The sequence below is a fragment of the Streptomyces sp. NBC_00557 genome, assembly GCF_036345995.1.
Taxonomy (GTDB): domain Bacteria; phylum Actinomycetota; class Actinomycetes; order Streptomycetales; family Streptomycetaceae; genus Streptomyces.
This window is the reverse complement of record NZ_CP107796.1, coordinates 7,579,586-7,635,268: the sequence shown is the minus strand read 5'-3', so window position 1 is coordinate 7,635,268 and position 55,683 is coordinate 7,579,586. Positions and strand designations below refer to the sequence as shown.

The 55,683-nt window shown below is 72.9% G+C and carries 55 protein-coding genes (1 of these 55 running past the window's edge); 33 read left to right on the top strand and 22 right to left on the bottom strand.

The genetic code is table 11. From position 1 onward, the window contains the following. The first annotated feature begins 242 nt into the window (after positions 1–242). The 4 genes from OG956_RS33880 (at position 243) to OG956_RS33865 (ending at position 3,462) form a co-directional block, all read left to right on the top strand. Positions 243–1,127 (top strand): fructosamine kinase family protein, encoded by an 885-nt coding sequence (locus OG956_RS33880; protein WP_330341833.1) that lies wholly within the window; start codon positions 243–245, stop codon positions 1,125–1,127. Positions 1,128–1,345: 218 nt separating this feature from the next. Beyond that, on the top strand, positions 1,346–1,537 hold the full coding sequence (tgmA, locus tag OG956_RS33875) for a putative ATP-grasp-modified RiPP (protein WP_020938095.1): 192 nt from the start codon (positions 1,346–1,348) through the stop codon (positions 1,535–1,537). A gap of 17 nt (positions 1,538–1,554) precedes the next feature. Then, positions 1,555–2,538: an ATP-grasp ribosomal peptide maturase gene (gene tgmB, locus OG956_RS33870; protein WP_330341832.1), complete on the top strand. Its 984-nt coding sequence runs from the start codon at positions 1,555–1,557 to the stop codon at positions 2,536–2,538. 36 nt (positions 2,539–2,574) lie between these two features. Further along, entirely contained in the window at positions 2,575–3,462 is an 888-nt protein-coding gene (locus tag OG956_RS33865) for a Gfo/Idh/MocA family protein (RefSeq protein ID WP_330341831.1), read from the top strand. 102 nt (positions 3,463–3,564) lie between these two features. Here the strand turns inward: OG956_RS33865 and OG956_RS33860 are convergent, their stop codons facing one another. Then, positions 3,565–4,473 carry a GNAT family N-acetyltransferase gene (locus tag OG956_RS33860; protein ID WP_330341830.1) on the bottom strand — a complete coding sequence of 303 codons (909 nt, stop codon included), beginning with the start codon at positions 4,471–4,473 and terminating at the stop codon, positions 3,565–3,567. Positions 4,474–4,785: 312 nt separating this feature from the next. Here OG956_RS33860 and OG956_RS33855 point away from each other — a divergent pair, with 312 nt between their 5' ends. Then, positions 4,786–5,892, top strand: coding sequence for a PP2C family protein-serine/threonine phosphatase (locus OG956_RS33855; RefSeq protein WP_330341829.1), 1,107 nt, complete (start codon positions 4,786–4,788; stop codon positions 5,890–5,892). Between the two features lie 12 nt (positions 5,893–5,904). Here the strand turns inward: OG956_RS33855 and OG956_RS33850 are convergent, their stop codons facing one another. Beyond that, positions 5,905–6,345 (bottom strand): Lrp/AsnC family transcriptional regulator, encoded by a 441-nt coding sequence (locus OG956_RS33850; protein ID WP_330341828.1) that lies wholly within the window; start codon positions 6,343–6,345, stop codon positions 5,905–5,907. Between the two features lie 16 nt (positions 6,346–6,361). Then, a complete protein-coding gene (locus OG956_RS33845) occupies positions 6,362–7,711 on the bottom strand; it encodes a transaminase (protein WP_330341827.1) in 1,350 nt (449 codons plus the stop codon). Positions 7,712–8,001: 290 nt separating this feature from the next. Here OG956_RS33845 and OG956_RS33840 point away from each other — a divergent pair, with 290 nt between their 5' ends. Next, on the top strand, positions 8,002–8,469 hold the full coding sequence (locus OG956_RS33840; protein ID WP_330341826.1) for a hypothetical protein: 468 nt from the start codon (positions 8,002–8,004) through the stop codon (positions 8,467–8,469). A 4-nt stretch (positions 8,470–8,473) separates the two neighbouring features. Here OG956_RS33840 and OG956_RS33835 read toward each other — a convergent pair whose 3' ends face one another. Next, a complete protein-coding gene (locus OG956_RS33835; protein ID WP_330341825.1) occupies positions 8,474–8,710 on the bottom strand; it encodes a hypothetical protein in 237 nt (78 codons plus the stop codon). A gap of 431 nt (positions 8,711–9,141) precedes the next feature. On the opposite strand from OG956_RS33835, the gene OG956_RS33830 reads away from it, so the two are divergent. Next, positions 9,142–10,392: a serine hydrolase domain-containing protein gene (locus OG956_RS33830; protein WP_330341824.1), complete on the top strand. Its 1,251-nt coding sequence runs from the start codon at positions 9,142–9,144 to the stop codon at positions 10,390–10,392. 167 nt (positions 10,393–10,559) lie between these two features. Here OG956_RS33830 and OG956_RS33825 read toward each other — a convergent pair whose 3' ends face one another. Next, positions 10,560–12,071: a helix-turn-helix domain-containing protein gene (locus tag OG956_RS33825; protein WP_330341823.1), complete on the bottom strand. Its 1,512-nt coding sequence runs from the start codon at positions 12,069–12,071 to the stop codon at positions 10,560–10,562. A gap of 282 nt (positions 12,072–12,353) precedes the next feature. On the opposite strand from OG956_RS33825, the gene OG956_RS33820 reads away from it, so the two are divergent. The 3 genes from OG956_RS33820 to OG956_RS33810 all read left to right on the top strand — a co-directional run bounded on the left by OG956_RS33820 (position 12,354) and on the right by OG956_RS33810 (position 15,233). Further along, positions 12,354–12,974 (top strand): L-threonylcarbamoyladenylate synthase, encoded by a 621-nt coding sequence (locus OG956_RS33820; RefSeq protein ID WP_330341822.1) that lies wholly within the window; start codon positions 12,354–12,356, stop codon positions 12,972–12,974. A gap of 130 nt (positions 12,975–13,104) precedes the next feature. Continuing rightward, on the top strand, positions 13,105–13,860 hold the full coding sequence (locus OG956_RS33815) for a dienelactone hydrolase family protein (RefSeq protein WP_330341821.1): 756 nt from the start codon (positions 13,105–13,107) through the stop codon (positions 13,858–13,860). Positions 13,861–14,033: 173 nt separating this feature from the next. Next, a complete protein-coding gene (locus OG956_RS33810; RefSeq protein WP_330341820.1) occupies positions 14,034–15,233 on the top strand; it encodes a glycoside hydrolase family 64 protein in 1,200 nt (399 codons plus the stop codon). Between the two features lie 52 nt (positions 15,234–15,285). On the opposite strand, the gene OG956_RS33805 is transcribed toward OG956_RS33810, so the two are convergent. After that, positions 15,286–17,688, bottom strand: a complete 2,403-nt coding sequence (locus OG956_RS33805; RefSeq protein WP_330341819.1) for a M4 family metallopeptidase — start codon at positions 17,686–17,688, stop codon at positions 15,286–15,288. 189 nt (positions 17,689–17,877) lie between these two features. After that, positions 17,878–18,060, bottom strand: coding sequence for a hypothetical protein (locus OG956_RS33800; protein WP_330341818.1), 183 nt, complete (start codon positions 18,058–18,060; stop codon positions 17,878–17,880). 154 nt (positions 18,061–18,214) lie between these two features. Here OG956_RS33800 and OG956_RS33795 point away from each other — a divergent pair, with 154 nt between their 5' ends. Next, the gene (locus OG956_RS33795) at positions 18,215–18,520 is read left to right on the top strand and encodes a hypothetical protein (RefSeq protein WP_330341817.1); all 306 of its coding nucleotides are present in this window, start codon (positions 18,215–18,217) and stop codon (positions 18,518–18,520) included. Positions 18,521–18,575: 55 nt separating this feature from the next. Here OG956_RS33795 and OG956_RS33790 read toward each other — a convergent pair whose 3' ends face one another. Next, entirely contained in the window at positions 18,576–18,863 is a 288-nt protein-coding gene (locus OG956_RS33790; protein ID WP_330341816.1) for a DUF1905 domain-containing protein, read from the bottom strand. A gap of 101 nt (positions 18,864–18,964) precedes the next feature. On the opposite strand from OG956_RS33790, the gene OG956_RS33785 reads away from it, so the two are divergent. Next, positions 18,965–20,467, top strand: a complete 1,503-nt coding sequence (locus OG956_RS33785) for a metallophosphoesterase family protein (protein WP_330341815.1) — start codon at positions 18,965–18,967, stop codon at positions 20,465–20,467. Between the two features lie 78 nt (positions 20,468–20,545). Then, positions 20,546–21,574 carry an LLM class flavin-dependent oxidoreductase gene (locus OG956_RS33780; RefSeq protein ID WP_330341814.1) on the top strand — a complete coding sequence of 343 codons (1,029 nt, stop codon included), beginning with the start codon at positions 20,546–20,548 and terminating at the stop codon, positions 21,572–21,574. A gap of 104 nt (positions 21,575–21,678) precedes the next feature. Here the strand turns inward: OG956_RS33780 and OG956_RS33775 are convergent, their stop codons facing one another. After that, positions 21,679–22,653 carry a TauD/TfdA dioxygenase family protein gene (locus OG956_RS33775; RefSeq protein WP_330341813.1) on the bottom strand — a complete coding sequence of 325 codons (975 nt, stop codon included), beginning with the start codon at positions 22,651–22,653 and terminating at the stop codon, positions 21,679–21,681. 58 nt (positions 22,654–22,711) lie between these two features. Further along, a complete protein-coding gene (locus tag OG956_RS33770; RefSeq protein WP_330343018.1) occupies positions 22,712–24,322 on the bottom strand; it encodes a glycoside hydrolase family 32 protein in 1,611 nt (536 codons plus the stop codon). Between the two features lie 148 nt (positions 24,323–24,470). On the opposite strand from OG956_RS33770, the gene OG956_RS33765 reads away from it, so the two are divergent. The 4 genes from OG956_RS33765 to OG956_RS33750 are packed head-to-tail and all read left to right on the top strand — an operon-like array spanning position 24,471 to position 29,117. Then, positions 24,471–25,880 carry an extracellular solute-binding protein gene (locus OG956_RS33765; protein WP_330341812.1) on the top strand — a complete coding sequence of 470 codons (1,410 nt, stop codon included), beginning with the start codon at positions 24,471–24,473 and terminating at the stop codon, positions 25,878–25,880. Further along, positions 25,877–26,830 (top strand): carbohydrate ABC transporter permease, encoded by a 954-nt coding sequence (locus tag OG956_RS33760; protein ID WP_330341811.1) that lies wholly within the window; start codon positions 25,877–25,879, stop codon positions 26,828–26,830. Before OG956_RS33765 ends, OG956_RS33760 begins: the two co-directional genes overlap by 4 nt. A gap of 14 nt (positions 26,831–26,844) precedes the next feature. Beyond that, a complete protein-coding gene (locus OG956_RS33755; RefSeq protein ID WP_330341810.1) occupies positions 26,845–27,717 on the top strand; it encodes a carbohydrate ABC transporter permease in 873 nt (290 codons plus the stop codon). Continuing rightward, positions 27,714–29,117 (top strand): glycoside hydrolase family 32 protein, encoded by a 1,404-nt coding sequence (locus OG956_RS33750; RefSeq protein WP_330341809.1) that lies wholly within the window; start codon positions 27,714–27,716, stop codon positions 29,115–29,117. The genes OG956_RS33755 and OG956_RS33750 overlap by 4 nt, the downstream gene beginning before the upstream one ends. On the opposite strand, the gene OG956_RS33745 is transcribed toward OG956_RS33750, so the two are convergent. Beyond that, complete coding sequence (locus tag OG956_RS33745; protein WP_330343017.1) at positions 29,080–30,144, bottom strand: LacI family DNA-binding transcriptional regulator; 1,065 nt, start codon at positions 30,142–30,144, stop codon at positions 29,080–29,082. The genes OG956_RS33750 and OG956_RS33745 overlap by 38 nt on opposite strands. Before the next feature lie 94 nt (positions 30,145–30,238). On the opposite strand from OG956_RS33745, the gene OG956_RS33740 reads away from it, so the two are divergent. Further along, positions 30,239–31,069 (top strand): aldo/keto reductase, encoded by an 831-nt coding sequence (locus OG956_RS33740; protein ID WP_330341808.1) that lies wholly within the window; start codon positions 30,239–30,241, stop codon positions 31,067–31,069. An 8-nt stretch (positions 31,070–31,077) separates the two neighbouring features. On the opposite strand, the gene OG956_RS33735 is transcribed toward OG956_RS33740, so the two are convergent. Further along, the gene (locus OG956_RS33735) at positions 31,078–31,953 is read right to left on the bottom strand and encodes a helix-turn-helix domain-containing protein (RefSeq protein ID WP_330341807.1); all 876 of its coding nucleotides are present in this window, start codon (positions 31,951–31,953) and stop codon (positions 31,078–31,080) included. A gap of 163 nt (positions 31,954–32,116) precedes the next feature. On the opposite strand from OG956_RS33735, the gene OG956_RS33730 reads away from it, so the two are divergent. The 3 genes from OG956_RS33730 to ligD are packed head-to-tail and all read left to right on the top strand — an operon-like array spanning position 32,117 to position 34,662. After that, positions 32,117–32,980 (top strand): oxidoreductase, encoded by an 864-nt coding sequence (locus OG956_RS33730; RefSeq protein WP_330341806.1) that lies wholly within the window; start codon positions 32,117–32,119, stop codon positions 32,978–32,980. A gap of 56 nt (positions 32,981–33,036) precedes the next feature. Then, the gene (locus OG956_RS33725; protein ID WP_330341805.1) at positions 33,037–33,645 is read left to right on the top strand and encodes a DNA polymerase ligase N-terminal domain-containing protein; all 609 of its coding nucleotides are present in this window, start codon (positions 33,037–33,039) and stop codon (positions 33,643–33,645) included. A 6-nt stretch (positions 33,646–33,651) separates the two neighbouring features. Next, complete coding sequence (gene ligD / locus OG956_RS33720; RefSeq protein WP_330341804.1) at positions 33,652–34,662, top strand: non-homologous end-joining DNA ligase; 1,011 nt, start codon at positions 33,652–33,654, stop codon at positions 34,660–34,662. Between the two features lie 235 nt (positions 34,663–34,897). Here the strand turns inward: ligD and OG956_RS33715 are convergent, their stop codons facing one another. Continuing rightward, complete coding sequence (locus OG956_RS33715) at positions 34,898–35,365, bottom strand: peroxiredoxin (protein ID WP_330341803.1); 468 nt, start codon at positions 35,363–35,365, stop codon at positions 34,898–34,900. Beyond that, on the bottom strand, positions 35,362–35,742 hold the full coding sequence (locus OG956_RS33710) for a DoxX family protein (RefSeq protein WP_330341802.1): 381 nt from the start codon (positions 35,740–35,742) through the stop codon (positions 35,362–35,364). Before OG956_RS33710 ends, OG956_RS33715 begins: the two co-directional genes overlap by 4 nt. A 483-nt stretch (positions 35,743–36,225) precedes the next feature. Between OG956_RS33710 and OG956_RS33705 the strand changes: the two genes are divergently transcribed. From OG956_RS33705 to OG956_RS33695, 3 genes are all read left to right on the top strand, one after another. Then, on the top strand, positions 36,226–36,513 hold the full coding sequence (locus tag OG956_RS33705; protein ID WP_330341801.1) for a putative quinol monooxygenase: 288 nt from the start codon (positions 36,226–36,228) through the stop codon (positions 36,511–36,513). 424 nt (positions 36,514–36,937) lie between these two features. Further along, positions 36,938–37,696, top strand: a complete 759-nt coding sequence (locus tag OG956_RS33700; RefSeq protein WP_330341800.1) for an IclR family transcriptional regulator — start codon at positions 36,938–36,940, stop codon at positions 37,694–37,696. 224 nt (positions 37,697–37,920) lie between these two features. After that, complete coding sequence (locus tag OG956_RS33695; protein WP_330343016.1) at positions 37,921–39,048, top strand: PP2C family protein-serine/threonine phosphatase; 1,128 nt, start codon at positions 37,921–37,923, stop codon at positions 39,046–39,048. Here OG956_RS33695 and OG956_RS33690 read toward each other — a convergent pair. Next, positions 39,008–39,436, bottom strand: a complete 429-nt coding sequence (locus OG956_RS33690) for an ATP-binding protein (protein ID WP_330341799.1) — start codon at positions 39,434–39,436, stop codon at positions 39,008–39,010. The two genes, OG956_RS33695 and OG956_RS33690, sit on opposite strands and share 41 nt — an antisense overlap. Before the next feature lie 177 nt (positions 39,437–39,613). On the opposite strand from OG956_RS33690, the gene OG956_RS33685 reads away from it, so the two are divergent. The 4 genes from OG956_RS33685 (at position 39,614) to hemC (ending at position 44,058) form a co-directional block, all read left to right on the top strand. Further along, on the top strand, positions 39,614–40,381 hold the full coding sequence (locus tag OG956_RS33685; RefSeq protein ID WP_330341798.1) for an IclR family transcriptional regulator: 768 nt from the start codon (positions 39,614–39,616) through the stop codon (positions 40,379–40,381). A 44-nt stretch (positions 40,382–40,425) separates the two neighbouring features. Continuing rightward, entirely contained in the window at positions 40,426–41,940 is a 1,515-nt protein-coding gene (gene glpK / locus OG956_RS33680) for a glycerol kinase GlpK (protein WP_330341797.1), read from the top strand. A gap of 177 nt (positions 41,941–42,117) precedes the next feature. Beyond that, a complete protein-coding gene (locus OG956_RS33675; protein WP_330343015.1) occupies positions 42,118–43,098 on the top strand; it encodes an ATP-dependent DNA ligase in 981 nt (326 codons plus the stop codon). 18 nt (positions 43,099–43,116) lie between these two features. After that, positions 43,117–44,058 carry a hydroxymethylbilane synthase gene (gene hemC / locus OG956_RS33670; protein ID WP_330341796.1) on the top strand — a complete coding sequence of 314 codons (942 nt, stop codon included), beginning with the start codon at positions 43,117–43,119 and terminating at the stop codon, positions 44,056–44,058. Between the two features lie 85 nt (positions 44,059–44,143). Here hemC and OG956_RS33665 read toward each other — a convergent pair whose 3' ends face one another. The 4 genes from OG956_RS33665 to OG956_RS33650 form a co-directional block, all read right to left on the bottom strand. Then, a complete protein-coding gene (locus OG956_RS33665; RefSeq protein ID WP_330341795.1) occupies positions 44,144–44,674 on the bottom strand; it encodes a hypothetical protein in 531 nt (176 codons plus the stop codon). A 190-nt stretch (positions 44,675–44,864) separates the two neighbouring features. Next, positions 44,865–45,725 (bottom strand): ABC transporter permease, encoded by an 861-nt coding sequence (locus OG956_RS33660; RefSeq protein ID WP_330341794.1) that lies wholly within the window; start codon positions 45,723–45,725, stop codon positions 44,865–44,867. Further along, a complete protein-coding gene (locus tag OG956_RS33655; protein ID WP_330341793.1) occupies positions 45,685–46,683 on the bottom strand; it encodes an ABC transporter ATP-binding protein in 999 nt (332 codons plus the stop codon). The genes OG956_RS33660 and OG956_RS33655 overlap by 41 nt, the downstream gene beginning before the upstream one ends. 59 nt (positions 46,684–46,742) lie before the next feature. Then, positions 46,743–47,237, bottom strand: a complete 495-nt coding sequence (locus tag OG956_RS33650; RefSeq protein ID WP_330341792.1) for a MarR family winged helix-turn-helix transcriptional regulator — start codon at positions 47,235–47,237, stop codon at positions 46,743–46,745. Between the two features lie 267 nt (positions 47,238–47,504). Here OG956_RS33650 and OG956_RS33645 point away from each other — a divergent pair, with 267 nt between their 5' ends. Continuing rightward, positions 47,505–48,296 (top strand): RNA polymerase sigma factor SigF, encoded by a 792-nt coding sequence (locus tag OG956_RS33645; protein ID WP_330341791.1) that lies wholly within the window; start codon positions 47,505–47,507, stop codon positions 48,294–48,296. Positions 48,297–48,328: 32 nt separating this feature from the next. Here the strand turns inward: OG956_RS33645 and OG956_RS33640 are convergent, their stop codons facing one another. Further along, positions 48,329–48,643 (bottom strand): ANTAR domain-containing protein, encoded by a 315-nt coding sequence (locus OG956_RS33640; RefSeq protein ID WP_330341790.1) that lies wholly within the window; start codon positions 48,641–48,643, stop codon positions 48,329–48,331. Positions 48,644–48,771: 128 nt separating this feature from the next. Here OG956_RS33640 and OG956_RS33635 point away from each other — a divergent pair, with 128 nt between their 5' ends. Further along, the gene (locus OG956_RS33635; RefSeq protein ID WP_330341789.1) at positions 48,772–49,581 is read left to right on the top strand and encodes a VOC family protein; all 810 of its coding nucleotides are present in this window, start codon (positions 48,772–48,774) and stop codon (positions 49,579–49,581) included. A gap of 36 nt (positions 49,582–49,617) precedes the next feature. Here the strand turns inward: OG956_RS33635 and glgX are convergent, their stop codons facing one another. Continuing rightward, a complete protein-coding gene (gene glgX / locus OG956_RS33630; RefSeq protein ID WP_330341788.1) occupies positions 49,618–51,762 on the bottom strand; it encodes a glycogen debranching protein GlgX in 2,145 nt (714 codons plus the stop codon). Beyond that, on the bottom strand, positions 51,759–52,304 hold the full coding sequence (locus OG956_RS33625; RefSeq protein WP_330341787.1) for a pep a2: 546 nt from the start codon (positions 52,302–52,304) through the stop codon (positions 51,759–51,761). Before OG956_RS33625 ends, glgX begins: the two co-directional genes overlap by 4 nt. A 328-nt stretch (positions 52,305–52,632) precedes the next feature. Between OG956_RS33625 and OG956_RS33620 the strand changes: the two genes are divergently transcribed. The 3 genes from OG956_RS33620 to treS form a co-directional block, all read left to right on the top strand. Continuing rightward, entirely contained in the window at positions 52,633–52,932 is a 300-nt protein-coding gene (locus OG956_RS33620; protein ID WP_330341786.1) for a DUF5133 domain-containing protein, read from the top strand. Positions 52,933–53,041: 109 nt separating this feature from the next. Then, the gene (locus OG956_RS33615; RefSeq protein ID WP_330341785.1) at positions 53,042–55,033 is read left to right on the top strand and encodes an alpha-1,4-glucan--maltose-1-phosphate maltosyltransferase; all 1,992 of its coding nucleotides are present in this window, start codon (positions 53,042–53,044) and stop codon (positions 55,031–55,033) included. After that, positions 55,030–55,683, top strand: partial view of a maltose alpha-D-glucosyltransferase gene (gene treS / locus OG956_RS33610; protein WP_330341784.1) — the beginning only. The gene runs 1,065 nt beyond the window's last position; only the first 654 of its 1,719 coding nucleotides appear in the window; it begins with the start codon at positions 55,030–55,032; the stop codon falls past the right edge of the window. The genes OG956_RS33615 and treS overlap by 4 nt, the downstream gene beginning before the upstream one ends.

The following is a 55,683-nucleotide window of genomic DNA, read 5'->3' as shown; positions in this document are numbered from 1 at the left end:
CCTCGACCCCCACGCGCGAACGCCCGCCATCGGCTGCCCCGTTCCGCGCGGCCCATAGAGGAATTCCTCCGCCGCGCGCTAGTCCCTGCGGGCCCTGTGCCCCCGGTGCGGCGGCGCGGCGCCCTCACGCCAGCGGTACGGATTCCGCACGGGTAGTGACCTCTGGGTTTGGCTGAAATCAGTCGTAGCAATGGTCGAAGTCGCCCGCTCGGGTGCTGTGTTGCGGAACGTACGCTGGGCCCGTGGTCAACCGAGACGAAGAGCGCGAGGGTCCGGCAGAGGCGGCGGCCCGGCTCACCGGACGCCCGGCCGGCGGCGCGCGGGCGGCCGCGTCCGGATCGCCGGCCGAGGTGACGCTGGAGGGTGGTACACCGGTGGTGGTCAAGCGGGGCGAGGCTCCCGGTGCCGTCCGCGCGGAGGTCGCGGGGCTGCGCTGGCTGGCCGCCGCGCACGCGGTGCGGGTGCCCGCGGTACTCGGCCACGACGACCGCTGGATGGTGACGGAGCGCGTGCCGACCGGGCGTCCGGACCCCGAGACGGCGATGCGTTTCGGCCAGGCACTCGCCGCACTGCATGCGGCGGGCGCTTCGGATTTCGGATCCCCGCCGCCCGGCGGGCCGGGGGACGCCTTCATCGGCCTCGCCCCCATGCGCAACGAGCCGGGCTCCGACTGGCCCCGCTGGTACGCGGAGCACCGGGTGCTGCCGTATGTGCGCGGCGCCGTCGACCGCGGCACGCTCCGCCCCCGCGAGGCGGCCGTGTTCGAGCGGGTCTGCGCGGTGCTGCCGGACCTGGCGGGCCCCGCCGAGCCGCCCGCGCGGCTGCACGGCGACCTGTGGAACGGGAACGTGCTGTGGGGCGCGGACGGCGAGGTCCGGCTCATCGACCCGGCCGCGCACGGCGGCCACCGGGAGACCGATCTCGCGATGCTCCGGCTCTTCGGCTGCCCCCATCTCGACCGGGTGCTCGCCGGGTACGAGCAGCGGGCGCCGCTCGCCCCCGGCTGGCGCGAGCGCGTCGGCGTGCACCAGCTCTTCCCGCTCCTGGTCCACGCGGTGCTGTTCGGACGCGGGTACGCGGAACAGGCCCTGGCGGTGGCGCGGGACGCGCTGGCGCGGGCGGTCTGACGCGGCGGCGGTGCCGCGGCCGCGCAACGCCCAGGCCGCATTCGGCGTCCTGTGCCATGCGGGCACCGGCGCGCCCGCACAGGAGCGGGACAGCGTCGTGCCGTCTCCTGGTGCAGAGGTCCTTCGGGACACTCTCCGGCCTGCGGTAACTCAGCGTAAGGAAACCAATCACCCGTTCGATTCGTATAAGGACGTGAAAGCCTAATCAGGGAGAGACCATGCAACCGTTCACGCTCAACTACGCGCGCCCCGCTGTGCAGTTGGACGTCACCACTCCGTATGCGTACGACTCCGGACTGCAGTTGAACGTCCTCCCGGACGGGCGGATCGCCGCCACCGACCACGCGACCCTGAGAGCGCTGGGGACCACGACCTCCACCGCCGGTTCCAAGACGCACTTCGACGACTGAACCGCGGGCCGCGACAGATGACCGTGCTCATCCTGACCAGTGAAGAAGACGTGACCGCGGACATGGTGGTCCTCCGTCTCGGGGAGGCCGGGGTTCCCGTGGTCCGGCTCGACCCCGCCGATCTGACCAACGGGGTGGCGCTGTCGGGCGAGTACGTGCAGGGCGCCTGCCGTGGGCATCTGTCCGTCGGCGGGCGCCTGGTGAGCATGAGCGGCCTGCGCTCGGTCTGGGTGCGCAGGCCCGGGGCCGCGGCCGCGCGCGCCGCCCAGCCGTCCGCCTGGCTGACCGAGGAGTCGTCGCAGGCGCTGTACGGCATGCTCCGTACCACCGGCGCACGCTGGATGAACCATCCGGACGCGGCCCGCCGCGCCCGTCACAAGCCCTGGCAGCTGCATCTCGCCCAGGGCAGCGGCCTGGCGGTGCCGGCCACGCTCATCACCACGTTCCCGCAGGCGGCCCGGGAGTTCGCGGAGCGGTTCCCGGACCTCGTGGTCAAGCCGGTGTCCGGCGCGCATCCGCAGGAGCCGCCGCGCGCCGTGCCGACCAGCCGGGTCGCGCCGGACACCGACTTCTCGGCGGTCGCCTTCGGTCCGACGCTGCTGCAGCGCCGCGTCGCCAAGCGGGCGGACATCCGGCTCACCGTCGTCGGCGACACCCTGCTGGCCGCGCGCAAGCCCGCCGACCCGGACGCCCACCCGGACGACGTGGACGTCCGGTTCGCCCCATCGGTCTCCCCCTGGCTGCCCGCGGAGGTGCCCCCGCGCGTGGCCGACGGCGTACGGCGGTACATGCGCAGCGCGGAACTGGCCTACGGGGCCTTCGACTTCGCGGAGGACGCGGACGGGATCTGGTGGTTCCTGGAGTGCAACCAGTCGGGCCAGTTCGGGTTCGTCGAGATGGACACGGGCCAGCCCATCGCCGCCACGATCGCCGAGTGGCTCGCCGGGGACGGGGATCCGGACGGCAGGTGTGCAAAGGGCGAGCGGGGCGCAGCCTGTTGATGGTGCGGGGATCGGCTCTGGAGAAGGGAACGCCACATGCGCATCGGACTGCTGGGGACGGGGCCGTGGGCCCGGGCGGCGTACGCGCCCGCCCTCGCCGGACACCCGGGAGTGGAGTTCGCGGGGGTGTGGGGCCGCCGGCCGGCGGCGGCCGGCGCGCTGGCCGAGCAGCACGGGGTGGCCGCGTACGAGGACGTGGACGCGCTGCTGGCGGACGTGGACGCCGTCGCGGTGGCCCTGCCGCCGTCCGTGCAGGCCGAGATGGCGGTGCGCGCGGCACAGGCGGGCCGTCATCTGCTGCTGGACAAGCCGCTCGCGGTGTCGGTGCCCGAGGGGCGGGCCGTGGTGGCCGCGGCCGAGCGGGCGGGGGTGGCGTCGGTGGTGTTCTTCACCGCGCGCTTCCAGAAGGAGCCGGACGCCTGGATCGACGAACAGGCGGCGGTGGCGGGCTGGTTCACGGCGCGGGCGCAGTGGCTGGGCGCGGTGTTCACCTCCGACAGCCCGTTCGCGGCCTCGCCGTGGCGGCGGGAGAAGGGCGCGCTGTGGGACGTCGGCCCGCACGCCCTGTCGGTGCTGCTGCCGGTGCTCGGTGACGTACGGCAGGTCGTGGCGGCGGCGCACGGCCCGGCGGACACCGTGCATCTGGTCCTCGACCACGCCACCGGCGCGTCGAGCACGCTCACGCTGAGCCTGACGGCGCCGCCGGCGGCGGCCGGGGCCGATGTGGAGCTGCGCGGCGAGGCGGGCGTGGCGCTGATGCCGGGCAGCTCCGAAGGGGCGGTCCCCGCCCTCACCCGCGCCGTCGACGCCCTCCTGGCCGCCGCCCGCACCAGCCGCCCGCACGCCTGCGACGCAGCGTTCGGCCTCCGCGTCACCGAGATCCTGGCCATGGCCCAGTCCCGCCTGACCGACGGCCGGAACTAGACCCTGCCGCACCGGGGCCCGCTCCGGGCCACGGCAGCACCTGGCCGACCCGGTCGGGCCCGCCCGGGGAGCTCTGCGCGACCCGGGCGGGCCCTCAGCCTGTCACCCGGCACTGGCAACGGGTTCGGACCAGAAGTTGATGCGCTCCCGGACGACGGGATAGCCGGCCTTGGTGAAGTGGGCGGCCATGGGGAAGTTGGTGCGGTCGGTCGCGGCGGCGATGGCGGCGGCGCCCTGGGCGGCGAGGAAGTGGGTGCATTCGGCGAGCAGGTCGTAGGCGTATCCGTGGCCGCGCTGTTCGGGCAGGACGCCGATGAAGCCGACGCAGTGGCCGGACGGATTGCGCGCGGGGATGTGGATGCCGACGGTCTCCCCCTCGGGGGTGCGGGCGATCTGCCACCAGTCCCGGGGGGAGGGGAACCAGCGGAAGACGTCCAGTTCCTGCTGGGCGGCCTGGTCCGCTCCGCCCTGCTCGATCGCCCTGCGGGCATGGGCGTCGAGGGTGACCGAGTGGATCCGGCGCAGCAGGTCGAGGAACACGGTGTCGTCCGGCTCGGCGGCGAAGACGAGGCGGCCGGGCCGCAGGGGCAGGCCCCGGTCGGGGGTCCAGCGGTACAGGAAGCGCTCCACCAGCGGGGTGTAGCCGGCGGCGCGTGCGGCGGCGGTCCGGGCCTGCACGGCCGCTCGCTGCCGGGGGTCGGTGCGCCAGCCGGAGGGCGGGTCGATTTCGAGTTCGCCGGTCCGCCAGGGCGCCGTGCGCAGGAGCGCGGCCCCGGCCTCCTCCTCTCCCTCGGCCACGTCGAACCAGTTGATCACGAGTGGCCGGCGGTCCTCAGGCCCGCCCCACCAGGCGGCCCGGGCCACGGTACGGCCGTCGCGCACGGCGATGCGGCGCCAGTCGGGGCGGTAGCGGGTGCTGCGGTGCCTGTCGCCGAACCCCAGCGGGTCGGGCATGGTGTCGAACAGGTGCGCGCTGCTCTCGTCGAGCGTGCGGACGACCAGGCTGGTCATGGATGCCTCCGGGATGCGTGCCGCGATACGGCGGCGGGGACGCGCTCCCGGTCAGGCGTGGCACACCCGGGTGACGGGGAGGGGGGAGCGCGGGATGACTGCGGCCATGACGCTCGCCTCCTTCCGTCCGTCTCGGGCGTGCCGGGCCAGGCTAGGCGAGCCGGGCACGGAAGGTCCACCGCTTTTCACCGGGCGTCCGCTGTCCGGCCGGCGCCCTGCGTGCGCAGCGGCAGCCGGCACCTCCCGTGCGCCGGCGGGGAAGGCCGCACCCGGCGAGAGGCCCGGGTGCGGAGGGCGGCGTAGCTTGGGGGTGTGAGAGCGGTGCGCGGCGGGTCGTCGCATCGGGACCTGGAGGATCGCGGCTGGTTGCGGGGTGCGCCGCCGCCGTGGTGGGTGCGGGTGCTGCCCGTGCTGCTGCTCGTGTCCGTCACCACGGCCACGGTGATCACGCCGGACGCGCGGGACGCCGGTTTCCTGCTGGGCGCGATCCCGCCGCTGGCCGTCCTGTCGTACGGCCCGGTGGGGACCGCGGTCCTCGGTGTCGGGGTGGTCGTGGTGCTGAACGTCCCCGCCACCCATCTCAACCGCCCCGGCAACACCGATCTGCTCACCATCGTCTTCGTGGCGGTCCTGAGCGTGTTCGTGTCCTATGTGCGCAGCCGCCGGGACGCCCAGCTGGACACGGAGCGGGCGATCGGCGAGGCCGTGCAGCGGGCCGTGATGCCGCCGCTGCCGCAGCGGGTCGGGAGCGTGGAGTGCGCGGGCTTCTACCGGGCGGCGCAGGACGGGACGCTGGTGGGCGGGGACTTCTTCGACGTGCGGGAGGGGCCGTGCGGGGTGCGCGCGGTGATGGGCGACGTGCAGGGGCACGGGCTGGCCGCGGTCGCGACGGTGGTGGCGCTGCTGGGTGCGTTCCGCGAGGCGGTGCTGGACCAGCCGGACCTGGAGTCGGTGGCCGCGCGGATGGACCGCAGGCTGACGGTGGACTCGGCCGGCGTACGGCACGCGGAGCTGTTCGCCACCGGGGTGCTGCTGGAGTTCTCCCCTGACGGACGGGCGGTGCGGGTGGTGGCCTGCGGTCATCCGCCGCCCGTGCTGCTGCACGGCCCGGAGGCCCTGGAGGTGACGGTGGCGCCGGGACCGCCGCTGGGGCTCGGGCTGGTCGGCGTCGACCCGCCCAAGGCCGTCACGGTCCCGCTGGAGCGGGGCGACCGGCTCTTCCTGGCCTCCGACGGGGTGTGGGAGGCGCGGAACGCCGACGACGTCTTCTACCCGCTGCCCGCACGCCTGACCACCCTCACCGGCGCCGCGCCCGCCGAGCTGCCGAGGTCGGTGTGGACGGACGTGATGCGGCTGGGACACGAGGTCCGGGACGACGTCAGCATGCTGGTGCTGGCACCCCGGCCTGAGGCCCGCTGATCGCCGCGCCGGTCAGCCCACGTCCCACAGGAAGCGGTGGGTGTGGATGGCGAAGTAGGGGAAGGACTGGATCTCGCGGACGCCTTCGAGGGGCCGTACCGCGTCGTTGACGAAGTCCAGCAGCGCCTTCGGGCCGGGCGCGACCACCTCGGCGAACAGGTCGAATCCGCCGGAGGTCAGCACCGAGTAGACGACCTCGGGGCGTTCGGCCAGGGCGTCGGCGACGGCGCGGGGGTCGCCGTCGACGCGGATGCCGAGCAGGGCCATGGCCTGTCCGCCCATGGCCATCGGGTCGGTGACGCCGACCACCTGGACGGCCTTGGAGTCCAGCAGCCGCTGCAGCCGCTGCCGCGCTGCCGAGGGGGACAGGCCGACCTTCGGGCCGAGGTCGGCGTAGGCGATACGGCCGTCGGTCTGCAGCTCGCGCAGGATGGCCCGGTCGATCTCGTCCATGGCGTCGGTCCCCTGTTCAGCCGGCGAGTTCGGCGAGCGCGGCCGCGAAGACCCCGGTGTGGGTGTCGACGTCCTGCTCGGTGGTGTCCGGGCACATGAGCGCCATGTTGTGGAACGGGGTCAGCAGGATGCCGCGGTTGGCGAGGTAGAGGTGCAGGAAGTCCTCCAGCTCCGGGTCGGAGGCGGCCGCCGACTCGGTGCCGGTGCGCGGGGCCGGGCTGGTGAAACGGTACTCGGTGCGGGCCCCGAGCCGGCTCACCGACCACGGCAGCCGGTGTGCGTCGATGCCCGCCCGGACACCGGCCTCGAAGCGCTCGGAGAGCTTGGACATCCGGGCGAAGGCCTCGTCGGTGAGGACGTGTTCGAGGGTGGCCCGCATCGCGGCGACCGAGAGCGCGTTGCCGGCGAGGGTGCCGCCGACGCCGCCCATGTCGACGAGGTCCAGGTCGGTGCGGGCCAGCAGCCGCCCGGCGAGTTCCGCGGACAGCCCGTAGGCGCCGGCCGGGATGCCCCCGCCGATGGCCTTGCCGGTGGTCAGCAGGTCGGGTTCCAGGTCCCAGGCGGCCGTGCAGCCGCCCGGTCCGGCGGAGAAGGTGTGCGTCTCGTCGATGACGAGCAGGCTGCCGTACCGCCGGGTCAGCTCACGGACCCCGGCGAGATAGCCGGGTTCCGGCAGGACGATGCCGATGTTGGTCAGGGCGGGTTCCATCAGGACGGCGGCGACGTCGCCGTGGGCCAGTGCGCGCTCCAGGCCGGCGAGGTCGTTGAACTCCGCGACCCGGCTGGTCAGCGTCACGTCGCACGGGGCGCCGACGTTGCCGGGGCGGGCGGTGCCGGTGCCGTCGGGGCCGGCGACGATCAGCGACTCGTCGACGCTGCCGTGGTAGCAGTAGCTGTTCACCAGGATCTTCGGGCGCCCGGTGACGGCGCGGGCCAGCCGGATCGCCCAGCGGTTGGCGTCGGTCGCGGTGAGCGAGAAGCTCCAGCGGGCCAGGCCGAACCGGCGGGTCAGCTCGGCGCCGACCCACTCGGCGTCCTCCGTCGGCAGCATCGCCGTGGCCCCGCCCAGCTCGGCGAACCTCCGCTGCACCGCCTGTGTCACCGGCGCGGGCGAGTGGCCGGCCATCGCACCGGTGTCGCCGAGGCAGAAGTCGATGTACTCGTGCCCGTCCACATCGGTGACCCTCGCGCCGCGCGCTCCGGCCAGATAGCGGGGGAAGGCGCCGGCCGTCTTGTTCATCCACGTCATCGGCACCCGGCCGAAGAGGTGGCCGGCTCCCGCATAGGCCGCCCGGGAGCGGGGATTGCGGCGCTCGGCCTCGGCGCTCTCGCGGGCGAGGAGGGCGTGCAGACGCGTGCGGTCCATGGGGTGCCTCACTGCAGATGGTGACGAATGTCGTGACTCTACGATTGGAACAGCGGCGATCTCAACATCTCACGCATGCTTCGATCGCGAGCGCAATCGATTCGGCCGCTTCGTGGGGAGACGGGCATCGGGAGGGTGACGCCTCACCTCTGCCCCAACTGACAAACGTGGAGCCGGAGTTCGAACGTCCGGACTGAAACGCCAGGGTGCGCCACCCCTTCCGCCACATAGAAATATCTACGAGCATGCATATGCCGAGGCCCGGCGGACGAGGACACCCGGAGCAGCGCATGGCGAACACGATGTGGATGCGGGGCGTGGAGTGGCTGGCCGCCGCGGCGGCGGACCCGCGCTCCTGCAAGTGGGAATGGGATCACGGCGAGGGCATCTCGCTGCTGGAGGCGGGCCGCTTCTGGGACGTGCTGAGCGTCCCGGAACGGCTGGGGCTGCTGGCCCTCGATCTGCTGTGGGGGCCCGAGATGCCGGTGCCGGGGCCGACGCTGATCGACACGGCGGCGGGCCGGGTCGGGTTCTTCCTGCCGCCGGACCCCTCCGGGGGCTGGGTGGGCGCCGGTCTGCGCTACGCGACCAAGGGAGCCTGGGTCGCCGTACCGCCGCCGTACCGGCCCGCGCGGTCCCTGGAGTGGCTCGTGCCGCCGGACGGCACCGGGGCGCTCCACTCCCCCGGCGTCCTGGAGGAGACGCTGCGGCAGGCCAACGGCACCCTCGCCGTCCTGGCGCCGCTGTGCGGGCCGTGACGGCTCAGCTGCGCTCGGACGCGGGCCGCGTGCCCGAGGCGGGGAAGGGGCGGACGGCGGCGAGCCCCTCCGGTTCGGTGGGGACGGTCCGTCCCTGCGCCCGCCACTCGGCCACCAGCCGGGCGTAGATCGGTTCCCGGGTCCGGTCCGGCTGCGCGAACAGGGTCCGCCGGCGCATCCGGTCCAGGCGTTCGATCCGGTCCAGCCAGTCCAAGCGGTTCGCCGGGTCCAAGCGGTTCATGCCGGGGCCAACGCCCGCGCGCCGCCACCGGTACGCCCCCGGACCGCGGCTCACCGGGTCGGGTGAGGGCGTCCCCCGAACGGGGCGTTCCGCCCGTCGGACAAGCATCCCGCGGGCCGTACCCCGGCCGCGCACCCCCCGTGGCCGTCCCGGGCGTCCCGCCGGCCGCGCACCCCGGTGGCTGTCCCGGCCGTCCCACCGGCCGCGCACCCCGGTGACCGTCCCGGCCGTCCCCCCGGCCGCGCACCCTGGTGGCCGTCCCGGGCGTCCCGGGCGTCCCGTCGGCAGTCGCCCCGGTGGCCGTCCCTCCGACGGGCGAGGCGGTGTGCGCGCTCCTATCCTGAGGAGGTCCCGGCCGGGTGCCGAGGAGGTCCGGGCTCCGGCGTCCCGTTCGCCGCACGGCCCGGCCCTCACGTGCTTGGAGTGAGCCCATGTCGTCCATCTCCGCACGCCTGGTGAGGGGGGCGGCGGCCGCCGTCGCCGCGGGGACGCTGCTGGCGCCGCTCGCCGCCGGGCCCGCCGGGGCCGCACCGGCCTTCGCGCAGGCCGCACCGGCCGCCGGCTCACCCGGCCCGAGTCCTTCCGGAACGGGCGTCCGCCCCCTCACCCCCGGTGTGGCGCGCCAACTCGACGCCGCTGTACGGAAGGTGATGCGCGAGGCGGGCATCCCCGGCGTGAGCGTCGGCGTCTGGACGCCCGGGCAGCCGGACTACGTCCGCTCGTTCGGGGTCGCCGACAAGAGCACCGGCCGGAGGATGACGCCGGACCTGTACCTGCGCATCGGCAGCGAGACCAAGACGTTCACCGTGACCGCGCTGCTGCAGCTGGCCGACCGGAAGAAGGTCGGACTGGACGACCCGATCGGCAAGTACGTCCCGGGTGTGCCCCACGGCGACGAGATCACCCTGCGTCAGCTCGCCGACATGCGCAGCGGCTTGTTCAACTACTCCGAGGACCAAGGCTTCTTCAAGGCGCTGACCTCGGACCCGCGGCGGCCCTTCACCCCCCGGCAGTTGCTCGCCTACTCCTTCAGGCACCCGGTGCTGTTCCGGCCGGGGCAGAAGTTCTCCTACTGCAACACCAACCTGATCCTGCTGGGTCTGGTGGTGGAGAAGCAGAGCGGGCAGCGCCTCGGGGACTACATCAAGCGGCGCATCCTGGATCCGGCCGGCATGACGCACACGCTCTTCCCCGCCGGCAGCGAGTTCCCCGCCCCGCACGCGCAGGGCTACACCCGGCAGACGGCGAACGGCGAGGAGGCCGACGCGACCGGCTGGAACCCGTCCTGGGCCTGGGCGGCCGGCGCGATGATCTCCGATCTCAGGGACATGCGCACCTGGGCGCGCACCGTCGCGACGGGCCGGTTCCCCGACGGCAGGCGGATGGTCGGCGCCGCCCTGCAGAAGCAGCGGCTGACGATCCCGCCGGCCGACTCGGTCAAGGGCGCCGGATACGGCATGGGCATCTTCGACGTCCAGGGCTGGATCGGCCACAACGGCTCACTGCCGGGCTACGAGTCGCTGACCGTCCACCTGCCCGAGACCGGGACGACACTCGTCGTGCTGCTGAACACGGACACCGGCTACCGCTCGCAGGAGCCCAGTACCGTGCTGGGCGAGGCGGTCACGAGGATCGTCTCCCCGGGGCACGTCTACGACCTGCCCGTAACGCCGGCCGGATGAGGCGCGGGGCCCCGACCGGTCCCCCGTTCCGGTCGTGCCCCGCGGATGCCGAAGGTACGTGCGCCATCGGGCGGGGACCAGTGCACCGGTGCCCTGCGCCGGCCGCGCGGCACTCACCGGTGCACAGGCACGTCCGGTTGGTCCGGGTTCGCCGCGCGGGGGCCGGATCAGCTCGCCGCGCCGAGGTCGGGCAGGGCCAGCTCACCGGTGGCCAGGTGGGCGAGGACGACCTCGTACAGATCGGTGCCGCCGGCCGTCAGCCGGCGTTCCAGCACGGCCTCGGCGGCCCGGACGCGTTCGCGCACGGTCTGGGCGTGCACGCCGAGCGCCTCGGCGGCGCGTTCGGCGTGCGCGTCGGCCCCGGTCCAGGCACGCAGGGTACGGCGCAGGTCCCGGCCGTCCTCGTCGAGCCGGCCGAGCAGCCCCTCCGCCCAGGAGCGCAGCGCGCTCGTGCCGAGCAGTTCGGTGAGCCGGATCCGGGGCGGCCGCTCGGCCGCGCCGGGCGAGGGGCCGTACGGGCCGTGGAGTGCCTCGGTGTTGAGGGCGGCGTGGGCGACGGCGCGGACGGCCAGCCGGGAGAAGTCGGCGCCGAGCAGCGCGGCGACCCGGTCCATCCGGGCGCGCACCGTGTTGCGGCTGACGCCGAGCACCTTGGCCGCGTTCACGGCGGTGAACTCCAGGCCCAGCCGGGCGGTGGCGAGCAGTTCGGCGCGCACGTGGTGCGGCAGGGTGTCGAGGGGGCGCAGCACGGCGGCGGCCCAGGCCCGCAGCCCCGCGGGGTCCATGAGCTGGGCGGGGCGGGTGCGGGCGGCGTAGACGGCGGACCGGTCGGGCCGGAACCGGGCCACGGCGAGGGCGGTGACGGCCTGCCCGTACGCGGTGGAGGTCAGCGCGAGCCGCTGCCGGGGGCTGCCGCCCAGGTAGGTGCCGGGCCGGCCGGAGACGATGTCCTGCAGCCGCTGTCCGACCTCGGCCGACGGGCCGACGACGATGACGTGTTCGTCCACGGCGGGGCAGCGCACCACAAGGGCCTGCCCTTCGGTGGCGTCGACGCACTCCTCGGCGAGCCTGTCGCGTTCGGCGGCGGCGCCCTCCAGGACGTACACGCGGGCGGTGTCCTCCTCCAGCAGGCCCGGCCACAGCCCGGCGGCGACCCGGCGGGCCGAGACGGTGTCCTCCACCATGAGCAGTTGCAGGATCGCCAGCCGCAGATCGGCCGTGGCCCGCCGCAGCCGCCGCCCCGACTCCGCCAGCTCCCGCTCCCTGAGCAGCAGTTCCAGGACGACGGCGGTGTGGTTGAGGATCTCGGCGGTGTGCCGGTCGAAGGGCTCGGGGCGGGCCACCGCGAGGACGGCCGCCGCCTCCGGGCCCGGCCCCTGATGCCGTATCCCGACCAGGCGCACCTGCCGTGCCCCGTCGGCGAGGGCCGCGGCCGAGACCCGTCCGGCGGCGACGTCGGCCAGAACGGCGGGGTCGAGCGGCAGCCGTTCTCCGGCGAGCAGGTCGCCGCGGCTGTCCTGCAGGCACACCGAGGCACCCACGGTCCGGGCGAGCCAGTCGACGAGCCGGCCGGGATCGCGTCCGGCGGGCCGCAGCCGGTCCAGCAACTCCTGCGCCCAGGCGCTGTCGTCGGCGTACGGCTGCTGGAACGCCGGGCCCTCGTCCGGTCGGCCGGCCACGTGCCCATCCCCCCGTCTCCCTGATGACCTGCGCTTACGCATGCGCACGTTACCCGACCGCCGCACGTCCCGCGCGGGAGACGGCTCCGCCGGCGGCCCGGGGGGGTGTGGGCGGCCGGCGGAGACTCCGCGTCCGGGGCGGGGGGATGCCCGAGGACGGTTCTCCCGTCGCCTGCCCCGGATTCGGGGAAGTACACCAGAAAACCATCGGGGGCTCCGGCCGGTGCCGCCGATGGCGCGTGCGGGGCGCGTGTGGTGGGCGGTACGGCATAAGCTCGGTGAATGGCGAAGTACTTCGACGTGCACCCCGAGAACCCGCAGCCGCGCAGCATCTCCCAGATCGCCGACGCGGTGCGCTCGGAGGCGCTCATCGCATACCCGACCGACTCCTGCTACGCGCTGGGCTGCCGGCTGGGCAGCCGGGACGGCATGGAGCGGATCCGTTCCATCCGCCATCTGGACGACCGGCACCACTTCACCCTGATGTGCCGGGACTTCGCCCAGCTGGGCCAGTTCGTGCACGTGGACAAGGACGTGTTCCGGGCCGTGAAGGCGTCCACGCCCGGCAGCTACACCTTCATCCTGCCGGCCACCCGAGAGGTGCCGCGCAAGCTGCTGCATCCGAAGAAGAAGACCGTGGGCGTGCGCATCCCGGACCATGTGGTCACCCAGGCGCTGCTCGCGGAGCTGGGTGAGCCGCTGCTGTCCAGCACACTGCTGCTGCCGGACGAGGAGGAACCGCTGACGCAGGGCTGGGAGATCAAAGACCGGCTCGACCACGTGGTGGACGCGGTGGTCGACTCCGGCGACTGCGGCACCGAGCCGACGACGGTCGTGGACTTCTCCGGCGGCGAGGCGGAGATCGTCCGTTGGGGCGCGGGGGACACCAGCCGCTTCGAGTGAGCGCGCCTACCCGGTGCGAGCGTGCGGATCTTGCGTGACAGCATGATCGTAGCCGTGGCGACGGTCCCGCAGCCGTGGCGTCGAGGGCCGTCGCCGCCAGCCCCATGTCCCCCACGGAGGCCTGCCCACCATGACCGATGTCCAGGGAACCGATCTCGACATCACCACCGAGGACGGTGTCGCCGACGCCTACCTCGCCCGTCCGGCCGACGGCCGCCCCCGTCCGGGCGTGCTGTTCTACCAGGACGCCTACGGTCTGCGGCCGCATCTGAGGTCGATGGCCGACCGGCTGGCGGCCGCCGGCTACACCGTGCTGGTGCCCAACGTGTTCTACCGCCTCGGCCGGACCCCGGTCGTCGACCTGCCCGAGTTCATCGACCCGGGCGCCGATCCGACCATCTGGGAGCGGCTCGGCCCGGTCGTGTCCTCGCTGACGCCCGACCTGGTGAAGCGGGACGCGGGCGCCTATCTGCGCTGGCTGGCCGACAGCCCGCTGGTCGCCGACGGGCCCGTCGCGCTCACCGGTTACTGCATGGGCGCCCGCCTCGCCCTGTGGACCGCGGCGGCGTATCCGGACCGGGTCGCGGCGGCGGCCGGCTTCCACGGCGGCGGGCTCGCCACCGACGATCCGGGCAGCCCGCACCTCGGCGCCCCGCGGATCACCGCCGAGCTGTACTTCGGGCACGCCGACAACGACCGGTCACTGCCGCCCGAGCAGATCGAGCGTTTCGAAAAGGCGCTGACGGAGGCCGGGGTCCGGCACACCTGCGAGGTGTATCCGGGCGCCCACCACGGCTACACCCAGGCGGACACCCCGGCGTACGACCGCGAGGCCGACGAGCGGCACTGGGCGGCGCTGCTCGGCCTGCTCGAGCGCACCTTCTGACGCAGGACCGGGGAAGGGCCGCTTCGGCACGGCGCCCGCCGTCCCGAGACGGCCCTTCCCCGTTCACCTCATTGACATGTTCGCGTCCCAGTACGACTCTGAGAGCGCTCTCAATCCGGTACGGACCAGTGACCAGTGTCTGTACGACCCCGACCCCACACGGAGGTAGGAGAGTGACTCACGCACGCTCACGCCCGGCGCTCGCTGCAGCGGCCGCCGCGACCCTGGCCGGCGGAGTGCTCGCCCTGGGCGCCCCGGGGCCCGCCGGTGCCGCGGTGCCGGACACCATCCCCCTGCAGATCACCAACAACTCGGGCCGCTCCGAGCCGGTCTACATCTACGACCTCGGCACCCAGCTGTCCTCCGGGCAGCAGGGCTGGGCCGACGCGAACGGGACCTTCCACGCCTGGCCTGCGGGCGGCACCCCGCCGACGCCCGCGCCGGACGCGGCGATCACCGGACCGGCCCCCGGGCAGTCCACGACGATCCGGATCCCGAAGTTCTCCGGCCGCATCTACTTCTCCTACGGCCGGAAGCTCGACTTCCGGCTGACCACCGGCGGCCTGGTGCAGCCGGCCGTGCAGAACCCCTCCGACCCCAACCGGGACATCCTGTTCAACTGGTCCGAGTACACCCTCAACGACTCGGGGCTGTGGCTGAACAGCACCCAGGTGGACATGTTCTCCGCGCCGTACGCGGTCGGGGTGCGGCGCTCCGACGGCAGTGTGAGCACCACGGGGCATCTGAAGTCCGGCGGCTACAGCGGCTTCTTCAAGGAGCTGCGCAGCAGGCCGGGCGGCTGGTCCGGGCTGGTGCAGACCCGCTCCGACGGCACGGTGCTGCGTGCCCTGTCCCCGCTGTACGGAGTGGAGACCGGGGCTCTGCCCGCGAACGTCATGGACGACTACATCAACCGGGTCTGGCAGAAGTACACGACGTCGACGCTGACGGTCACGCCGTTCGCCGACCAGCCGAACACCAGGTACTACGGCCGGGTCTCGGGCGGCGTCATGAACTTCACCGACGGCTCGGGGGCGGTCGTCACCAGCTTCCGGAAGCCGGACGCGGACAGCGTCTTCGGCTGCCACAAGCTGCTCGACGCGCCCAATGACACGGTGCGGGGCCCGATCTCACGCACCCTGTGCGCCGGGTTCAACCGCTCCACGCTGCTGACCGATCCCAGCCAGCCGGACACCACGCCGTCCGACTTCTACCAGGACGCGGTGACCAACCAGTACGCGCGTGCCGTCCACGACCAGATGGCCGACGGCAAGGCCTACGCGTTCGCCTTCGACGACGTCGGCGACCAGGAGTCGCTGGTCCACGACGGCAGCCCGCAGAAGGCGTTCCTGACACTGGATCCGCTGAACTGAACGGGCCGCGGCCCCGCACCGCCGGGTGCGGGGCCGCGGGACGAAGGGTCGCTCAGCCGGTCGTCAGGGCGGTGTCGTCCACGACGAAGCTGGTCTGCAGCGAGGAGTCCTCCACGCCGTTGAACTTCAGGGTGACCGTCTGGCCCGCCAGCGAGGACAGGTCGAAGGTCTTCTGGCTGTAGCCGGAGGCCGCGTTGAGGTTCGAGTAGGTCGCGAGAGTCTTCGAACCCGCCGTCACCGTCAGCTTGTCGTACTGGCTGCTGGTGGTGGTCTCCGAGGTGTCGATGTGCAGGTAGAAGGTCAGGGTCGCCTTGCAGCCCGCGGGGATCGTCACCGACTGCGACAGCGTGTCGGTGTGGCTGGTGCCGTAGCCGTCGAGCCAGGCCTTGTAGGAGCCGCTGTGGGCGGCCTCACCGGTGTCGGTGGTGATGACACCGCTCGTCGCGGTCCAGCCGGTGCCTCCGGACTCGAAGCCGGGGTTGCTCAGCAACTGGCTCGAGGTGCAGCCGCCGCCACCACCGGAGTTGACCGTCCAGGTGAAGGTCGCGGTGCCGGTGGCGCCGGTGGAGTCCTTGACCGTCACCGTGGTGTTGGAGGTGCCCGCCGTGGTGGGCGTGCCGGTGATCAGACCGGTGGAGCTGTTGATCGACAGGCCCGCCGGCAGCCCCGAGGCGCTGTAGGTCAGGGCTCCGCTGTTGGTGCTGCTCGCCTTGATCTGCAGGCTCACGGCGGTGCCGACGGTCGAGGTCTGGTTGCCCGGGTTGGTGACCGTCACCCCGCTGCTGGGCGGTGTGATGTGGCTGCCGACGTTGATGCCGGCGAAGGCGTTGCCGACTCCGGCGTACTGGGTGGAGTTGGTGCCGTACAGGGCGGCTGCCGCGTTCAGGGCGGCGGTGCGGGCGGCCGCGTAGTTGGTGCTGGACGTCATGTACGTCGTCAGCGCCTTGTACCAGATCTGCAGCGCGGCGGCCCGGCCGATGCCGGTGACGGCGACGCCGTCGGAGGTCGGGCTGTTGTAGGTCACGCCGTTGATGACCTTGGTGCCGCTGCCCTCGGACAGCAGGTAGAACATGTGGTTCGCCGGGCCCGAGGAGTAGTGGACGTCGAGGTTGCCGACGCCGGAGTACCAGCTGTCGGCGCTGCCGCCGTCCTTGCTGGGCTTGTCCATGTAGCGCAGCGGGGTGCCGTCGCCGTTGATGTCGATCTTCTCGCCGATGAGGTAGTCACCGGGGTCGGAGCTGTTGTTGGCGTAGAACTCCACGCCGGTGCCGAAGATGTCGCTGGTGGCCTCGTTCAGGCCGCCGGACTCGCCGCTGTACTCCAGGCCCGCGGTGTTGGAGGTGACGCCGTGGCTCATCTCGTGTCCCGCGACGTCGAGCGAGGTCAGCGGGTCGTTGTTGCCGGAGCCGTCGCCGTAGGTCATGCAGAAGCAGCTGTCGTCCCAGAACGCGTTCACGTACGAACTGCCGTAGTGCACGCGGGAGTAGGCGCCGACGCCGTCGTTGCGGATGCCCGAGCGGCCGAAGGTGTTCTTGTAGAAGTCCCAGGTCTCCTGCGCACCGTAGTGCGCGTCCGCGCCCGCGGTGGCGGCGTTGGAGTTGGTGCCGTCGCCCCAGGTGTCGCTGCTCTGCGAGAACAGCGTGCCGGTGCCGCTGGTGCCGTGGTTGAGGTTGTACGTCTTGTGCCCGCCGCGGGTGCCGTCGGTCAGCGTGTACGTCGAGCCCGACTGCGTCGTCGTCAGCGAGACCTGCCCGCTGTAGTGGGTGTTGCCCACGCCGGTCTCGATCGCCTGGTACCGGTACAGCTCCTTGCCCGTGGTGGCGTCGGTGATGACGTGCAGCTTGCTGGGCGTGCCGTCGTCCTGGAACCCGCCGATCACGGTCTCCCAGGCGAGCTTCGGGGTGCCGGCGCCGGCCCAGATCACCTTGCGGGCGCTGTCGGCGGCGGGCTTCTTGGCGAGGGCCTTGGCGGTCTTCAGGGCCGTGGACTCGGCGGCCGACCTGCTGACGGTCGCGGTGGTCGAGGCGACCTGGATCTTGTGCTTGTTGTTGAAGGTGGTGGTCACGGTACCCGCGGCCAGGGAGGCGGGCGGGGTGTGCACGATGAGGTCGCCGCCGAGCACGGGCAGGCCCGCGTAGGTGCGCTCGTAACGGGTGTGCAGGGTGCCGTCGTTGTCCTTGACGACGTCCTTGACGACCAGCTTCTCCTTCGCGCCGAGCCCGAGGGTGCGGGCGGTGGCGGCGGTCTTCTGCTGGGCGCTGTCGATCAGAGCCTGGTGCTGGGCCGGGGTGAGCCTCGCCTCCAGGCCGCCGGTGCGCAGCGGGCCGGGGTGGGGAGCGGCGGGCTTGGCGACGGCCGGGGCGGCCTGCATGCCGATGGCGAGAAACGCCGCGGTGGAGACCAGGGCGGCTCCGACCGTGGCCCGCTGGCGGGGAAGGCGTCTGTGGGGTCTCACTCGTACTCCTCCTGCTGCGGCCGCCGGGTCGCGGCCGGTGACAGACGGGCAGACGGGTCTGCTGCCCGGGCGAGCTGAGCTGTGCGGGGACCGCGATCCGTGAACGCACCGGAGATGTGCGGTGCGTGGGGAAGGATGACAGGCTTGTCCCGCACATGTCAGCCATGCGGAGGTATTCGAGGGTTTTCCCTATGCCGGCGGGCGCGGCTGCGGCACCGGGGGCGGCCCTGCGGCCAGGTGCCGGCGCAGAAAACGCGCCTGGCGCCCCAGGAGGCCGGGGGTGACGTCGGCGCCGATGGGCTGGTGCCCCACGCCGGGCAGGAGCAGCACCTCGTGGGGCCGGCCGGCGGCGAGCAGCGCGTCGGACAGCAAACCGTTCGTGCGGCCTGTGCGGACCGTGGCAGCATGGCCCGCATGACGACGAACCGAAAGGCCTGTGCCGCGTAGCCGGCCGGGGCGTCTCCGGGCTCACGTTCCGAGCGCCCGGACACGTCAGAGAACGCACATCGACGGGCTGCCCTCCCGGGTGCTGTCCGAGATCGCGCGCCTCGAGCGGACCCGCACCTACCTGCGTCCAGGGGATGTGAGCGCCGCGCTGCGCCGTTGGCGGGAGTACGTCCACCTGCCCCAGCGCCGGCTGTGGGAGGACTACGAGTGCGGCAACCCGTACTGGTACTGCTGCGAGCAGGATCCCTTCGAGGCGCGCGCTCTGCTCGACACCGTCTTGCGGGCCCTGTCGGCCCGCAACGCCCGTGAACTCCGGCGGATCGTCGGCCGCTTCGACGCCGTCTGGAACCGGCCGTCGCCCCCGTACGACCCGGGCGGAGGGTGACGGGGTGCACGTCGGGTCCCCGCGCAGGCCCTGGAACACGCGGCCGGCGCGGGGCTCACAGGCGTACGGTCATCGCGACGGTCACCTCGTCGCCCGGTGCGAGGCCCTCCGGGCGGCGCACGGCGCTCTTGAGCGGCAGCAGGTAGGCGCCGTCCTTGGGGAAGAGGGACGTGGTGAACGCGGTGCCGCCGATCCTGGCCTCGACCGGGATCACGCCCCAGCCGTAGCTGGCCAGGGCGGCCACGTCACGGATGTCGGCGGACTCCGCGTCCGGGACGGCGACGAAGTAGTACGGCGCCGGCCCGCGCCACTCCACGACCCGTCCGGCGAAGGCGAGTTCCACGGGCATCCCCTTCCGAAGGCTCCCCAGCGTACCGGCGCCCGCTGCCGGACGCCGGGCCCCCGCCAACCGCCGCTGAGCGGCGCGTTGTTACCGTGCACCGCGTGTCTGACTCCTCCCGCGATACCGCCCGGGGCGCCGGCTGGGGCTCGGCCGAGCCCGGCGCCTACCGGCAGCTGATGCCGGACCACGTCGAGAAGCTGTCGTGGCTCAGCCCGCGGACCCTGTGGGCCGCCCGCAACGGCGTGCTGGCCTCCTGGTTCGGCGATCCCACCGGCCGTACGCGCGGCCGCTGGGTGGCGCGCCGGGAAGCGGCCGGGGCGCCCGCCGACAAGGTGATCCGGCGCGAGTCCGGCGACCGCTTCTCCTTCATGGTCCTCGGCGACACCGGCGAGGGCGACGACTCCCAGTACGCCGTCGTGCCGGGTTTCCTGAAGGCGAGTCAGGACACCGACTTCGCGGTGATAGCGAGCGACGTGATCTACCCGGTGGGCAGCACCGACGACTACGGCGACAAGTTCTTCCGCCCCTACCAGGACTACCCGGCCCCGATCTACGCGATACCGGGCAACCACGACTGGTACGAGGATCTCGGCGCCTTCATGCGGGTGTTCTGCGGTGACACCGGGCCGCTCCCGCCCGAGTCCCGGCCGCGCCCGCTCACCCGGGCCTGGTGGCAGGCCCTGCTGTGGCACCGGCCCCGGCCGGCCGACGAGCAACGGCTCGCCGCCGCACGGGAGTTGCGGTCGGCGCCCGGCCAACAGGCCGTGCAGCCGGGGCCGTACTGGGCGATCGACGCCGGCCCGGTGCGGATCGTCGGCATCGACACCGGGCTGCTCGGCACCATCGACGCCGAACAGGGCGCCTGGCTGCGCGAGGTCTCCCGGGACCCCAAGCCGAAGATCCTGATCACCGGGTCCCCGCTGTACGTCGACGGCGAGCGCCATCCGTGCGCGATCGAGGGCGGCGGAACCGTGGACGACATCGTCCGCGACCCGGCGCACCGCTACGTGGCCGCGATCGGCGGCGACATCCACAACTACCAGCGCTACCCGGTCGACGTGGACGGCCGCACCATCCAGTACGTGGTCGCGGGCGGCGGCGGGGCGTTCATGCACGCCACCCACACCATCCCGCGGGTGTCGGTCGGGGGCGTCACCGAACGGGACTTCCGCTGCTATCCGCTGCGCGGCGACTCGCTGGCCTTCTACAGCCGCCTGTACGGCCGCCGGCTGCGGCTGCGCCGCTTCTTCACCCTCACCGAGGCCGAGGCGACCGCGGTCGTCGCCGAGCGCCTCGGCATCGAGCCGGCCCGCGCGCCGGGCCCCGACGCCCGGATCACCCGGCGCACCCGGCTGGTCGCGAGCCTGCTCGGCACCGGCGGCCGCCCGGACCGCACCTCCCGGGTCCGGCTGCCCGTGCGCAAGATCTACACCCAGCTGTTCTCGCCCGGCTCGGCCACCTACAGCCCCCCGTTCTTCAAGTCGTTCCTGCGGCTGGACGTCACCCCGGAGGCGGTCCGCCTGCGCTGCTTCGCCGCGACCGGCAACCGGGCGCAGGAGGTCGATCCGCCGGTCGAGGACGAGATCGTCATCCCGCTGAGGTGAGCTGAAGCGATCACACGGTTGTCACACTCACCTGCCAGAATCGGAGGCGGAACCGACGTACGACCGCTGGAGGAGCCCGTGCCGTCCACGCCCCGGCCGCTGCGCAAGCTCGGCTTCCTCACCATCGGCCTGTTCGACCCGGCGGATCCGGCCCGGGGCCACGAGTCCACGCTGGAGATCATCGAGCTGGGCGAGCGGCTCGGCTTCGACAGCGCCTGGGTTCGCCACCGCCATCTGCAGTACGGGATCTCCTCTCCGGTCGCCGTCCTCGCCGCCGCCTCCCAGCGCACCCGCCGTATCGAGCTGGGCACCGCGGTGATCCCGCTCGGCTGGGAGAACCCGCTGCGTCTCGCCGAGGACCTGGCGACGGTGGACGTGCTGTCCGGGGGCCGGCTGAACCCGGGCGTCAGCGTGGGCCCGCCGATGCACTTCGAGCAGGTCAAGGACGCCCTGTACCCCGACACCGCGGACGCCGAGGACTTCTCCTACGAGCGGGTGCGGCGGCTGCTGGACCTGGTGCGGGGCGAACCCGCCAGCGATTTCAGCGGAGTTCAGGGATTCGAGGTGTTCTCGGACGTGGTCCAGCCGCACTCCCCCGGGCTCGGCCGGCGGATGTGGTACGGCGGCGGCAGCCTCGGCTCGGCGCGCTGGGCGGGCGAGCACGGCATGAACTTCCTGACCAGCAGCGTGGTCAAGGCGGAGGAGCCGGACGGGCCCTGGGACTTCGCCGAGATCCAGCTGTCCCTGATCAGGGAGTTCCGCGACCACCATCCCGACGGCGAGGCGGCCCGGGTCTCGCAGGGGCTGGTGGTGATACCGACCGACTCCGCGAGCCCCGAGCAGCGCGCCAGGTACGAGGCGTACGCGGCGAAGCGCCTGCCCCGCACGTCCGCCCCGCAGGGCCCGGGCCGGCTGCTGTTCGCCCCCGACCTGGTCGGCGACTCCGAGGAGATCGCCGAACGGCTGCGCGCGCACGCCGCGTTCCGGGAGGTGGACGAGGTGGCGTTCGCGCTGCCGTTCACCTTCGAGCACGAGGACTACGTACAGATCCTCACGGACATGGCGACCACACTGGGCCCGGCGCTGGGCTGGCAGCCGCGGGGCTGAGCACCGCCCCGGCAGATGCCGCCGGCGCACACCTCGGCTGCCCCCGCCGCACGCCACGAGCACCCACTTCGGCGGCGCCCCACGCAGATGCCGCCCCGCCCGTCTCACCAGCGGCCCGGCTCCGGCCCCGCCAGTGGCTCCGACGGCCTGCCGTCCACGCCCACCGGCACGTCGCCGGTGAGCATCACCCGGTGCATGATCCGGGGAGCGTCCAGGTGGGCGGTGTCGCCGGGGGCGAGGTGGATGGTGGCCCGGTTGTCCCAGAAGGCGACGCTGCCCGGTTCCCAGCGGAAGCGGACGGTGTACTCCGGGCGCACCGCCTGCTCCAGCAGCATCTCCACCAGGGCGGCGCTCTCCGGGCGGGAGACGCCGGTGATCTGCTCCAGGTAGTAGCCGTTGACGAACAGCACCCGCTCCCCCGTCTCCGGGTGCACCCGGACCAGCGGGTGCACCGAGGCCACCTGGTGGTCGAGGAGATGACGGACGTAGGCGTCGTCGCCGGGCCGGGGCTGATAGCCCACGCCGAGCCGGTGCTCGGCGCGCAGCCCGTCCGCGAAGGCCCGCACCGGCGCCGAGAGCCCGGCGTAGGCGGCGGCCAGGTTGGCCCAGGTGGTGTCGCCGCCGTAGGGCGGCACGGTCTCGGCGCGCAGGATGGTGGCGGCCGGCGGGTCGATGCGGGCGCCGTGGTCGCAGTGCCAGCCGCGCAGCAGGGTGTGCCGGCGGCGGTGCAGCCACTCCTCGTGCTCCATGCCGAACCGGCCGCCCAGTTCCAGCCGGTCCGCGGTGGTCTCCACCTCGGGGAAGTCCGCCGGTGAGGCACTGCCCCGGCGCGCGAGGACGACGGGCTCGCCGAAGCGGCGGGCGAAGGCGACGTGCGCGGCGTGGCCGAGGTCCTGCCCCCGGAAGAACACCACCTTCCAGCGCAGCACGGCCCAGCGGATCAGGGCCACGACGGCGTCGTCCAGCGGCCCGGCGAGGTCGACTCCGGTGACCTCGGCCCCGATGTGTCCGGCGACCGGCCTCACCTCCACGCCCTCGACCCGGTCGCCCTGATCCGCCGTGGCCCTGTGCGTCGTCATGCGCGCTCCGATGCTCGTCCGAACCGGCTCCACCCCTTGATCGTGGCACTGCGGCCCCTCACACCGCGAACTCCCGGACGACCGTGTCCCGGAACACCGCCGTGCCGCCGGCCGCGAAGAGCGCCAGCCGGTCGTCCACCAGATAGGGGAAGACCTCGCTGGAGTGCACGTACCGGCCGTCGTCCACGAACATCTCGACGCTGGTGCGGTCCACCAGGATGCGCAGCCGCACCCGGCCTGCGCCCGGGTCGAAGGGGCTGCGGCTCTCCTGCCGGCTGCCGCCGGCGTCGGGACCCACGGTGCCACGCCGGTTGAGGAAGGCGTAGTCGTTCCAGACCCCGGCGTCGATGTGCCGCGCGCCGTCCGGTGAGCGGCGCAACTGGACTCCCGCGCCGGTGAGTTCGGTCCAGGTGATCTCGGTGGTCAGTTCGTAGCAGACGCCGGTGTAGTCCAGCAGGCGGGTGCCGTCGACGGTCAGGTCGCCGAGGCCGGTCGTGCGGGAGACGTAGGAGTCCAGCGCGGGCACCGGCCGGGAGGCCAGGTAGTAGCCGCCGGCGGACTTCTTGAGGGTGATCTCGCGGACGACGGAGTCCGTGCCGTTGAATCCGTCCGCGTCGATGGTGGGCGTGGTCTGGGCGTACGCCCAGTTGTTGAGCCAGCCGAGGGCGTAGCGCGCGGCCGGGTCCGGTGATCCGTCCGGGCGCCGCTTCTCGAAGGTCACCGCCGCGTACCAGTCCCATCCGTGGTCGAGCCACTGCGGGTCCGGTGCGTCGGGGGTGAAGGAACTGCCGTCGAAGGAGCCGGTCCAGTAGGCGTAGGTGTTCGGCTGTCCGGTGCCCGTGCCGTCCGCGCTCGCGCCCAGCACCCACTTCGCCGTACCGTCGTCGGCGGTCATCCGGAACAGGTCGGGGCACTCGAGGACACCGAGGCCGTCCTTGACGAAGCCGCCGGCGTACGTCCAGGACCTGAGGTCGGCGGAGTGGTAGAAGCCGATCTTGTTCCGTTCCGCGAGAGCCATCACCCACCGGTCGTGGTCCTCGTCCCGGATCACCTTGGGGTCGCGGAAGTCGGCTCCGGCGCCCGGACTGGCAAGGACCGGGGCGGTGCCGTGGGGGGTGAAGGTACGGCCGCCGTCCGTGGAGTAGTACAGGAACTGCTCCTGGTGGTCGGTGCCGCCTCCCGGTGACATCGTGACGACGGCGATCACCGCGCCCGCGCCGAACCCGGCCGTGTTGCCGCCGTCGACCACCGCGGAACCGGACCAGACGTCGCCGTTGACGGTGGTGTCCTTCGGGATGGCGATCCCCCGGTCGGTGAAGGTGACCAGGTCGGTGCTGGTGGCCAGCCGCCAGGCGGTGCCCACCTCGCCGGCGAGGTAGTCGGCGTTGTAGAGGTAGTAGTAGTGGTACTCGCCGTCGACCCAGATCGGGCGCTGGGGGTCGTTCTTCCACTGTCCGGGGACGGTGAAGTGGTAGTCGGCCCGGTAACTCACACAGCCGCGCGGCGACTTGGGCACCGCCCTCGGCGGCGCGTCGGCGGTACCCGCCTTCGGCCGCGGGCCGATGGGCCCCGCCTTCGGCTGCGCATCGGCGGGCGCCGGCGGCAGCAGGGCCGCGCCGGTTCCGGCCGCGGCCGCGGCGAACAGGGCTCGTCTGGTCGGCCCGCGCATCGCACGGGTGCTCTCGCGACGGTTCATGGCACCAGGACTGTGGGACCTAACTCGTTAAAGGTCAAGTGTTCCCGCACCTTGACAGCGGCGTGACGCGCTTTTCATCATCTGGGGCATCTCTCCGTTGCTAACACGAGTTAGGCACCTTATGACCGACTCGCCACTCTCGCGTCGCGCACTGCTGCGGTACGGCGCCTACGGCGCGGGGGCCGCCGCCCTCGCCGGGACCGCCGCGAGCTGGGACCGCCTCACCGGTGCGGACATACCGGGCCGCGACGACGGCTCGCTGGTCGTGGCGACCCTGGGCTCCGCGTTCTCCCCGGACGGGGTCCGCACCCTGGTCCGGGGCTTCCGCAGGCTGCACCCCGACATCAAGGTCCGGATCAACGCCGTACAGGCCGTCGACTGGCCGGACTTCTTCGCCAAGATCCTCACGCAGATCGCCGCGGGCACCGCGCCGGACCTGGTCTATGTGGCCACCGAGGGGGTGCAGTTGTTCGCCCGGCACCTGGGCGTGCCGCTGGACCGCTGGGTGAAGCGGGACGCGGCGGAGCTGCGGGAGTACTTCGCCGACGTCCACCCCTCGCTGGTGGAGTCGATGATGTACGAGGGCAGCCTGTACCAGCTGCCGGTCGAGTTCAACGCGGCCGACATGTACCTCAACACCCGGGTGCTGGAACGCTCGGGTGCGGACCTGCCCGCGGACGACTGGACCCGGGACGACTTCACGGCCCTGCTGCGCCGGATGAAGAAGGCGAACGACTCCCATTTCACGCCGTACTTCTGGACGAACCGGCTGTGGGGCGGGGTGGTGCCCTGGCTGTTCACGAACGGCACCAACCTGCTCGCCGAGTCCAAGGCGCCCGGCGGCGGCTGGCTGTGGGACGCCTTCTACCCGGCGGCGCAGCGCGAGGGGCGCGGGGGCGGCTTCCGCTGGACGACTCCGCAGGCCACCGACGCCCGGGTCGAGGAGGCGTACGACTATCTCGCCGGCCTGATCCAGGACGGGCTGTGCACCCGGCCCGAGGGCGGCAACGGCCAGAACCTCATCGGCGTGTTCTCCACGGGCCGGGTGGGCGTGACGCCCGCCGGCGGCTTCTGGGCGGGCGGCCTGCATCTGGCCGGCATGCGCGACGACGCCTTCGACGTCACGTACTTCCCGCGCCGGCGCACCCAGCGGCACCAGTTCGGCGCGGCCGGCTACGCGCTGCTGCGCACGTCGAAGAAACAGGACGCGGCGTGGGAGTTCATCAAGTACTCGGCGCGTCTGGACACCCTGACCGAGCTGTTCTCGACCAACCAGACGACCCCGGCCCGCCGCTCGATGCTGACGGCGGCCCGGTACCGGGAGACCGGCCCGGCGCACTGGCGGGTCTTCTACGACACCCTCGACAAGTTCCCCGACACCGGCCCCATCCCGGCCCCGCCGCAGGTCGCGGAGGTCACCCAGGTGCTGCTCAAGCACACCGGGACGGCCCTGGCGAGCCCGCGCTCGGTCCGGCCCGCGCTGCGGCGGATGCAGGGCGACCTGGAGAAGGCCATGGAGCGTGACGTATGACGGACATCCGGATTCCCGCCGTGCGGACCCGGGCGGCCGCGACGCCGCCGGCGGCGGCCGTGCGGCGCCCCGCGCGTGAGCGGGGCGCGCGGCTGCTCGCGGCGCTGTTCCTGGCCCCGACGGTGGTCGGGATCGTGGTCTTCACGGTCGGGCCGATCATCGGCTCGGTCGTGCTGAGCCTGTTCCACTGGAACGTGATCGACTCGCCCGGTTTCGCCGGAACGGCCAACTACCGCGAGGTGTTCACCGATTCGACGGTGCTGGTGTCCTTCCGCAACACGCTGGTCTTCATGGTGTTCGCGGTCGCCGCGCAGCTGCTGATCGCCCTGTCGCTCGCGCTGACGCTGAACGGCCGGATGCCCACGTGGCTGCGCTCGGTGTTCCGCTCGGCGTTCTTCTTCCCGCTCGTGCTGTCGGCCGCGTCCATCTCGGTCGTGATGAAGTACCTGTTCAACCAGGACTTCGGAGTGGTCAACTGGCTGCTCGGGCTGGTCGGTGCCGCCCCCGTGCCCTGGCTGACCTCCGAGCACGGCGCGATGGCCACGGTGATCATCGTCTATGTCTGGCAGCAGTTCGGTTTCTCGTTCCTGCTGTTCGTGGGCGGGCTGAACAACATCCCGAAGGAGATCCACGAGGCGGCCGCCCTCGACGGCGCGACCGGGCTGCGCAAGCACCTCGCCATCACGCTGCCGCTGCTCTCCCCCACCCTGCTGGTGGCGTCGGTGGTCGGCATCATCAACGCCCTGCAGGTCTTCGAGCAGCCGTACGTGCTCACCGCCGGCGGGCCCGGCGACTCCACCCGCACGGTCGTGATGGTCATCTACGAGAAGGCCTTCGAGCAGCTCCGGTTCGGCGAGGCGTCCGCGGTGGGCGTGCTGCTCTTCGTGCTGATCACGGCGGTGACCGCCCTCCAGTTCCGGCTCAGCCGGCGTTTCGTCCACTACCAGTGAGCCGGGTGATCCCCATGAGCCAAGCAACCCTGAGCCGAAAAGCACCCCTGTCCGCCGGCCGCGTCCGGTACGCGCTCGGGCCGTGGGGGCGGATCGCCGGGCTGACCGTGTGCGCCCTGCTCACGCTCGGCCCGGTGGTCTGGACCGTCTCCACCTCCCTGCGCACACCGGCCGACTCGTTCGATCTGCCCCCGCAGATCATTCCGGCCCATCCGAGCACGGCCGCCTATCGCGGTGTCTTCGACCAGATCGACGTGTGGCTTCTGGCGCTCAACTCGACCCTGGTGACCGCTCTGATCGCCGTGGGCCAGATGATCACCGCGGGGCTCGCCGGGTACGCGTTCGCCCGGCTCGACTTCCGTTTCAAGAAGCCGCTGTTCGGTCTGGTGCTGGCGACCATGATGGTCCCCCTCCAGGTCACCATCGTCCCGGTGTTCCTGGTGCTGAAGTCGATGGGTCTGACCGACACGCTCCTCGGGCTGATCATCCCGGCGTTCCCCACCGCGTTCGGCACCTTCCTGATGCGCCAGTACTTCCTCGGCATGCCCAAGGACCTCGGCGAGGCCGCGATGCTGGACGGCGCCGGGCCCTGGCGGATCTTCCGGTCGGTGTACGCGCCGCTGGCCGCACCGGGCCTGGCGATCGTCGGCGTCCTCGCCTTCAACTACCACTGGAACGAGTTCTTCCGCCCGCTGATCCTGGAGACCTCCGGACAGAACTACACGCTCCCGCTGGGCCTGGTCTCCCTGCAGGGCAATCTCGGCACCGGCTCCATCTCCGTGGTCCTCGCCGGTGTCGTCCTCTCCATGATCCCCGCCGTCGCCGTGTTCGTCGTCGGCCAGCGCCCTCTGCGCGAGGGCATCACCTCGGCAGGAGTCAACCGTTGAGCCTCGCACGCCCCACCCCGGACCCGGCCGCCCCCCGCTTCCGGGTCCGCCCGCCCGCGGGCTGGATCAACGACCCCAACGGCCCCTTCCTCCGGCACGGCCGCCATCACCTCTTCTACCAGTACAACCCGGCCGCGCCGGTGCACGCGAACGTCCACTGGGGGCACGCCTCCAGCCTCGACCTGGTGCACTGGGAGCACCACCCCGTCGCCCTGGCCCCGACCCCGGGCGGCCCGGACGAGGCGGGCTGCTGGTCGGGCTGCGTGGTCGACGACGACGGCGTCCCCACGGCCGTGTACACGGGCGTCGACCGCACGCACACGGGTCTCGGCGCCATCTGCCTGGCGCGCGCGGCGGATCCGGCAGACGACCTGCTCATCGAGTGGCGTCCCGTGCCCGACCCCGTGGTCTCTGAGCCGCCCGCCGGGCTGGACGTCGTGATGTTCCGCGACCCGTTCGTCTTCCGGCACGCCGGCCGGCGCTGGGCGCTCGTCGGCGCGGGCCACGCCGACGGCACCCCGTCGGTGCTGCTGTACGACTGCGAGGACCTGACCGACTGGCGGTTCGCCGGCGTCCTGCTGAACGGCCACGACCCGGTCGCCGCCGACGCGTTCGGCGGCAAGGCCGCCGGCTGGGAGTGCCCGCACCTGTTCGCGACGAGCGGCGGCGAGCACGTGCTGGTGGTGTCCCTGTGGGACGGCGCTCCCTGCTCGACGGGGTATCTGACGGGGCGTCTGGAGACGGACGGCGAAGGCGGATTGGTCTTCACGACCCGCTTCGGTGGCCGGCTCGACCACGGCCGGGACTTCTACGCCCCCGCCGTCCGCCAGGACGACGACCGGGCCCTGATGTGGGGCTGGTCCTGGGAGGCACGGCAGACGCCCCAGGTGCTGGCGGCGGGCTGGGCTGGCACGCTCACCGCGCCGAGGGTGGTCGACGTCCATCCGGACGGATCGCTGCGCGTGGCCCCGGCCCCCGAGCTGGAACTCCTGCGCGCACCCGAACCGTTCACGACCGTGCCGGGCCGCCGGGTGCCGCTGCCGCCGGCGTACGACCTCACGGTCACCGCACACGGTCGTACGGCCGTCACCCTGCTGCGGGCGGCGGACCGGGCGCTGACGGTCGTGCTGGACCCGGTGGCGGGCACGCTCGTCCTGGACCGCGCCGGCTGGCCCCGCGCGGGCGCCGAGGGCTCGGCCCCGGTCACGGTGCGGGTGCCGCCCGGCCCGGGCCTCACCGTCCGGGTCCTGGTGGACGGCTCGCTGCTCGAACTGTTCGTCGCGGACCGGGCGACGGTGACCGAGCGGGTCTATCGACGCCCGGACGACGTCGCCGAGCTGGAGGTCGACGGGGACGCCGAGGTCACGGGATGGGAGCAGGTCCCACCGAGGCGCGGCTGACCACGGGGCAGGCCAGCCGCCGTACCGTGGCGGGCGGGGTGCGGCCGGTGCCGATGGCGTCCAGCAGCAGCCGGGCCGCCGTCTCGCCCATCGCCCGGTGCGGCAGCGCGACCGTGGTCAGGGCCGGGGTGAGGAACGCGGCCATGTGTTCCTGGTCGTCGTAGCCGACCACCGACAGCTCGCCGGGCACGGCGATGCCGAGCCGGGTCGCGGCATGCAGGGCGCCTGCCGCGACCCGGTCGTTGTAGCAGAAGACGCCGGTGGGCCTGCGGTGCGGGTCGGCGCCGTCGAGGAGCCGGGTGGCGCCCTCGTACCCGCTGGTGATCTCGCCGCCGGTGCGCACCACCCACTCCCTGGGCACGGTGACGCCCTCGGCGCGCAGGGCGTCACGGAAGCCGCGCAGCCGCTCCACGGAGGCGATGTCGTCCTGCCCGCCGACCACGGCGAGCCGCCGGTGCCCCGCCTGGAGCAGCAGCCGGGCCGCCGTGCGCCCGCCGGCCCGCTCGGCCGGGATGACGGCGGGCAGCGAGTCGTCCTCGGGCAGGCAGTTGGCGAGCACGGAGTGCGTGCGGTGCAGCCCCTCGGGGACACGGACCCGGCGCAGGGACATGGCCGCGTAGATGATGCCGTCGACGCGCCGGTCGAGGAGCTCGGCGACGGCCGCGTCCTCCTTGGCCGGGTCGCCGCCGGAGTCCACGGTGATCACCAGGTGGTCGCTGGCCCAGGCGGTCTCCATGGCGCCGCGCAGCAGCCGGCCGGCGAACGGGGAGGAGGCGATCTCGTCGGTGACCAGCCCGATCACCGCCGTACGGCGGCGGCGCAGGCCGCGCGCGACCGGGTCGGGCCGGTAGCCGAGCTGGGCCGCCGCCTGCCGGATGCGCTCCTGGGTGGCCGGCGAGAGGTTGCCCTCGGCGCGGCCGTTGAAGACGAAGGACACGGCGGTGTGCGACACGCCCGCGAGCCGAGCGACATCCCGCGAGGTGGGCCGCCCGCCGGCCGTGCCGTTGCTGTCCGCGCCGCCGCCCATGCCGTCCGCTGCCCTCTCCCCCACCCGTCCGGTTGATCACCGCTCACCCTATCCGTGAGGCTGGGAGGACGACACTGTCGAGGGAAGGTCCATCGTGAACGGCATTCCGGCGCACACGCTCAACGACGGCACGACGATCCCCGCCATCGGCCTCGGCACCTGGCCCCTGGACGACACCGCCGCCGAGCAGGCCGTACGCTCCGCGCTCGGTCTGGGCTACCGGCTGGTGGACACGGCCGTGAACTACCGCAACGAGACCGGTGTGGGGCAGGGCATGGCGGGCAGCGGCGTGCCCCGCGAGGAGGTGGTGGTGACCACCAAGCTGCCCGGCCGGCACCACGGCTACGAGGAGACCCTCGCCTCCTTCGAGGAGTCCCGGCGGCGGCTCGGCCTGGAGTACGTGGACCTGTATCTGATCCACTGGCCCAATCCCCGGGTCGGCAGGTACGTCGACTCCTGGAAGGCGATGATCAGGCTGCGCGAGGAGGGGCTGGTCCGCTCGATCGGCGTCTCCAACTTCACGCCGGAGCACATCACCCGGCTGGAGAAGGAGACCGGGGTGCTGCCGTCGGTGAACCAGATCGAGATGCATCCGCTGTTCCCGCAGGAGGAGCTGCGCGCCTTCCACGCGGACAAGGGCATCGTCACCGAGAGCTGGAGCCCGCTGGGCCGGGGCAGCGACCTGCTGGACGACCCGGCGGTCGCCGAGGTCGCGGCGGCGCACGGGGTGACGCCTGCCCAGGTGCTGCTGCGCTGGCATGTGCAGCTCGGCGCACTGCCCGTCCCGAAGTCGGCCGACCCGGGCCGGCAGCGCGCCAACCTGGACGTCTTCGGCTTCGAGCTGGACTCCGCCGAGCTGGCGGCGGTCTCCCGCCGTGCTCCGCGGCGGCTGGGCGGCGACCCGGAGACGCACGAGGAGTTCTGAGCCGGCCCCTACGGCTCCTCGATCCGCTGCTGCGGGCCGCCGGTCCGGCCGCCGTCGCCGGCGGGCGCGGCGAGGCTGCCGAGGATGTCCAGCAGCTCGGCGCTGCGGCTGCCCGGTTCGGCGTGGAACACGACCAGGATCAGGCCGTCGGTGCCGTCCACGGACAGCTTGTGCGACTGCAGGTCGAGGTCGCCGACCTGCGGATGGGTCAGCCGGCTGGTCCGGCCGCGGCGGGGCCGCACCTCGTGCCGGGCCCACAGGGTACGGAAGCGTTCGCTGCGCAGCGACAGCTCGCCGACCAGGTCGCGCAGCCGCGGGTCGTCCGGGTCCGCGCCGGCCTCGGAGCGCAGCACGGCCACGCCCTCCTCGGTGAGGTCCTCCCAGTCCCGGCGCAGCTCCCGCTCGGCCGGGTCGAGGAAGACGGCCCGCAGGATGTTGACGCCGGGCCGGTAGTTCGGGGTGAGGGCGGTGGCGAGGGCGTTGGCGGCCAGGCATTCGGTGTAGCGGTTCTGGACGTAGGCGGGGTTGCGCGGCCAGCCGTCGATGAGCTGCAGCAGGCTCGCCGGGACCGCACGGGTGCGGCCCCCGGGCCGTACACCGGGGGCGGGCCGGTCCTGGGCGAGGCCGGTGAGGTGGGCGGTGGCGGCGGCGTCGAGCCGCAGCACGCGGGCGATGGCCTCGAGGACCTGCACGGACGGGTTCCGGTCGCGGCCCTGCTCCAGCCGCAGGTAGTAGTCGGAGCTGATGCCGGCGAGCATCGCGACCTCCTCGCGGCGCAGCCCCGGCACCCGGCGCAGGCCGCCGCCGGGCAGTCCCACGTCCTCGGGCCGTACCAGCGCCCGGCGGGCGCGCAGGAATTCACCGAGCGCGTTCGATCGGTCCATGGAGCCACCGTACGACCGCCCGGCCGGCGGTGACTGTCCCTGCCGGTCCCAGGATCGACGGGGCACTGCTACGGCGGCCGTGCAAGGCGCAGGGTGGAGTGCGGGGCCGCCGGAGGAAGCGGTGGCCCGGACGTCTTCGAGTGGGAATTCTGCGAGGTACGACATGAGCGCACAGCTCGGCGGCACCGTCACCCCGGCCGGCGGCCTGACCCTGACCCGCGTGGGGTACGGCGCGATGCAGCTGGCCGGACCGCATGTCTTCGGTCCGCCGAAGGACCGCGACCGGGCCGTGGCGGTGCTCCGCGCGGTGGTGGAGGCGGGCATCACGCACATCGACACCGCCGACTTCTACGGGCCGGTGGTCGTCAACCAGCTGATCAGGGAGGCCCTGCACCCCTACCCCGAGCAGCTGCACATCGTCACCAAGGTCGGCGCCCGCCGGGGAGCGGACGGCAGCTGGATCCTGTCCCGGCACCCCGAGGACCTCAAGGCCCAGGTGTACGACAACCTGCGCAGCCTCGGCCTGGAGGCACTGGACGTCGTCAACCTGCGGGTGGGCGATGTGGACGCCCCGAACGGCGAGCCGCTGGCCGAGCAGTTCGGCGCGCTGGCGGAGCTGCGGGAGCGGGGGCTCATCCGGCACCTGGGGCTGAGCACGGTGACCGCCGCGCAGCTGGACGAGGCGCTGGCGATCGCGCCGGTGGTGTGCGTGCAGAACCTGTACAACCTGGCCGACCGGCGGGACGACGCCCTGGTGGAGCGCACGGCGGCCGGGAACATCGCCTTCGTGCCGTACTTCCCGCTCGGCGGGTTCAGCCCGCTGCAGTCCGAGACGCTGGCGAAGGTCGCCGCCCGGCTGGAGGCCTCGCCGCAGCAGGTGGCGCTGGCCTGGCTGCTGCGCCGGTCGCCGAACATCGTGCTGATCCCCGGCACCTCCTCGCCGGAGCACCTGCGGGAGAACATCGCCGCCGCGTCCCTGGCGCTGCCCGACGAGGCGGTCGCCGAGCTGGACGGCATCGCGGGCTGAGCGGCCCGGCGCGGGGTACCCGGGGTCCGTGGGACGGACGACGGAAGGAGCCGCAGGTGGCAGCGGAGGACCGGCTGCGGACGTACCGCGGCAGGCGCGACTTCGAACGGACCCGCGAGCCGTCGGGGCAGGGGCCCCGCGCCGGGGGCGGCGAACCCCGTTTCGTGGTGCAGATCCACGACGCGAGCCGGATGCACTTCGACTTCCGGCTCCAGGTCGACGACGTGCTGAAGTCGTGGTCGGTGCCAAAAGGCCCGTCCACGGACCCCGGTGACAAGCGGATGGCGGTGCCCACGGAGGACCATCCGCTGGAGTACGAGGAGTTCGAGGGCGTGATCCCGAAGGGTGAGTACGGCGGCGGCACCGTGATCGTCTGGGACCACGGCACGTACGAGCCGCTCAGCCACGACCGCAGGGGCCGCCCGGTGGACTTCGCCGAGTCGCTGGAGCGCGGGCACGCCACCTTCCGGCTGCACGGCAGCAAGCTGCGCGGGGAGTACGCGCTGACCCGGTTCCGCGGCGGCGAGGGCGAGGAGGAGGCCTGGCTGCTGGTGCGCAAGGGACGGGCGGGGGCGTCGGGACACGGCACTGTGGATCCCCGGCGGGCCCGCTCGGTGCGCACCGGACGCACCCTCGCGCAGGTCGCGGCCGGCGACGGGGAGTGAGCGCCGGTGCCCGGACTGCTGGACGCGCTGCCGGCCGGCCTGCGGGAGCTGCTGCGCCCGGCGGCACCGGGCGCGGACTTGGCGGCGGCCCCGATGCTGGCGACGCTCAGTGACCGTCGGGACTTCGGCGAGGGCTGGCTGTTCGAGCGGAAGCTGGACGGCGTCCGGCTGCTGGCGGTGCGCGAGGGCGGCCGGGTGCGGCTGTTCTCGCGCACGGGGCAGCGGCTGAACGCCACCTACCCGGAGATCGTCGAGGCGCTCGAGGCACAGCAGTGCGCGGACTTCACCGTGGACGGGGAGGTCGTCGCGTTCACCGGGGGCCGTACCGACTTCGCGCGGCTGCAGCGCAGGTTGGGGCTGACCCGGCGCCGGGACATCGAGGCGTCCGGGGTGGCGGTGACGTACTGCCTCTTCGACCTGCTGCGGCTGGACGGCCGTGACACGCGTCAACTGCCGCTGCAGGTCCGCAAGTCGCTGCTGCGGCGGGCGCTGGCCTTCCGGGCGCCGCTGCGGCTGACCCCGCATCGCAACGCGGGCGGGGCCGAGTTGCTGGCCGAGGCCTGCGGGCGGGGCTGGGAGGGGCTGATCGCCAAGCGGGCCGACGGACCGTACCGGACGCGGCGGTCCCCGGACTGGCTGAAGCTGAAGTGCGCGCAGGGGCAGGAGTTCGTGATCGGGGGCTTCACCGAACCGGCGGGCAGCCGGGTCGGGCTGGGGGCGCTGCTGCTCGGCTATCACGACGGCGACCGGCTGCGTTACGCCGGCAAGGCCGGCACCGGTTTCGACCGGCGGACCCTGCTGGAGTTGCGCGAGCGGCTGGACGGGCTGCGCCGGGACTCCTCGCCGTTCGCCGGTGAGGTCCGGGAGGCCCGGGCCCGCTGGGTGCGGCCGGAGCTGGTGGCGCAGATCGGGTTCACCGAGTGGACCAGGGACGGGATGCTGCGCCATCCCCGCTTCCTGGGCCTGCGCGAGGACAAACGGCCGGGCGACGTGGTCCGCGAGCGCGCGGCGGCCTGACTCCGGCCGCTGTACCCGAGCGGCCGGAGTCGACATGGCGGAGGGTCCGCTGCTTCACCACGCCACGGTCGGCGACGGAGCGCCGCCGCACGGTGCTCCGTCTCGTGACGACGCGCGGAGTCCGGGCTGCTCGTTTCCGTTGATCGGGTGCCGGGACAGCGCCTGCTCCGCGCAGACCGTGCTGCCCGGGCCGGTCTGCCGGCTGCCCCGGCGCCGGCCCGTCCGTGCGGGGCGGTCAGCGCTGGTGGGCGCGCAGGGCGGCGAGGGCCCGGTCGGCGTGGGTGTTCATGCGCAGTTCGCTGCGGACCACCTCGAGCACCGTGCGGTCCTGGGCGATCACGAAGGTGACGCGCTTGGTCGGGGCGAGGGAGAAGCCGCGCTTGACGCCGAAACGCTCGCGGACCGTGCCGTCGGCGTCGGAGAGGAGCGGCATGCCGAGGCCGTGCCGGCCGGCGAACTCCTGCTGTTTGCCGACGGTGTCGCCGCTGATGCCGACCGGCCGGGCGCCGACGGCGGCGAACTCGGCGGCCAGGTCGCGGAAGTGGCAGGCCTCGGCGGGGCAGCCGGGGGTGAGGGCGGCCGGGTAGAAGAAGAGGACGACCGGTCCGTCGGCCAGCAGTTCGGTGAGCCGGCGGGTGGCGCCGGTCTCGTCGGGCAGCGCGAAGTCCTCGACCCGGTCCCCGGCCTCGATGCGTCCCGTCACGGCCGGCCCTCCTCCGCGCGGGCCACGGCGCGGGCCCACAGCACCAGCGGCAACTGCAGGGGCAGCCGTGCGAGGGCGGCCGTGCGCAGGGGCGCGGGCCGGTGCCGCCAGTCCACGGCCATCTGCACGTTCGCCGGGAACACGCCGACGAAGAAGGCCGCGGCGGCCTTGGCGGCGGCCGCGCGGGTCCGGGGCGCCGCGATCCCGGCCGCCAGGGCCAGTTCCACGGCACCGCTGCCGTACGTCCATGCCCTGCGCGAGCCCGGCAGCGCACTCGGAACGATGGCGTCGAAGGTGCGCGGGGCGGCGAAGTGGGCGACCCCTGCTGCGGCCAGCAGACCGGCGAGCAGCAGGGGCGAGCGTTCGGACCGGGACACGGTTCCTCCTCTGATGGCCTGCCGCGGATATTACTGGACGGTAGCCGAGGGGGGTGCCCGGTTGGCTGAAGGAGCCGTGCGAGGTGCGGGGGCGGGGACGGGGGCGTCCCGGCGGGCGAGGACGAGCGGGCGCGGGCCCTCGGGCCGCGTGGTGGGCGGTGCCGTCCCGGGTGGGCGAGGGCGAGTGGCCGTCGACCGGCGCGGGACGAGTGCTGCGGCTGGTCGGCTGCGGCAGCCGGGCCGTCTGGACCTTGGCGGCGCGGTGCCGAACCGGCGGGCAGGAACAAGCGGCAGCCCGGCCACCCGCACCGTGGCGACGCAGCGCCGAACCGGCGGGCGGGAGCGAGAGGCTGCCGGCTGTCGCGTGCCGCCCGGTCGATGGGCCGTCCGCGGGCACCGGCCGCGTGTCGCTCGGGCCGCAACCCGCGGGAAGCTGCTGGAATCGGCGGGTCGACCGCCGTTCGTGAACACCGGAGGAACTCCATGGCCTTCGCCGTCGTCGCCCAGTACCAGTGCGCCCCCGCCGACGCGGACACCGTGCGGGACGCACTGCGCAAGATGCGTGAGCTGGTGCCCTCGGAGCCGGCGAACCTCGCCTACGAGGCGCACGAGGTCGTCGACCGGCCCGGAGCGTTCGTGCTGTACGAGCGCTACACGGATCGTGCCGGCTTCGAGGCGCACAAGGAGACGGAGCACTTCGCGGAGCTGATCCGGGGAAAGGTGTTCCCGCTGCTGAAGGAGCGCAACGTCACCTTCGCCGAGACCCTCTGACCGGTCCTGACGGTCCGTTCACGCCACGGGCGGCCTGACACCGCAGCACCCCTCGGCCGCCGGAGGCCCGTTCGACGACCCCCGAACGGGCCTTCGGTATGCACGGGCCCCGCCTTCCTGAGCTGGAGGCGGATGCGGCGCCGCGCGCGGGGCCTGTCGGAGGCGCCCCCATGCGCCAGGCCGAGCGGCATGTGCACGCCGAGCAGGACGACACCGGCCGCGGGTGAGCGTGAACCAGATCGCCGAGATGCGCGGGGCGCCGGTGGGGGTCCCCCGCGCGAGCGAAGCCGAGCGTGGGGGAAGCCGGAGGCGCGGCCAGCCACCTCAATCCAGCCCGACAAGATTGCCAGCAATTTTGTCTGCGCTTTTGCCCGCAGACAGCTACGCCTTGCCCGGGCCCGGACGACCGGCGCAGTCTGGAGGTATGCCTGCTCAGGACGGTCCGACACTGATCGCTTCCGTGCAGCGGGCCTTCCGGCTGCTGGAGGCGGTGAGCGCGCACGAGACCGGCGCGCCGGCGAAACAGCTGGCCCGCGAGACGGGCCTGCCGCTGGCCACCGCCTATCACCTGCTGCGCACGCTGGTGCACGACGGCTATGTGCACAAGCTGGACGACGGCGGTTTCGTCCTCGGCGACAGGCTGGGCTCCCTGCGTACGGCCGGCCGCGCGCAGACCCTGCTCAGCCGGGTGCGCCCGGCGCTGGCCGCCCTCCGGGACGACCTGGCCACGGCCGCGTACCTCACCTTCTACGAGGAGGGCGAGATCAGGGTCGCCGAAATCGTGGACAGCCCGCGCACGCCCCGGGTGGATCTGTGGGTGGGCTTCGAGGACGCCGGCCACGCCACCGCCCTGGGCAAGTCCGTGCTGCGCGAGCTGGACGAGGAGGCCCGCCGGGAGTACCTGTCCCGCCATCACCTGGCCGACCTCACCCCGCGCACGATCACCAGCCTTCCGGTGCTGCTCCGCCGGCTCGAGGCGCCCCCGCTGGCACCGGCCGTCACGGACCTGGAGGAGTACTCGCTCGGCACCGTGTGCGTCGCCGTGCCCGTCTACCGCGGGAGCACGCCCGGATCGCTCGGCGTCTCCCTGCCGGCGGAGCGGCAGGACCGGCTCCAGGAGGTCAGGGAACGCCTGCTTCCGGTCGCGAGCCGGATCACCAGGGGCCTCTCGCTCACTATCTGAAAACCAGCTCCTTGTGACGGTCCTCACCGAGCGCCTTTCCTGGACGTAACCGACATTCCGGGCGAGAACCCCCTACCGGAGAGGACTGCGGACCAGACATGCTCCAGGCCCCACACGATGGCGACCACGACGCGGCGACGCGGCTGCCCGGGAAGGGTGCGGCCGCCGCCGCCCGGAGAGCACTCCGCCGGTGCACCGACGGACACGCGGCCCCGGGCCTGCGCATGCTGCCGATCCTCGTCGTCGCCCTGATCGCGCTGGTGGACGTCACCGTCGGGGCGGGGATGCCGTGGCTGCCGCTGCTGGCGGCCGGCCCCGCGCTCGCCGCCTCCACCAACGGGCCGCGCGGCGTGCTCTGCGTCGGTCTGCTCGCCGGTGCGGTGGGCGTGGCGCTGGCCCTGCTGCACGCGGCTCCCGCGCGCGAGCCGGCGGCCGTGGTGCCCGCCCTGCTGGCCGTCACCGCGGCGAGCGGCCTGGCCAGCGCGCTGCGCGCCCGCCGGGAACGGGTCCTCGCCGCCGTCCGCTCGGTCGCCGAGGCCGCCCAGCACGCCCTGCTCCAGCCCGTCCCGGAGACCGTGGGCCCGTTCCAGGTTGCCGTCCGCTACAGCGCCGCCGCGGCGGAGGCGAGGATCGGCGGGGACCTGTACGCCCTGGTGCCCACGCCCTACGGCATCCGGCTGATCGTGGGCGACGTGCGGGGCAAGGGGCTGCCCGCCGTGGGCACCGCCGCCCTCGTGCTGGGAGTGTTCCGCGAGGCCGCCCATGACGAACCCGACCTGCTCGACGTCGTCACGCGGATCGAGCGGAGCCTGGCGCGCAACCTGGGCCCCGACGACTTCGTCACCGCCGTGGTCGCCGGGCACGCCCGCTCGGGCCACCTGGAGATCGTCAACTGCGGACACGCCCCGCCGCTGGTGATATCGGCCTCCGGCCGGGTCAGGGCGGTGGAGTCCGACCGCCCCGCCGCGCCGCTCGGGCTGCGCGCCCTCTCGGGCGAGGCACCCCGCCTGCAGCGCCTGCCGTTCGCGGTGGGCGACCAGCTGCTGTGCTACACCGACGGGGTCACGGAGGCCCGCGACCACACGCGTGCCTTCTATCCGCTGGCGGACGGCGTGGCCCGGCATGTGTGCGAGGAGCCGGCGCGCACGCTCACCGCGATCCACGACGAGCTGCTGGACCATGTGGGCGGCCGGCTGCACGACGACGCCGCCCTGCTGCTGCTCCGGAAGGCCGCCGCTCAGGAGCCGGGCCACGCGCCGTCGTCGTACGAAGCGGCGTTCCAGCCCGGTGCCGCCGGTCCGCGGGTCCGGCTCAGTACGTCTGACGCACGTCCAGTTCGGCCCACCGGGTGACTCCGTCGAGGTGGGTGCGTATGCCGTGGCGCGTCGCCAGGGCGTGGACGATGGTCTCGCCCCTGCCGTGCTCGTCGGGGTCGGCGCCGACGAGGGGCGCCGCGAGGGCGGGGCCCGCGTCGGCGACCTCGATCCGCAGCGTCCCGCCGCCCTCGCCCCGCACCCACGACAGCCGCAGCACGGCCGGGGGCCGGGCGTGCAGGATCGCGTTCGTGACGAGCTCCGACACCACCAGCAGCGCGTCGTCGGCGAGGAGCGGGCACACCCGCCAGCCGTCGAGGACCACCTCGGCACGACGGCGTACGGCCGACACCGCGCCGGTGACGGGCGGCACCGGGCACACGTGTTCATACGCCGCCTGAACCAGCGTCTTGAGCTGTGCCGCCATGTTCTCTCCCGAGGGTCTCTCCGGCCGGCTCGGCACCGTCATTCCGGTCCGTTCCGGGCATCCCCAGTACGCTATGGAGACAAATCGGACCGGTCAATGAACAGCGGTCGGCATTACCGAACGGCCGCTGCTCCTCCCCCACGGGCAAGGCGTCCGTGCGGGTAATAGGCTCGCTTCATGGCCGGACCGGTCCAGTCGATCGAACGGGCGGCGGCGATTCTGCGTCTGCTCGCCGGCGGGCCCCGCCGGCTCGGTCTCGGCGAGGTGGCGGCCTCGCTCGGGCTGGCGAAGGGCACCGCCCACGGCATTCTGCGCACCCTCCAGCACGTGGACTTCGTGGAGCAGGACGCGGCGACCGGGAAGTACCAGCTCGGCGCGGCCCTGCTGCACCTCGGCACCAGTTATCTCGACGTCAACGAGCTGCGTTCGCGCTCCCTGAACTGGGCCGACGCCCTGGCCGCCCGGAGCGGGGAGGCGGTACGGCTGGGCACTCCGCTGGAGGGCAGCGTCCTCGTCGTCCACCACGTGTTCCGGCCGGACGACACCTTCCAGACCCTGGACGTGGGCGCGCTGCTGCCGCTGCACGCCTCCTCGCTCGGCAAGGTGCTGCTGGCGTTCGGCACCGCGAGCATCGAGGAGGCACCGGGGCGGGGTCTGGAGGCGTACACCCGGCACACCCTGGCCGACCCCGAGCGGCTCGCCCGGGCGCTGGCGGAGGTCAGGGACCTCGGCTGGGCCGCCGAGATCCAGGAGATGAGCATGGGCGAGGCGGGGATCGCCGCACCGATCCGCGGGCACGGCGGCCTCGTCGTCGGCGCCATCGGGCTGTCCGGTCCGGTCGAGCGGATCTGCGACGGCCAGGGCCGACCGCGCCCGAGTCTGATCACGCTGCTCCGGGAAGCCGCGCGCGCGATCTCCAGGGACCTGGGAGCCGCCCGCTGGTAGGCCAGGACAGCCGCCCCTCGATCCGTCGGAAGGCAGACCCGATCATGGCTGAACGGTACGTAATGTCCATCGATCAGGGCACCAACTCCACCCGATGCATCCTGTTCGACCACCGCGGGCGGCTGGTCTCGGTCGCGCAGAAGGAACACCGGCAGCACTTCCCCCGGCCCGGCTGGGTGGAGCACGACGCCGTCGAGATCTGGCAGAACCTGCGCCACATCGTGCCCGAGGCCCTGTCCTGCGCCGGTGTCGACGCCGGGCAGGTCACCGCCATAGGACTGGCCAACCAGCGGGAGACGACGGTGCTCTGGGACCGGCGGACCGGCGCCCCGCTGGGCCGGGCGATCGTCTGGCAGGACACCCGCACGGCGCCGCTGGTGGACGACCTCAGGCAGCGCCCCGGAGAGGAGTTCTTCCAGGACCGGTGTGCGCTGCCGCCCTCGACGTACTTCTCCGCGCTGCGGCTTCGCTGGCTGTTCGACCACGTCAAGGGCGTCGAGCAGCGCGCGAGGGACGGCGATGTGCTGTTCGGGACGATGGAGAGCTGGCTGATCTGGAATCTCACCGGGGGCGCCGCGGGCGGCCTGCACATCACCGACGCCACCAACGCCAGCCGCACGATGCTGATGAACATCCGCTCGCTGACCTGGGACGACGAGCTGCTGGCCTTCTTCGGGGTGCCCCGCCCCATGCTGCCCGAGATCCGGCCCTCCGCGCAGCCGTACGGCGAGGCCCGCGCACTGCTTCCCGGGGTCGCGATCACAGCCGCCCTCGGCGACCAGCAGGCCGCCCTGTTCGGCCAGACCTGCTTCTCCCCGGGCGAGGCCAAGTGCACCTACGGAACGGGCAGCTTCCTGCTGCTCAACACCGGCGGCGAACCGGTGCGGTCCCGGCACGGGCTGCTCACGACCGTGGCGTACAAGATCGGGGACCAGCCGCCGGCCTACGCGCTGGAGGGGTCGATCGCCGTCACCGGCGCCCTCGTGCAGTGGTTCCGCGACCGGCTCGGGCTGATCAGCAGCGCCCCGGAGATCGAGACGCTGGCGCGGACGGTCGAGGACAACGGCGGCTGCTACATCGTCCCCGCGTTCTCGGGACTGTTCGCGCCCCGCTGGCGCAGCGACGCGCGCGGGGTCATCGTCGGCCTCACCTCGTACATCACCAAGGGGCACCTGGCGCGCGCCGTGCTGGAGGCCACCGGCTGGCAGACCCGGGAGGTCGTCGACGCCATGAACGCCGACTCCTCGGTCTCCCTCAAGCAGCTCAAGGTGGACGGGGGCATGACCGCGGACAACCTGCTCATGCAGTTCGTCGCCGATGTGCTGGACGTGCCGGTGGTGCGGCCCATGGTGGCCGAGACGGTGTCCCTGGGCGCCGCCTACGCGGCGGGGCTCGCCGCCGGCTACTGGCCCGACCTGGAGGTGCTGCGCCGCAACTGGCACCGGGCCGCCCAGTGGCTGCCGGACATGGACCCCGGGCTGCGCGCATCGGAGTACGACAACTGGCAGCGGGCCGTCGAACGCTCCCTGGGCTGGGTCCGGCCCCCGCGACCGGCCTGACGCGGGCCCTGCGGGGAAGCGGACGGCGAAGGCGCCCGCGCCACGCGAGTGCCCGGCCCGCGCAGCCGGCCCACCCGGCGCGGATCGGCTCGGCGCCGCGGGATCCGTTCAGGGGAACCCGGCGGCGAAGGCGCGTGAGGGCGGTGGCAGTGGTCGAGACCTTCAGCCGTGACCGCCGTGACCCTGCCGCTGATCGCGCCGATGCTCGCCACCCCCGGCACGCTGCCGCCCGCCGCCCAGGACGCGCGGTGGGCGTACGAGACCAAGCAGGACGGCCAGCGGGTGATGGTCTATCTGCCCGGCGACGGCAGCGTGCTGCTGCGCGCCCGCTCGGGTGAGGACATCACCGCGGCCTACCCGGAGCTGCGGCCCGTCGGCGCGGCGCTGGGCGGCACGCCCGCGGTGCTGGACGGCGAGGTGCTCGCCCTGGACGAGCACGGCCGGGCGGACTTCCAGCTGCTGCAGAGCCGCATGGGCCTCGCCCACGCCCCCGCGCGGGCGGCGCGCCGGGCCGCCCAGGTGCCGGTGCACCTGGTGCTGTTCGACGTGCCGTACCTGGCGGAGCCCCTGCTGCGGCTGCCGTACGCGCAGCGGCGCGCCCGGCTGACCGGGCTGGGCCTGTCGGGGCCGTACTGGTCGACGCCGGGCGCGGTCACCGGGCACGGCGCCGAGGCGCTCGCGGCGACCCGGGAGCACGGCCTGGAGGGCCTGGTGTGCAAGCGGCTGGACTCGGTGTACGAGCCCGGGGTCCGCTCCCGGGCCTGGATCAAGATCCGGAACATGCGGGCCGAGGACGTGATCGTCGGCGGCTGGCTGCCCGGCAAGGGCCGGCTGAGCGGGCTGCCCGGAGCCGTGCTGGTGGGTCAGCGCGACGCGGCCGGCCGGCTGCGGTACGTCGGCGGGGTGGGCACCGGCTGGAGCGAGGCGGAGCGTACCGAGCTGGCCCGGCTGCTGGCCCGGGCGGCGAGCCGGCGGTGCCCGTTCGAGCCGGCGCCCCGGGTCCCGGACGCGCGCTGGGTGCGGCCCGTGCTGGTGGGCGAGGTCAGCTACAGCACCCGTACCCGGTCGGGGATGCTGCGCCAGCCGTCGTGGCTGCGGCTGCGCCCCGATCTGCCGCCGGAGGAGTCGGCGGCGGACCTGCCCGGGGACGCCGGCTGAGCCCGCGGGGTCTATCGTGTGCCCATGCCGGTTCCCGAACTGATCCGTGTCGTCTCCCGCGACTCCCCCATGGCCCTGGCCCAAGTGGAGCGGGTCCGCGCCGAGTTGGCCGCGCTGCACCCGGGGGTGCGCACCGAGGTGGTGCCGGTGAAGACCACCGGCGACAAGTGGCTCGGCGATCTGTCCCAGGTCGAGGGCAAGGGGGCGTTCACCAAGGAGGTCGACGCGGCCCTGCTGGCCGGTGAGGCCGATCTCGCCGTGCACTGCGTGAAGGACGTGCCCGCGGACCGGCCGCTGCCCGCCGGGACGGTGTTCGCCGCGTTCCTCAAGCGCGACGACATCCGTGACGCGCTGGTCCACCCGGACGGGCTCACCCTGGACGAGCTGCCGGCCGGCACCCGGATCGGGACCTCCGCGGTGCGCCGGATCGCCCAGCTGGCGGCCACGCATCCGCACCTGGAGTGCGTGCCGTTCCGCGGCAACGCCAACCGCCGGCTGGAGAAGCTGGCCGCCGGAGACGCCGACGCCCTGCTGCTGGCGGTGTCCGGTCTGGAGCGGATCGGCCGCACGGACGTGATCAGCCAGGTGCTGTCGCCCGAGGAGATGATGCCGCCGATCGGCGCGGGCATCCTCGCTCTGCAGTGCCGGGAGGACGACACCGCGGTGATCGACGCGGTCAGCGGGCTCGGTGACCCGGACACCCATCGGGAGGCGACGGCCGAGCGGATGTTCCTGCATGTGCTGCAGGGCCACTGCAACAGCCCGATCGCCGGGTACGCGCGCGTGGACCGCAGCGGGGAACTGTCCCTGCGGGCCTGTGTGTTCACCCCGGACGGCAAGACCCGGCTGAATGCCCACGAGTGGGCGGGCCGGCTCGACCCGGCCACGCTGGGCACCTCGGTCGCGGTCGCGCTGCTGCGGCAGGGCGCGCGGGAGATCATCGACGGCATTCCGCACTGACCGCACGGGCTCGGCGCGGTCCGGTCGTGTCGGCACAGGCCGTACGGCGGCCCCGTCCCGGGCCCGAAGGGTGAGTGGCGACCGGTCAGGCGGTGCCGGGCTCCGTCTGGTCCCTCAGGTCCTGGAGGAAGGCGCTGACCTGGTGGGCGAGCCCGCCCTGGCCGGCGGCGGAGGCGGTCGCCGCGCTGGTCTCCAGCACGCCGATGCCCCCGGTCCACAGCCGGCGGTCGGCCCACTCCTCCTCGACCCGCAGCTGCACCTGCACGTCCACGTGGCTCAGGGCGGCCTCGGGGGCGGCGGCGTAGAGCACGGCGGTGGCCCGGCGCAGCGGGTAGACGTCGAAGCCCTCGATGAACTGGGAGTTGCGCCAGTCGATGAACGCGCCCTCACCGTCGGGGCCCACTCGGACGTCGATCTGACCGTCCTCCAGGTGGACGCCCAGGGGGCGTGCGCCGCGGTTCTCGACCGTCACCCGGACACTGAAGTACGTCAGCCCGGCGGCGGCGTCGTCGCGTCCGCGTGGCGGCTCCGCGGCCTCCAGACGGTGGACGCGGATCCGCAGACCGGCATGCTCGTCGTACTCGTGCCAGTCCCCGACCACGTTCGGCTCGTACACAGTGCCCCTCTCGACCTCCGAGAGCTGCTGTCTATCTGTGTGCTCAGCGCACTGTCAAATGAGTGGAATGCACTGTGGCCAGGGAGTTCGCCCGCTTTGATCGCTGATCAAGCGCTGCGCAGGAAGGATGCGTGCGCGGCGCCTCGGGGCGGGGTGCGGCTGCGTGCCGCACATCACGCCCGCGGCAAGATCACCGGGCGAGCCGGCCGAGCAGCGAGGAGGCCGCGGTGATGCCGAGCGCGGCGGCCACCGCCAGCACCCCGAAGTCGGCGCCGAGATGCGCGGGCGTGCCGAGCAGCAGACCGCGCAGGGCGTCGACCTGATAGCTCAGCGGGTTGACCTTGCTGACGGCCTGGAGCCAGCCCGGCATCACCGAGACCGGGTAGAGGGCGTTGGAGCCGAAGAACAGCGGCATGGTGATCGCCTGCCCGACGCCCATCAGCCGGTCGCGGCTGAGGACGATGCCGGCGATGGTCATCGACAGACAGGAGAAGAAGACGGAGGCGAGGACCACCGCGACGGCCACCCCGAGCAGCTTCAGCGGGTTCCAGGTCAGGGCGACGCCCAGCACGGCCGCGATGACGATCACGACGATGGCCTGGACCAGCGACTTCACGCCGGCCGCGAACGCCTTGCCGGTGATCAGCGCCGAGCGCGGGGTCGGGGTGACGAGGAGCTTGTTCAGGATGCCCGCGTCGCGCTCCCAGATGATCTGGATGCCGTAGAAGATCGCGATGAACATCGCCGACTGGGCGATGATGCCCGGCGCCATGAAGTCGATGTACGGCACGCCGCCGGTGGGGATCGCCCGGATCCGGGTGAAGGTCTGGCCGAAGATCAGCAGCCAGAGGGCGGGCTGGACCGCGCGGGTGTACAGCTCGGTGCGGTCGTGGCGCAGCTTCTGCAGTTCGACGGCGCACATGGCGACGACGCGGGCGGGCAGCAGCCGCCAGCCGGCGCGCGGCACGGGCGGGGTGAGCAGCAGGGCGGTGTCACCGCCGGGGGCGGGGTCAGCCGACGCGGCGCGCGGTGCGGCGGGTGCTGCGGACATCGCGGAAACCTCCTCCGGAGTGGTCGTCGAGGCCGCTGCCGGCGACGTCCCGGAAGACGTCCTCCAGCGTGGGCAGGGTGTCGGCGCCCTGGCGTTCGGCGAGGCCGCGGCGCAGTTCGGCCGGGGTGCCGAGGGCGCGGACGCGGCCGCGGTGCATCAGGCCGACGCGGTCGCAGTACTGGTCGGCCTCGTCCATGTAGTGGGTGGTGACGAGGACGGTCATGCCGGTGGCCGCGCGGACGGCGTTGATGTGCTCCCAGACGCCGGTGCGGGCGATCGGGTCCAGGCCGATGGTGGGCTCGTCCAGGATCAGCAGCCGGGGCGCGCTGACCAGGGCCTGGGCGAGTTCCAGCCGGCGGACCATGCCGCCGGAGTAGGTGCCGGCGAGCCGGTCGGCGGCGTCGGCGAGGCCGACGGCGGCCAGCGCCTGGCCGACCCGCGCGGCGCGCTCGCGGCGGGGCACGTCGAAGACGCGGGCGAACAGGGCGACGTTCTCCCGTCCGGTGAGTCCGCTGTCGGCCGACAGCTGCTGCGGGACGTAGCCGAGCAGCCGGCGCACCGCCATCCGCTCCTTGGCCGCGTCGTGCCCGAACACGCGGACCATGCCGGCCGGGACGGGCAGCAGCGTGGTGATGCACCGGATCGCGGTCGTCTTGCCCGCGCCGTTCGGCCCGAGCAGCCCGAAGACCTCACCCTCCCGCACGACCAGATCCAGCCCGTCGACGGCACGGGTGTCACCGAAGGCGTGGACGAGCCGCGTACAGCTGACGGCCTCGACGCCGGCGGTCCCGGCAGCGGGCGCGCCGGCGGAGGCCTCGGAGGCATCGGCACCGGCCGCGGGCGTATCGGCCGTTCGGGTGATGCCGGGGCCCTCGGCGGGTGCTCCGGACGTTTCGGAATCCTTGGTGCCGCCGGACGTGCTCCTGGCGTCCCTCGCGTCCTTCGTGTCCCTCGTCATGGCTGCTCCTGGACCGTCATGGCTGGTGCTGGGCCCTGCGCGGTGATCGTCGGCCTCCGTCATGGTTCCCCGGTCTCCTCGTGCAGGCCGGCGGCCAGCCTCCGCAGCGCCGGGAGGGCCGCGCGCAGGGCCTCCCGGTCGGTGTCGTCGAGGCGGGACACGTGCCGGCCGATCAGTTCTTTCCGGCGCCGCTGCCAGTCGCCGAGCCGTTTCTCTGCGGCACCGGTCAGCCGCAGCCGTGCCGCGCGGCGATCGGCGGGGTCGGTCTCGCGGAGCAGACAGCCGCCCCGGACGAGCTGGTTGACCAGGGTGGACACGGAGTTGCTCGCCAGGTGAAGGGCTCGCGCCGCGTCCGAGACGCCGATGCCGGGCCGGGCCTCGACCAGCCGCAGCAGCTCCACCTCGGCACCGCGCAGCCGGGGCCCGCTCATGCCGTCGCGCAGCCGCCGGCGGATCAGCCGCTGGATGCGTACCAGCGCGTCCCCCAGCTCCTCGGAGAAGGTCTCGGACTCCGCTGCCGCATCCCGCGCTGTTCCGGGTTCCTCGCGTTCCACGCCCAGAAGATTATCTCTGTTACAGAGATACTTCCCCCAAGGGGTGACCAAGAAGCAGGAAGCACAGGAGCGACCACCTGGTCGGCACCCCATTTACTCCGATTTGTTTGATGATGTCCGGGAGCGGGAATGAGCGACACAGTGCTTCGGACCGGAGGCACCTCCGTGGGAGCCGGCGACGCCGGCCGCCCCGTTCCCCTGTCCTCGGTCCGAGCGCGCCTCCCACGGTGTTTGTACATCCAGCACCTGCTGAGAGAGGTGCGCACCATGAGTGTCACCGGTAGCACGACCTCCCACCCCCACGACGACGCCCCCGACACGGCCGAGTCCTTCGAGCGGCTCGCGACGCTGCCCGACGGATCGCAGCGGCGGGCGCTGCGCGACGAACTGGTCCGGGTGTGGCTGCCCATGGCCGAGCGGATCGCCGTGCGGTTCCGCGGCCGCGGGGAAGCCCTGGAGGACCTGTACCAGGTGGCCGCCCTGGGGCTGGTGAAGGCCGTCGACCACTACGACCCGTCCCGCGGCCGCGCCTTCGAGGCGTACGCCGTGCCGACGATCACCGGTGAGATCAAGCGCCACTTCCGCGACCACATGTGGACCCTGCACGTCCCGCGCCGGGTGCAGGACCTGCGCAACCGGGTCCGCTCCGCGGTGAAGGAACTGGCCCAGAGCACCTCCGGACGCCCGCCGTCCGTGGCGGAGATCGCCGCGTACACACGGCTCACCGAGGACGAGGTGCGCACGGGCATGGAGGCGCTGGAGTGCTTCTCCGCGCTGTCCCTGGACGCCGAGGTGGCCGGCACCGACGGCTACGCCCTCGGGGACTCCCTCGGCGGACCCGACCCCGGCTACGACCTCGTCATCGACCGCAACGCCGTCAAGCCGTGCCTGGAGGCCCTGCCCGAACGCGAGCGGATCATTCTCTACCTGCGGTTCTTCCGCGGGATGACGCAGAGCCGGATCGCCCAGCAGCTCGGCATCTCGCAGATGCACGTCTCCCGCCTGCTCAGCGGCTGCTTCGACCGGCTGCGCGAGGAGCTGCTGGCGGAGGCCCGCTGAGCCGCGCCCCGCACCGGCACGGCCCCGGCCGCTCACTCCTCGACGGCCCCGGGCACCTCGGTGGGTCCGTAGCGGTCCAGCGCGTCCTCCAGCTCCGCGCGGATCTCGGGCGGGATGTCGCCGCGACGCGCCCAGACCAGAATCAGCTCCGCGATGTTGCGGAGCTTGATGTTGGTGTGCTGGGAGACCTCCTTGAGCACCTCCCAGCCCTGGTCCGGGGTCACTCTGCCCCAGGCCACCACCATCCCGATGGCCTGGTCGATGACCGCGTGGGAGGTCACGGCCTCCTTCAACTGGTCGACCTCCGCCTGCAGCTCGGACAGCCGGTCGGACTCGCTCGCTCCCATGCCCCCATGGTCCTCGGTGGCCTGCACCGATGCCACCCGGGGTACTCGGCAGGCACCCGACCCGCCTCCGGCCGGACACCGGGTGCACAGCCGGTGGCCGCCCGCTCCGAGATCAGGACGCGACGCATATGAACCACAACGCCCCCGTCAGCGGTGGACCGCGGAAACGAGACGTCGTCTCCACCCACTCCGTCTTCGGCGCCCCCTGCTGGGTGAGCCTGACCAGCCGTGACCTGGAGGCGACCCAGGAGTTCTACTCGGCCGTCCTCGGCTGGCGCTGGCGCGGCGCCAAGCTCGGCGAGCACTTCCGCATCGCGCTGGCGGACGGGGTGCCGGTGGCCGGGATCGCCGCCGTCGCCGCCATGTGGCAGATGGCGGTGGCCTGGACGCCGTACTTCGCCGTCCCGGACGCCGACGTGGCCGTGTCCCGGGCCCGCGAGCGGGGCGGCACGGCGGCCGTCGGGCCGCTGTCCTTCCCACCGGGCCGGGCCGCGCTGCTCGCCGACCGGGACGGGGCGACGTTCGGCATCTGGCAGGGGGAACTGGTCGCCAACTGGGAGGCGTGGCGGCGGGCGGCGCCGACGTTCATCCGGCTGCACACCCGCAACGCCTTCGACTCCGCGATCTTCTACGGCGAGATCCTCGGTTGGGCGAGCGGACAACCGGGCTGCTGCGAGGTCGAGTACGAGGGCGGCGAGGTGGTGCTGCGCAGCCAGGGCGACATCGTGGCGCGCATCGACTCGGGCGCGGTGGAGGCGGCCCCGGACCCCTCGGTGCGGCCGCACTGGCAGATCCACTTCGCCGTCGCGGACGTCATGGGCTGCGCCCGCGCGGCGGAGAAGCACGGCGGCAGCGTGCTGAGCGAGAGCGAGGACGAGGCGGTCCTGCGGGACGCGGACGGCGCCCAGTTCACGGTGACGTCGCGCCGGGCCCGCTGAGCGCCCGCCCGCGCCGTCGCGGTCGGGCGCCGGCGCTCAGCCGCCCGCCCGCGACGGTCTCGACAGCAGGACCAGGCTGCGGGCCTCCACGCGCAGGCGTGTGCCGGCCTTGCGCTCGCGTTCGTCGGGGACGCCCTCCGGGTCGGCGGTGTCCACGAGAGTCGTCCATCGCTCGCCGAAGGTGTCGTCGGGCAGGCGGAAGTCGACCGGCTCCCAGTAGCCGTTGACCAGCAGCAGGAAGGAGTCGTCGACCATCCGGCGGCCGTAGGCGTCGCGTTCGGCGATGGCGTCGCCGTTGAGGAACACCCCGACCGAGTGCGCGTCGCCGCGCTGCCAGTCACGGTCCGTCATCTCGCGGGCGTCGGGTCTGAGCCACATCAGGTCGGGCAGCGGCTGCCGGGCGTTGGTCACGGTCTCGCCGCGGAAGAAGCGGCGGCGCCGCAGCACGGGGTGCGCGGCGCGCAGGGCGATCAGATGCCGGGTGAACTCCATGAGGCGGCGCTGCTCGTCGGTCAGCTTCCAGTCGACCCAGGAGATCTCGTTGTCCTGGCAGTAGGCGTTGTTGTTGCCCTTCTGGGTGCGGCCGAGTTCGTCGCCGTGGCAGAGCATCGGGATGCCCTGCGACAGCAGCAGCGTGGCCAGCAGGTTGCGCTGCTGGCGGGCGCGCAGTTCCAGCACGGCCGGGTCCTTCGTGGGGCCTTCCGTGCCGCAGTTCCAGGACCGGTTGTGGCTCTCGCCGTCCCGGTTGTCCTCGCCGTTGGCCTCGTTGTGCTTGTCGTTGTACGACACCAGGTCGCGCAGCGTGAAACCGTCGTGCGCGGTGACGAAGTTGACGCTCGCGCGCGGCCGGCGCCTGCTGTGCTGGTACAGGTCGGAGGACCCGGTCAGCCGCGAGGCGAACTCGCCGAGCGAGCCGGGCTCGGCCCGCCAGAAGTCGCGTACGGCGTCCCGGTACCTGCCGTTCCACTCCGACCACAGCGGAGGGAAGTTGCCGACCTGGTAGCCGCCCTCGCCGACGTCCCAGGGCTCGGCGATGAGCTTGACGCGGCTGATCACCGGGTCCTGCTGGATCAGGTCGAAGAACGCCGACAGCCGGTCGACCTCGTGGAACTGCCTCGCCAGTGTGGCGGCGAGGTCGAAGCGGAAGCCGTCGACGTGCATCTCGGTGACCCAGTACCGCAGCGAGTCCATGATCAGCTGCAGCACGTAGGGGTGCCGCATCAGCAGGCTGTTGCCGGTGCCGGTGGTGTCGTAGTAGTGCGCCCAGTCGCCGTCGACCAGGCGGTAGTAGGAGGCGTTGTCGATGCCCCGGAAGGACAGGGTGGGGCCCAACTCGTTGCCCTCGGCGGTGTGGTTGTAGACCACGTCGAGGATCACTTCGAGGCCGGCCGCGTGCAGCGCCTTCACCATGGCCTTGAACTCGTTGACCTGCTGGCCCCGGCTGCCGAAGGCGGCGTAGGCGTTGTGCGGGGCGAAGAAGCCGATGGTGTTGTAGCCCCAGTAGTTGGACAGGCCCCGGTCCTGGAGCACGCCGTCGTGCACGAACTGGTGCACCGGCATCAGCTCCACCGCGGTCACCCCGAGCGAGGTCAGGTGCTCGACGACCGCGGGGTGGGCGAGGCCGGCGTAGGTGCCGCGCAGCCGCTCGGGGACCTCGGGATGGGTGCGGGTCAGGCCGCGCACATGGGCCTCGTAGATCACCGAGTCCGCGTACGGCGTCCGGGGCGGGCGGTCGTCGCCCCAGTCGAAGTACGGATCGGTGACCACGCCCAGCATCGAGTGCCCGGCGCTGTCGTCGGGTGCGGGTCCGTCCGGTTCCCGCTCGTACAGCGAGGGGTGGTTGTCGATCTGGCCGTCCACCGCGCGGGCGTACGGGTCGAGCAGCAGCTTCTGCGGATTGCACCGGTGGCCGAGCGAGGGCTGCCAGGGGCCGTGCACCCGGTAGCCGTAGCGCTGGCCCGGCGCGATGCCCGGCAGATAGGCGTGCCAGACGAATCCGTCGACCTCGTGCAGCCGGACAGGGGTCTCGGCGCCGGCGTCGTCGACGAGGATCAGGTCGACCCGCTCGGCCACCTCGCTGAACAGGGCGAAGTTGGTGCCCTGGCCGTCGAACGCGGCGCCCAACGGGTAGGGCTGCCCGCTCCACACGGGCAGCCCTTTCCGTCGCGTGCGGGCGGTCACCGGCTGCCCTCCAGGGCGGCGTCCGGTGCGGCGGCCGGCGCGGCGAGCGCGTCGTCCATGGCCGCGGCCGGCGCGGCCAGCACGGCCACCCGCTCCTCGCGGGGCACCTGAAGGCCCGTGCGCAGTGTCGGCGCGGGGGCGGTCGGCACCAGCGGGACGCGCTGGCCGGCCCGGGCGCGCTGCGAGAACCAGATGATCTTGCTGCCGGTGTCCGAGGCGCAGCAGCCCCAGCCGTCGCTCATGGCGGCGATGTCCGCCAGGCAGGCCCGCAGGTCCTGGTCGGGGCGCAGATCCGGGTCGTCGTCACCGAAGGCGGTGATGAGGTGCTGGCCGTTCCACCACATCTCGATGGATGTGTGCTTGTCCTTCGCGTGCTCGTCGATCGCCCGCAGCAGCATCTCAGCGCCGCGGCAGACGGGATCCGTCAGGTTCTCGAGATCCCAGTAGCGGAGGTGGGCGGCCAGGATGCGGCTGACCTGTCCCACCCGTTCCGGGCTGACTTCCACGTCGAGGTGGTAGTAGCAGGGCACTGCGGTCTTCATTGTCGCTTGCTCCTCACCGGCGAAGCTCTCGCTCCCCTCGCCCGTCCGGGAGAGTTCCCGGATGCCCGTCCGGGACCGATGCCCGGACACACAGCGTGAGCGCTGATCGCTTCTGAGTCACTTCAACGGTGAGGGCGCTACGCCATTCGTGCAACACGAGAGTCCGACACACACCCCTCGTTGAAGATCCAACAAGACGCTGCGTCATCATCCGTGCACCATAAGTGAAAGCCTCGATCGCCGTAACGGTGCCGCGCCCTTCCGTGCGCGGACGCCACCCGACAGTCGGGAACGCGCCCAGTCGAGAGCGTGGAAGGTGAAGAGGGCAATGCTGCTACCCGCCAAGGCCGAAGTGGCCCGGGCGTTGCGGCGTTACCGGGCGTGGGAGCGCGTGATGCTCGCCTCGCCCCACGACCGCACGGTCCGGGCCACCTTCGAGGACTCGGGCTACACGCTGTGCGTACTGATGGGCAAACGCTGTGCCCGCGAGGCCGCGGACGCAGCCGAGCGCTATCTGCGCACCAGTCTGGTCACCTACCTGCGCGAGCAGGACGGACGGCCGCGGCCGCGCCGATCGGCCAGAAGAGCGCCGCCACCGGAGCGGCGATCCACGGCGCCAAGCCCCTGACCTGGCACCGTAACAAGGCGTTCCCCCCGGGGGCCGGCGTACGCCGGTCCCTCTCGGATCGCGGAGCCGGGCCGGGCGCCCGGCTCCGCGCACGGCGGAGGTGAGATACATGCGCAGGACCCCGGCCATCGGCCGTGTACCGGTACGCGACGTCCGGCCGGCCGTGGAGTGCGGCAGGCGCCCGGCGAAGGCGGTGGCCGGCGAGACCTTCCAGGTCACGGCCACCGTGTTCCGTGAAGGGCACGATGCCGTGGGCGCCAACGTGGTCCTGCGCGATCCCAGGGGCCGCCGTGGCCCGTGGACGCCGATGCGCGAACTGTCGCCCGGCAGCGACCTGTGGGGGGCGGAGGTCACCCCGGACGCCACGGGCCGTTGGACCTTCCGCGTGGAGGCGTGGAGTCACCCGCTGGCGACCTGGCGGCACACCGCCTCGGTCAAGGTGCCGGCCGGAATCGACGCCGGGCTGGTGCTGGAGGAGGGCGCCGAGCTGTACGAGCGCGCCGCCGCCGGGGTCCCGAAGGGCCCGGAGAGAAACGTTGTCCTCGCCGCCGCGCGGGCCCTCGGGGACGACTTCCTGCCGGTGCACGAGCGTCTGCAGGCGGCGCTGGCGCCGGAGGTGACGGACGTGCTGGCCCGTCATCCGCTGCGGGAGCTGGTGACCGCCTCCGACCCGATGCCGCTGCTGGTGGAGCGGGAGCGGGCCCTGTACGGCTCCTGGTACGAGTTCTTCCCCCGCTCCGAGGGCACCGCCGAACGCCCCCACGGCACCTTCCGCACCGCCGCGCGCCGGCTGAAGCCGATCGCCGACATGGGCTTCGACGTCGTCTACCTGCCGCCCGTCCACCCCATCGGCACGACCTTCCGCAAGGGCCCCAACAACACCCTCACCGCCGGCCCCGACGACGTCGGCGTGCCCTGGGCCATCGGCTCCCCCGAGGGCGGCCACGACGCCGTCCACCCCGCTCTGGGCACCCTGGAGGACTTCGACTTCTTCGTCGCCCAGGCACGCTCCCACGGCCTGGAAGTCGCGCTGGACTTCGCGCTGCAGTGCTCGCCGGACCATCCCTGGGTGGAAAAGCACCCGGAGTGGTTCCACCACCGGCCCGACGGCACGATCGCCTACGCCGAGAACCCGCCGAAGAAGTACCAGGACATCTACCCCATCGCCTTCGACGCGGACATGGACGGCCTGGTCGCCGAGACCGTGCGGATCCTGCGGCACTGGATGGACCACGGGGTGCGGATCTTCCGCGTGGACAACCCGCACACCAAACCGGTCGTCTTCTGGGAACGCGTCATCGCCGAGGTCAACGACCGCGACCCCGACGTGATCTTCCTGGCGGAGGCGTTCACCCGCCCGGCGATGATGCACACCCTCGCCCAGATCGGCTTCCAGCAGTCCTACACCTACTTCACCTGGCGCAACAGCAAGCAGGAACTGACCGAGTACCTCACCGAGCTGTCGGGGCAGGCGGCGGCCTACATGCGGCCGAACTTCTTCGCCAACACCCCCGACATCCTGCACGCCTACCTCCAGCACGGCGGCCGGCCCGCCTTCGAGGTCCGGGCCGTGCTCGCCGCCACCCTCTCCCCCTCCTGGGGCATCTACAGCGGCTACGAACTGTGCGAGAACACCCCGCTCAGGGAGGGCAGCGAGGAGTACCTCGACTCGGAGAAGTACCAGCTCAGGCCCCGCGACTGGGAGGCGGCGGCGCGCGAGGGCCGTACCATCGCACCGCTCATCACCCGGCTGAACACCATCCGACGGCAGCACCCGGCGCTACAGCGCCTGCGGAATCTCCGCTTCCACCAGACTGACAACGATGCCGTGCTCGCCTACAGCAAGAGCGCGGGAACGGACACGGTCGTCGTGGTCGTGAACCTCGACCCGCACCACACCCAGGAGGCCACGGTCTCGTTGGACATGCCGCAACTCGGCCTGGACTGGCACGCCACCCTGTCCGTGCACGACGAGCTGACGGGTGAGACGTACCACTGGGGCAGGACCAACTACGTGCGCCTGACGCCGGGCAGCGCGCCGGCGCACGTGCTCCACGTCGGGCGTCCGACGCCCCGGAACGGAGGGCCCGCAGCCTCATGACCGTCAACGAACCCGTACACGACACCTTCGAGGACACGCCCGCGAAGGACCGGGATCCGGAGTGGTTCAAGCGCGCCGTCTTCTACGAGGTCCTGGTCCGCTCCTTCCAGGACAGCAACGGCGACGGCATCGGCGACCTGAAGGGCCTGACCTCCAAGCTGGACTATCTGCAGTGGCTCGGCGTGGACTGCCTGTGGCTGCCGCCGTTCTTCAAGTCGCCGCTCAGGGACGGCGGTTACGACGTCTCCGACTACACCGCGGTCCTGCCGGAGTTCGGCGACCTGGCCGACTTCGTGGAGTTCGTGGACTCCGCCCACCAGCGGGGCATGCGCGTGATCATCGACTTCGTCATGAACCACACCAGCGACCAGCACCCGTGGTTCCAGGAGTCCCGCCAGAACCCCGACGGCCCCTACGGGGACTACTACATGTGGGCCGACGACGACAAGCAGTACGAGGACGCCCGGATCATCTTCGTCGACACCGAGGCCTCCAACTGGACCTTCGACCCGGTGCGCGGCCAGTACTACTTCCACCGCTTCTTCTCCCACCAGCCGGACCTGAACTACGAGAACCCGGCCGTGCAGGAGGAGATCCTGGCCGCGCTGAGGTTCTGGCTGGACCTCGGGATCGACGGCTACCGGCTCGAC

Excerpts from the sequence above, each read along its gene's own strand:
- tgmB (WP_330341832.1), top strand. The coding sequence starts at position 1,555 with ATGACCGTGCTCATCCTGACCAGTGAAGAAGACGTGACCGCGGACATG.
- OG956_RS33760 (WP_330341811.1), top strand. The coding sequence starts at position 25,877 with ATGACGGACATCCGGATTCCCGCCGTGCGGACCCGGGCGGCCGCGACG.
- OG956_RS33755 (WP_330341810.1), top strand. The coding sequence starts at position 26,845 with ATGAGCCAAGCAACCCTGAGCCGAAAAGCACCCCTGTCCGCCGGCCGC.
- OG956_RS33770 (WP_330343018.1), bottom strand. The coding sequence starts at position 24,322 with ATGCGCGGGCCGACCAGACGAGCCCTGTTCGCCGCGGCCGCGGCCGGA.
- OG956_RS33820 (WP_330341822.1), top strand. The coding sequence starts at position 12,354 with ATGGCGAAGTACTTCGACGTGCACCCCGAGAACCCGCAGCCGCGCAGC.
- OG956_RS33830 (WP_330341824.1), top strand. The coding sequence starts at position 9,142 with ATGTCGTCCATCTCCGCACGCCTGGTGAGGGGGGCGGCGGCCGCCGTC.
- OG956_RS33615 (WP_330341785.1), top strand. The coding sequence starts at position 53,042 with ATGCGCAGGACCCCGGCCATCGGCCGTGTACCGGTACGCGACGTCCGG.
- OG956_RS33730 (WP_330341806.1), top strand. The coding sequence starts at position 32,117 with ATGAGCGCACAGCTCGGCGGCACCGTCACCCCGGCCGGCGGCCTGACC.
- OG956_RS33695 (WP_330343016.1), top strand. The coding sequence starts at position 37,921 with ATGCTGCCGATCCTCGTCGTCGCCCTGATCGCGCTGGTGGACGTCACC.
- OG956_RS33735 (WP_330341807.1), bottom strand. The coding sequence starts at position 31,953 with ATGGACCGATCGAACGCGCTCGGTGAATTCCTGCGCGCCCGCCGGGCG.
- OG956_RS33815 (WP_330341821.1), top strand. The coding sequence starts at position 13,105 with ATGACCGATGTCCAGGGAACCGATCTCGACATCACCACCGAGGACGGT.
- OG956_RS33685 (WP_330341798.1), top strand. The coding sequence starts at position 39,614 with ATGGCCGGACCGGTCCAGTCGATCGAACGGGCGGCGGCGATTCTGCGT.
- OG956_RS33690 (WP_330341799.1), bottom strand. The coding sequence starts at position 39,436 with ATGGCGGCACAGCTCAAGACGCTGGTTCAGGCGGCGTATGAACACGTG.
- OG956_RS33745 (WP_330343017.1), bottom strand. The coding sequence starts at position 30,144 with ATGGGCGGCGGCGCGGACAGCAACGGCACGGCCGGCGGGCGGCCCACC.
- OG956_RS33705 (WP_330341801.1), top strand. The coding sequence starts at position 36,226 with ATGGCCTTCGCCGTCGTCGCCCAGTACCAGTGCGCCCCCGCCGACGCG.
- tgmA (WP_020938095.1), top strand. The coding sequence starts at position 1,346 with ATGCAACCGTTCACGCTCAACTACGCGCGCCCCGCTGTGCAGTTGGAC.
- OG956_RS33845 (WP_330341827.1), bottom strand. The coding sequence starts at position 7,711 with ATGGACCGCACGCGTCTGCACGCCCTCCTCGCCCGCGAGAGCGCCGAG.
- OG956_RS33660 (WP_330341794.1), bottom strand. The coding sequence starts at position 45,725 with ATGTCCGCAGCACCCGCCGCACCGCGCGCCGCGTCGGCTGACCCCGCC.
- OG956_RS33765 (WP_330341812.1), top strand. The coding sequence starts at position 24,471 with ATGACCGACTCGCCACTCTCGCGTCGCGCACTGCTGCGGTACGGCGCC.
- OG956_RS33645 (WP_330341791.1), top strand. The coding sequence starts at position 47,505 with ATGAGTGTCACCGGTAGCACGACCTCCCACCCCCACGACGACGCCCCC.
- OG956_RS33655 (WP_330341793.1), bottom strand. The coding sequence starts at position 46,683 with ATGACGAGGGACACGAAGGACGCGAGGGACGCCAGGAGCACGTCCGGC.
- OG956_RS33850 (WP_330341828.1), bottom strand. The coding sequence starts at position 6,345 with ATGGACGAGATCGACCGGGCCATCCTGCGCGAGCTGCAGACCGACGGC.
- OG956_RS33620 (WP_330341786.1), top strand. The coding sequence starts at position 52,633 with ATGCTGCTACCCGCCAAGGCCGAAGTGGCCCGGGCGTTGCGGCGTTAC.
- OG956_RS33640 (WP_330341790.1), bottom strand. The coding sequence starts at position 48,643 with ATGGGAGCGAGCGAGTCCGACCGGCTGTCCGAGCTGCAGGCGGAGGTC.
- OG956_RS33700 (WP_330341800.1), top strand. The coding sequence starts at position 36,938 with ATGCCTGCTCAGGACGGTCCGACACTGATCGCTTCCGTGCAGCGGGCC.
- OG956_RS33775 (WP_330341813.1), bottom strand. The coding sequence starts at position 22,653 with ATGACGACGCACAGGGCCACGGCGGATCAGGGCGACCGGGTCGAGGGC.
- OG956_RS33840 (WP_330341826.1), top strand. The coding sequence starts at position 8,002 with ATGGCGAACACGATGTGGATGCGGGGCGTGGAGTGGCTGGCCGCCGCG.
- OG956_RS33860 (WP_330341830.1), bottom strand. The coding sequence starts at position 4,473 with ATGACCAGCCTGGTCGTCCGCACGCTCGACGAGAGCAGCGCGCACCTG.
- OG956_RS33865 (WP_330341831.1), top strand. The coding sequence starts at position 2,575 with ATGCGCATCGGACTGCTGGGGACGGGGCCGTGGGCCCGGGCGGCGTAC.
- OG956_RS33625 (WP_330341787.1), bottom strand. The coding sequence starts at position 52,304 with ATGAAGACCGCAGTGCCCTGCTACTACCACCTCGACGTGGAAGTCAGC.
- OG956_RS33635 (WP_330341789.1), top strand. The coding sequence starts at position 48,772 with ATGAACCACAACGCCCCCGTCAGCGGTGGACCGCGGAAACGAGACGTC.
- OG956_RS33835 (WP_330341825.1), bottom strand. The coding sequence starts at position 8,710 with ATGAACCGCTTGGACCCGGCGAACCGCTTGGACTGGCTGGACCGGATC.
- glpK (WP_330341797.1), top strand. The coding sequence starts at position 40,426 with ATGGCTGAACGGTACGTAATGTCCATCGATCAGGGCACCAACTCCACC.